Raw genomic sequence first — 50,025 nt, 5'->3', positions numbered from 1 at the left:
CGCACTTCTGCACTTCCGCACTTCTGCACTTCCGCACTTCTGCACTTCCGCACTTCTGCACTTCCGCACTTCTGCACTTCTGCACTTCTGCACTTCTGCACTTCTGCACTTCTGCACGCCTGCACGCCTGCACGCCTGCACGCCTGCACGCCTGCACGCCCCAGCATCAACGATCCGCAGCCATTGCTGCCACACTGGATCACCGCCTGAAGCGCCTCAGCGGCGCAGGAGCGCACACGGGCAACGCAACACAAGAAGACTCACGCATGCGCAAAGCTGCAGTGCACGCACACGGCATCAGCGCACACGCAATGGCAAGCGCAATCACCTCACCCCACAGATACACGACAACGCGGACTGGCCCTTCGCAAACAGTCAACGAAGAACCGATTCGCACTCGTCGACATGCATCTATGGAAAAACTCGAGGCAACAAAAAAGCCCCATAAAGGGGCTTTTTTGAACTGGCGGAGTGAGAGGGATTCGAACCCTCGATAGAGCTTTTGACCCTATACTCCCTTAGCAGGGGAGCCCCTTCAGCCACTCGGGCATCACTCCGTTTTCCTACCCGCTTCGTTTATTTCTCAGCGGGGGCGCGAAGAATAACGTTTAACGGGGTGAAAGGTAAACCCTTATTCGGAACTTTCTTCACTTCCCGATGCAGCCGGCTCATCACCGCGCTGGATACGCTGGAAAATTTCCTCACGGTGCACCGCCACATCCTTCGGAGCGGTGATACCGATACGTACCTGGTTGCCCTTGACGCCGAGCACGGTCACGCTGACCGAGTCTCCGATCATCAAGGTTTCGCCTACTCGGCGAGTCAGGATCAACATTTTTGCGAATCTCCATGGAACCGGTGGATTTCCCCCACCGGTATTGGCGCGCCATCTAGAGATGCGCCCCACGACAAAGGGAAAAGACTCCCAATGTTAACGGCAGGGCGCAAGCACCTTCAAGGCGCTTGATTGTTCACATTCAGGTCAATTTGCCTTTCACCCAATCCAGCACACCGTCAAGCGCTGCCACCAGCTTGGGACCATCCTCACCACCGCCCTGGGCCATGTCGGGACGACCACCGCCCTTGCCTCCGATTTGACCCGCCACCGACGATAGCAGTTCCCCGGCCTTGACCCTGCCCGTTGCCGAGCCGTTCACGCCGGCAACCAGCGCCGCCTTGCCGTCCTGCACGCCCGCCAGCACGATCACGGTATCAACCAGCTGCTGCTTCAGCCGGTCCATCGCATCACGCAGCGCCTTGGCATCGAAACCTTCCAGCCGTACCGCCAACACCTTCACGCCGCCCACATCGACTGCAGCGGCCCCGAGATCGGCCGTCGCACCCGAAGCAACCTTGGCCTTGAGCGCTTCCAGCTCACGCTCCAGCTTCTTCTGGCGCTCGCCCAGCTGACGGATCTTCTCGACCACGTCTCCGGCGCTGCCGCCCAGCAGCTGCGCAGCCTCGTGCAGGCGGGCTTCCTCGTCGGCCACGTAGTCCAGCGCGCCCTGCCCGGTCACCGCCTCGATACGACGGACACCGGACGAAACGCCACCTTCGGAAGTGATCTTGAACAAGCCGATATCGCCGGTACGTGAAACATGGGTGCCGCCGCACAGCTCGGTGGAGTACTCACCCATCTTCAGGACACGCACGTTCTCGCCGTACTTCTCGCCGAACAGCGCCATGGCGCCGAAATCCAGCGCTTCCTGCATGCCCATGTTGTGCACTTCGGCGGCGTTGTTGGCGCGCACCTGCTCGTTGACCTTGCGCTCGATGACAGCCAGCTCTTCGGCCGTGATCGGCTGGAAGTGCGAGAAGTCGAAGCGCAGGCGATCAGGTGCCACCAGCGAGCCCTTCTGCTGCACATGGGAGCCCAGCACTTCGCGCAGGGCAGCGTGCAGCAGGTGGGTGGCGGAGTGGTTCAGGATGGTGGCACTGCGGCGCGAAGCATCTACTGCGCCAGCCAGCACGTCGCCAACCTTCAAGGCGCCCTGCTTCAAGGTGCCGACATGGCCGTGGAACTGGCCAGCGAACTTCTGGGTATCGCCAACAACGATCTGCAGGCCATTGCCCGTCAACGTTCCGGTATCACCGACCTGGCCGCCGGATTCGGCATAGAACGGTGTCTGGTCGGTCAGCACGATGACGTCATCACCTGCCTGGACGCTCTCCACCGGACGGCCGTCCTTGAGCAGGGCGACCACGGTCAGGCCGTCGGCCTGCAGGCGGTCGTAACCCAGGAACACGGTCGGCTTCAGCGTCGCCACCAGCTCGGCGGAAAGGGTGACACCACCGCCGAACTTGCCGGCTTCGCGGCCCTTCCGGCGCTGGTCTTCCATTGCGGCATCGAAGCCGTCGGTGTCCACGGTCAGGTCACGCTCGCGCGCGATGTCCTGGGTGAGGTCGAGCGGGAAACCGTAGGTGTCGTACAGGCGGAAGGCATCCGCACCCGGAATGACGCCATCGCTGACCTTGGCCGCGACATCGTCAAAGATCTTCATGCCGGCATCCAGCGTCTCGGCGAAACGCTCTTCCTCGGCCTGCAGCGCACGCACCACGGTATCGGCCTGCGCCGGCAGTTCCGGGTAGGCCTCGCCCATCTGCTCGATCAGGGTCGGCACCAGCTTGCTGAAGAACGGCTGGCGCACACCCAGCATCCAACCATGGCGCAGGGCGCGGCGGATGATGCGGCGCAGGACGTAGCCACGACCTTCGTTGGACGGCAGCACGCCGTCGACGATCAGGAACGAACAGGCGCGGATGTGATCGGCGATCACGCGCAGCGACTTGTTCTCCAGATCGGCCATGCCGGTGAGCTCGGACGCCTTGCGGATCAGCGCCTGGAACAGGTCGATCTCATAGTTGGTGTGCACGTGCTGCAGGATCGCCGCCAGTCGCTCCAGGCCCATGCCGGTATCCACGCACGGCGCCGGCAACGGCTGCAGCGAGCCGTCAGGCTGACGGTCGAACTGCATGAACACCAGGTTCCAGATCTCAATGAAACGGTCACCGTCTTCGTCCGGCGAGCCCGGCGGGCCACCGGCGATATGGTCTCCGTGGTCGTAGAAGATCTCGGTGCACGGGCCGCAGGGGCCGGTATCGGCCATCTGCCAGAAATTGTCCGAAGCGTACGGCGCGCCCTTGTTGTCGCCGATGCGAACGATGCGGCTTTCCGGAATGCCGACCATGTCGCGCCACAGCGCAAAGGCCTCGTCATCGGTGTGATAGACGGTGACCAGCAGGCGCTCGGCTGGCAGCTTCCAGACCTGGGTCAGCAGCTCCCATGCCCAGGCAATGGCGTCCTTCTTGAAGTAATCACCGAAGGACCAGTTGCCCAGCATTTCAAAGAAGGTGTGGTGACGGGCGGTGTAGCCCACCGAGTCCAGATCGTTGTGCTTTCCGCCGGCGCGCAGGCAACGCTGGACGTCGGCCGCGCGCACGTAGCTGCGCTTTTCCGCGCCCAGGAACACGTCCTTGAACTGGACCATGCCCGAGTTGGTGAACAGCAGGGTCGGGTCATTGCCCGGCACCAGCGGTGCCGACGGCACGATGGTATGGCCCTTGTTCTTGAAGAATTCGAGGAAATCAGCGCGAATCTGGGAGGTAGTAAATTTGGCGGGTGTATTCATGGGGACTGGCAATAAGCTGGCAGGCGGGTCCCGATTGCCCAAGGGGCACGGGAATTCGGGACAACCGAAACCCTGAAAGGGTATCAGGCCCAGCCCGGTCAGTCCTCAGGGTCGTAACGGGTCGCGTTGCGGATACAACTGCCGTCAAAGCCACGTCTGGCCAGCATGTCCGCGGCCTTGCGCCGCTGGGCCAGTTCTTCAGGCCCGTTTTCGCCGAAGCGGCGCTGAACCAGATCCCGGGCGTTCTCCGCCCAGTCGCCCTCGAAAGTGGCCATTGCCGCCTCGATCTGCGCACTGTCCAAGCCATGGGTGCCAAGTTCGGCGCGGATATGCAGCGGCCCGTAACCACCGTTGGCGCGGCTACGCACCAGCATCTCGGCAAATCGGGCGTCATCCTGCCAGCCCTCGGCTGCCAGGCGGGACACGGCGGCATCCACGTCTTCCGACTCGATGCCTCTGGCCTTCAACTTGCGCCCAAGCTCCTTGCGCGAATGCTCGCGCCGGACCAGCAGACCCAGCGCCCTTTGCAACGGGGTCTGCTCACGGCGGCGTTTCGCCTTGCCCGCAGATGGGTCATCAAAGTCGTTCATTGCTTCAATTACCTGACCAGGATTGCGCCATCCATGGCGCCGGACCTCCTGGATTCAATGCCGTGGGGACGGGACAACATCACTGACAATGCGCCGCCCGTCCCCACGGGAAACTCACTCCTCGTCCTGCTCGGCGTCGCCTTCCTCACGCGCGGCTTCAGCAGGCTGGAAACGCTCGCGCAGCTCGGCTTCAAGCTTCGCCGCGACCTGCGGGTTGTCGCGCAGGTAGCTGCGGGAGTTGTCCTTGCCCTGGCCGATACGCTCATCACCGTAGCTGTACCAGGCACCGGCCTTCTCGACCAGCTTGGCATCCACACCCATGTCGATCAGTTCGCCCTCACGGGAAATGCCTTCGCCGTAGAGGATTTCGGTGATGACCTGCTTGAACGGCGGCGCCAGCTTGTTCTTCACCACCTTGATCTTGGTCTGGTTGCCAATGATCTCGTCACCCTTCTTGATCGCACCGATGCGGCGGATATCCAGACGCACCGAGGCGTAGAACTTCAGTGCATTGCCGCCGGTGGTCACTTCCGGACTCTGGCCCGGCATCATCACGCCGATCTTCATGCGCAGCTGGTTGATGAAGATCACCAGCGTGTTGGAACGCTTGATGTTGCCGGTCAGCTTGCGCAGCGCCTGGCTCATCAGACGGGCCTGCAGGCCCGGCAGCTGGTCGCCCATCTCACCTTCGATTTCAGCCTTAGGCGTCAGCGCGGCGACCGAGTCGACCACAACGATGTCCACCGAACCCGAGCGCACCAGCATGTCGGCGATTTCCAGCGCCTGTTCGCCGGTATCGGGCTGCGACAGCAGCAGGTCATCGACATTCACGCCCAGCTTGGCCGCATAGATCGGGTCCAACGCGTGCTCGGCGTCAATGAAGGCTGCGGTGCCGCCGAGCTTCTGGCATTCGGCGATGGCCTGCAGGGTCAAAGTGGTTTTGCCCGAGGACTCCGGACCATAGATTTCAACCACGCGGCCCTTGGGCAGGCCGCCGATGCCCAGTGCGATATCCAGCATCAGCGAACCGGTGGGAATGATCTCGACAGGCTCGACCACACGGTCGCCCATGCGCATCACCGAACCCTTGCCGAACTGCTTCTCGATCTGACCCAGTGCAGCAGCGAGCGCGCGCTTCTTATTCTCGTCCATCGGGTTCGTCCTCGTCGTTGATTTCGTAGATTTCGTCATGGGGTCCACTGTAGGGGGGCCGTATCGCAAAGGTTGAGACTGTTGGCGAGACGACAAAATTATTGGGGCTGCAAGGATACCGGCAGCAGCACACCCACCTTCCCCGCATAGGAAAAACAAGGTGTTGCGACTACGGATTGCGCGGACTTCACCGGTTTGGCCTGAGCAGGCCGCAGTAAAGCCCTTCGATCGAGAAGTCCTGGTCCGGCTGGACTTCGATGGGCGCGTAGTCGGGATTCCGTGGCAACAGGCGGATGCGCTCCTTGCCGATCTTGAGCAGCTTGACGGTGATTTCCTCGTCGATCCGCGCGACCACGATCTGGCCGGAACGTGCATCGCGGGTGCGATGAACCCCGATCAGATCGCCATCGAAGATCCCCTCGTCGATCATCGAATCGCCCTGCACCTTCAGCAGGTAATCCGGGGCCGGCGAGAAAAACACCTTGTCCAGCACCACGTAGTCGTCCGAGCCGATATCCGCACCGATCGGCAGGCCCGCAGCGACCCTGCCCAACACCGGCAGGCGCAGCACCTGATCATTGGCGGCCGCCAAGGACAACGGCGTATCGGTAATTTCCTCGACAGCAGGCCGGACCAGACGGATGCCGCGCGCCCGTCCGGGCACACGCTCGATGGCACCAGCCGCCTCCAGGGCGTCAAGGTGGTATTGGGCCGAGCGCACTCCCTTGAAGCCGAAGGCGCGTGCGATCTCGGTCTGCGAAGGTGGCACCCCCTCTGCCTCGATGCGTTCGGCAATGAGGTCGAGGATGGCCTGCTGGGTGTCGGTCAGGTTCATGGTTAGTAGTATTACTACTAACAACCTGCTCCGTCAACGCCCGTTGCTTACAGCGTCTCCAGCCCGCGCAGGGCGGCAGCCACCGTCTGTCGGCGCACCGCGTCACGGTCGCCGGCAAACAGGAACAATTCGGCGCGGGTATAGCCACCACGTCGTTTCCAGCCGATCCAGACCGTGCCGACCGGCTTGTCCTCGCTGCCGCCGCCCGGGCCCGCAATACCGGTCACGGCGACGGCAAGGCTGGCGCCGGAACGCACCAGCGCACCGGAAACCATTTCGATCACCGTTTCGCGGCTGACCGCGCCCTGGCTCTCAAGGGTCTGCGGGCGAACACCGAGCAACGCCTGCTTGGCTTCATAGCTGTAGGCCACCATGCCGCTATCGAACCAGTCCGATGAGCCGGATACGCCAGTCATGGCCTTGGCGATCCAGCCGCCGGTGCAGCTTTCGGCCGTGACCACGCTGTCGTGGGCGGCGCGGAGACGCTCACCGAGTTGGGCGGCGAGCTGGTCCAATTCGAGATCGGTAGGGGCGGTCATGGGGACTCCTGCAAAGACCGCATTGTTTTATCGCAAATCGGCGATGCGCGGGGTGTCAGACCATGGCGGCTGGTACCAGGGTTCGGGCGAAGTGCCGCGCCTCTCCGCCCGCTCCGCGCCCCGCCCTTGCGCAAGGGCGTTCAAGAAAGCGCGAAACGGTGGCTCGCAAGCGCCCCCTTACCCCGCTCGTGGAAAAGGGGCTAAAGCGTGGTGCCCGCAGGAAAGCCGTTCGGCTGACACTCCACGCAAACCAGAGATTGTGGAGCACACCAAATGCGAAGCCCCCGCATGAGCGGGGGCTTCGGGGGTTCACCATTCCGGTTCCGGCTCGGGCAACAGCGCCCGGATCACCGCACCGTCCGCGCCAGCGGCCAGCTTCTCCGCTTCGGCGATGGGGATGTCCACTTCGATCAGCCAACCTTCCTCGTCGGCCTGCTCGCTGCGGATGACCTCAAGCTGATGCAGCCGCGCGCGCAACCTGCCCGCATTGGGATGCAAGCGCACCGTGCCGGTGACGTGCTGAAGCCCCAGCCGCTTCCCAAGAACCGATTGCAGCAGCTCCAGGCCACGGCCATCACGCGCAGAGATCCACACCCGCTCACGACGGGATTCATCAGGCACACCGTCCTGTGCGTCATGACGCACCTGCGCACCTTCGATGCGGTCGATCTTGTTGAATACCAGCAGCTGCGGCAACTCGCCGGCACCCACGGCCTGCAACACTTCATCCACCTGGGCGATGCGTTCTTCGCGCAACGGGTCCGCGGCGTCGACCAGATGCAGCAGAAAATCCGCCTCGCGCGCTTCGGACAGGGTCGAACGGAACGCGGCGACCAGTTCGTGCGGCAGATCGCGGACGAAGCCCACTGTATCGGCCAGCATCGCGCTGCCACCCGGCAAGGTGATACGCCGCACGGTCGGGTCCAACGTGGCGAACAGCTGGTCGGCCGCATAGGCACCGGCACCGGTCAACGCATTGAACAGCGTGGATTTGCCGGCATTGGTGTAGCCGACCAGGGCAATACGCGGCATCTCGCTGCGTACGCGGGCACGACGCATCTGGGTGCGCTGGACTTCCACCTTTTCCAGCCGCTTCTGCAACTGCTCCACGCGCTTCTGCAACAGGCGGCGGTCGGTTTCCAGCTGGGTTTCACCCGGGCCACGCAGGCCGATGGAGCCGCCGCGCTGCCGCTCAAGGTGGGTCCAGCCGCGCACCAGGCGCGTGGCCATGTGCCGCAGCTGAGCCAGCTCGACCTGCAGCTTGCCTTCGTGGCTGTGGGCGCGCTGGGCGAAGATGTCCAGGATCAAGCCGGTACGGTCGATCACCCGGCGCTCCAGGAAACGCTCCAGGTTGCGCTCCTGCACCGGGCTCAGCGGGTGGTTGACCAGGACCAGGTCGGCGCCGGTCGCGTCCGCCGCCGCTTTCACTTCATCCAGCTTGCCGCTGCCGATGAGCGTGGACGGATTCGGGCGGTCCATGCGGGCGGTGATGGTAGCGGCGATGGTGGCGCCGGCTGAGCGGGCCAGATCGGTGAACTCTTCCAGCACATCCTCTTCCAGCCGCCCTACATGCGGCTGGATCAACAGCGCATGTTCGCCCTTTTTCGAGCGGTCAAACATGCGCCGCTACCTGCTTATTCGTTGTCGTTGTCGTCATCTTCTGCCTGACTGCTATCGGCCGACTGCACATAACCGCCGCCCGGGCCAACCTTGACGTTGCGCGCCGGTACCACGGTGGAGATGGCGTGCTTGTAGACCATCTGGCTGACGGTGTTGCGCAACAGGACCACGAACTGGTCGAACGACTCGATCGTGCCCTGCAATTTGATGCCATTTACCAGGTACACCGACACCGGCACGCGCTCGCGACGCAACGCGTTCAGAAACGGATCCTGCAAAGACTGCCCCTTGGACATCGTCTACTCCTCGTTATTGTTTTTATGGGCCGGACTGCCGGGCTCCCCTGCCCGTCCGGGGGTCCGATGTTACACCGCCCGGCGGACCGTCACCGTGCAAGAAACAACGAAACCGCGTCCTGCAGGCCGTCCTTGTCGGCGACCGGGTCGAACCAGCGGGCGTCAAGCTCACCCCGCAACCAGGTGAGCTGGCGCTTGGCCAGCTGCCTTGTCGCGAAGATGCCCTTGTCGCGGAATTCGGCCGCACTGCCCTGCCCATCCAGGAACTGCCACGCCTGGCGATAGCCCACCGCGCGGACGGCCGGAAGATCCAGTGGCGCCGCTACAGCAGCCATCTGCGGCAAAGCGCGCAGGCGCCGTACTTCATCCAGGAAACCCTGCTCCAGCATCAGGTCGAAGCGTCGCTCGATGCGCTGATGCAGCACCGCGCGATCGGCTGGCGCCAGTACCAGCTTGAGTACCCGCAGCGGCAGGCGCGCGATGCCCGGCTGCGCCTGCCAGTGACTGATCGGCTTGCCGGTCAGGCGGAACACTTCCAGCGCCCGCTGGATGCGCTGCGGATCGGTGGCATGGATACGCCTGGCCGCGGCGGGGTCCACCTCGGCCAACTGCGCATGCAGGGCTGGCCACCCAACGACCTCGGCTTCGGCGGTGATCTGCTGGCGCAGCGCCGGATCGGCTTCAGGCATCGGCGACAGGCCCTGCAACAGTGCGCGAAAATACAGCCCGGTACCGCCCGCAAGGATCGGCAACCTGCCTCTCGCGACGATATCGCGCACCGCGACCGCAGCCGCGTTCGCATACTCGGCTGCGGAGTAGCTCTGCCACGGATCACGCAGATCGAGCAGGTGGTGCGGAACTCCGGCCTGTTCCTCGATATCCGGCTTGGCTGCACCGATATCCAGCCCGCGATAGATCAACGCCGAGTCGACGCTGACAATCTCACCGCCATAGGCCTTGGCCAGTCTGATCGCCGCAGCTGTCTTGCCCGATGCGGTCGGCCCCATCAGCGCAATCGCCAGCGGGCGTTGATCGACGCCCATCAATCCTCGTCCGGCCAGCGGGGCATTGCTGCCTTGGCGGCGGAGCGCGGTACCGGCACCGCGTCCAATGCGGCCAGCACCTTGAGTGCATCAACCGTGGCCGCAACATCGTGCACACGCACAATCTTCGCCCCGCGCTGCACCGCCAGCAGGTGCGCTGCCACCGAACCAGCCCCACGATCGGCTGCCGCACGCCCGGTGATATCGCCGATGCTACGCTTGCGCGACAGCCCAGCGAGCAATGGCAGACCGAGCGTCAGCAGACGCTCCTGCGCGGCCAGCAGCGCCAAGTTCTGTGCAGTGTCCTTGTTGAAGCCATAGCCGGGATCAACCACCAACCGGCTGCGCGCGATGCCGGACATCTCGGCGGCAAATACGCGTTCGGCCAGAAAACGCTGCACGTCACCGGCAATGTCGTCATAGCCCTGCGCGACGCCCGCGTCGTACGGGCCGCCCACCGCATGCATCAGCACTACCGCTGCATTGGAGGCAGCCACCGCATCCATCGCACCGGGCTGCTGCAGCGCCTGCACGTCATTGATCATCCCCGCACCGGCGGCCAGTGCCGCGCGCATCACCTCCGGCTTGAAGGTATCCACGCTGAGCGGCACTTCGGTTCGTTCCAACAGTGCACAGATCACGGGCACGACCCGGTCGATCTCCTCCTGCACCGACACCGGCGTAGCGCCGGGGCGGGTCGATTCACCGCCCACATCCAGTAGATCAGCGCCCTGCTCCACCAGCGTCAAGGCATGCGTCACCGCCGCTTCGACACTGAAGTGCCGGCCGCCATCGGAAAAGGAATCCGGGGTGACGTTGACGATGCCCATCACCTGCGGGCGATCCAGCCGCAACTTGCGGCCGGCGCAATCCAGCGTCGGGGCGATATCGAACATCAGCGTTTGTTCCTGGAGCGGATCTTGTTGCCGATCAGGCTCAGCACCACGCCAAGCACCACCCCGACAAAAATGCCGGTCAGATAGTTGTTGGTCTTCACCCCGAAACTGACGCCGGCGACAGTGGCGATGATCATCTCCGGCATGTTGAGCGGCGGCGGTTGTTGGGGCTTGGGAGCGTTCATGCGGGTACCAACTGGAAAACGGGGAACGGCGCTATTCTCACCCACGGCCGTGGCGGGCGCATACGAAAACGGGCCGGAGAACCGGCCCGTTTCGTTGCAGCTACAGCATGGCGTCAGTGCTGGCCGGCCGGATCGCTGATCGGCGTCACCGGGCGCTGGTCGTCGCCACCCTTGCCGTCATCGGTACGATCATTGCCACTGCTCTTGGCCACCCAACCTGCCGGCGGCGAAGGCTCACGGCCCTCCATGATCGCCTTGACCTGCTCGGCATCAATGGTTTCCCACTCCAGCAGTGCGGCAGTCATGGCTTCGACCACGTCGCGCTTTTCTTCCAGGATCTTGTACGCAACGTCGTACTGCTGATCCAGGATGCGGCGGATTTCCGCGTCGACCTTCTGCTGGGTGGACTCGGAGATGGTCTTGCTGTGCATGCCGTAACCGGCTTCCTCGTCGGCGTAGACCATGGTGCCCAGCACGTCGGACATGCCGTACTTGGTGACCATGCCACGGGCCAGCTTGGTAGCGCGCTCGAAGTCGTTGGAGGCGCCGGTGGACATCTGGCCGACGAAGATCTCCTCGGCGATACGGCCACCGAACAGGATCGCCAGCTCTTCCAGCATGCGGTCCTTGTACTTGCTGATGTGGTCGTGTTCCGGCAGCTGCCAGGTCACGCCCAGCGCCCAGCCGCGCGGCATGATGGTCACCTTGTGGACCGGGTCGGCCTTGGGCAGCGACATCGCCACCACGGCATGGCCAGACTCGTGGTAAGCGGTGTTGCGACGCTCATCCTCGCGCATGACCATGCTGCGACGCTCCGGACCCATGTAGATCTTGTCCTTGGCGTCCTCGAAGTCCTTCATGTCGACTTCCTGCTTGTTGCGACGAGCCGCAAACAGGGCGCCTTCATTGATCAGGTTGGCCAGGTCGGCACCGGAGAAACCCGGGGTACCGCGTGCCAGCACTTCCGGACGCACGTCATCGGCGGCCGGCACCTTGCGCAGGTGCACGCGCAGGATCTGCTCGCGACCCTTGATGTCAGGCAGGCCAACCATGACCTGGCGGTCGAAACGGCCCGGACGCAGCAGCGCCTTGTCCAGCACGTCCGGACGGTTGGTGGCGGCGATCACGATCACGCCTTCACCACCCTCGAAGCCGTCCATCTCGACCAGCATCTGGTTCAGTGTCTGCTCGCGCTCATCATGGCCACCGCCCATGCCGGAGCCGCGATGACGACCGACGGCATCGATCTCGTCAATGAAGATGATGCACGGCGCGTGCTTCTTGGCCTGCTCGAACATGTCGCGCACGCGGCTGGCACCGACGCCGACGAACATCTCGACGAAGTCCGAACCGGAAATCGCGAAGAACGGCACCTTGGCCTCGCCAGCGATGGCCTTGGCCAGCAGCGTCTTGCCGGTACCCGGCGGACCGACCATCAGCACGCCGCGCGGGATCTTGCCGCCCAGCTTGGTGAAACGGGTCGGGTCGCGCAGGAACTCAACCAGCTCGCCCACTTCTTCCTTGGCCTCATCGCAACCAGCGACGTCGGCAAAGGTGACCTTGATCTGGTCCTCGCCCTGCAGCTTGGCGCGCGACTTGCCGAAGGACATCGCGCCCTTGGCACCGCCACCACCGCCCTGCATCTGGCGCATCATGAAAATCCAGAAGCCGATCAGCAGCAGTACCGGCAGGAACTGCAGCACGATGCCCCAGAAGCTCGGACCTGCCGGCTCCTGACGGGCAACTTCAACATTCTTGGAGTACAGCTGGTCCAACAGCTTGGGGTCGGCCGGTGCGAACAGCGTGCCTTCCGAGCCATCCGAACGCTTGAAGCGCAGATGGTTGGTGGTCAGCGTGGTCTTGTCGGTGTATTCCACCGACTTGATCCGGCCCGAATCCACTTCCTGCAGGAACTGCGTGTAATTGCGTGCATCACCGGCGGCAGCCGCTCCGCCGCGCGGGGCAAAGCTCTGGAACACCACCATCAGCACGACGGCGACAACCACCCATAGCAGGAGGTTCTTGGTCAGGTCGTTCATCCTCATCGGCTCCGGTGTTCCTCTTCTAATCCATGACGCGTAATACGGTTGAGATTACTTGATCTGCTTGCGTTTGCTGTGCCCCAGGGCATAAACCTCCGGCGACCGCTTGCGCGAGGCCTCCGGCTTGCGGATCGAAACCTTGTCATAACGACGGCGCATTTCACGCACGTAGTCATCAAAGCCGACGCCCTGGAACAGCTTGATCAGGAACGCCCCACCCGGCTTGAGATGGTTGTCGGCGAAATCCATCGCCAACTCCGCCAGGTGCATCATCCGCGGCTGGTCGACCGCATCCATTCCACTCTTATTGGGGGCCATATCCGACAGCACAAGGTCCACCGGCTGATTCCCCAACATGGCTTCGAATGCTGATAGGACGGCCTCTTCCCTGAAGTCTCCGTGAAGGAACTCCACGCCGGCCAGCGGCGGCATCTCCAGGATGTCCAGGGCGAGCACACGACCGGTGTCGCCCATCTGTCTCCGCACCTGTTGCGACCAGCCTCCTGGCGCGGCGCCCAGATCGACCACGACCATGTTCGGCTTCAGCAGCCGGTCACGCTCCAGCAGCTCCTCCAGCTTGTAGGCCGCGCGCGAGCGCATGCCCTCCTTTTTTGCCTTTTTCACAAAAGGATCGGAGAAGTGTTCTTTCAGCCAGCGCTGGCTGCTCTTGCTATGGGAGGGCATCGACAATGGGGCTCACAGGGGTGGTCATGATACCCTGAACCCCCTTGGTTACCCGTAATCCTGCATGTCCATCGTCCTGACCCCTTCCCAGAACCGTTTCCTGCGCGGCGTCGCGCACGATCTGAAAGCACTGCTCCAGATCGGCGGCAAGGGAGTCACCCCGGCCTTCCTGGCCGAACTGGACGAGGTGCTGGAGCGCCACGAACTGGTCAAGGTGAAGATTGCCGCCGAAGACCGGGAGGCGCGTGATGCCATTGTCAGCGAACTGACTGAAGCCAGCGGCGGCGTATTGATCCAGCGCATCGGCCACGTCGCCGTGCTTTACCGCCCGGCCAAGGAAAAGCGCCAGATCGTGCTGCCCCGCGGCTGATTGCCGAGAAACCGCCATGCTGTTGAGCCGAGAACTCCCTGATTACAGCTATTCCCTGCGTTCGGCCGATGGCCACCAGGCCAAGGTGAACGACCAGGTCCTGACCCGCAGCTTCGTGCTGGCACCGGACAAACTGGTGCTCGACTGGCCGGTGAACGCCATCAGCGAGCTTACGATTGAGCACCTGGCCCCAGCGCTGGAACAGAACCCGGCGGTTGTGATCCTGGGCACCGGCGAGAAGCAGGTATTCCCCTCGGCGGCAGTAATGGCGGCCTGCCTGACTCAAGGCATCGGCATCGAAGTGATGAACAACGCCTCGGCGGCCCGTACTTTCAACGTACTCGCCGGCGAGAACCGCAAGGTCGTGGCCGCATTCATACTTGAAGACGTCCGCTGACAGCCTGAAACGACCATCGTGAAAGGCATGAAAAAGCCCGGTATCAACACCGGGCTTTTTTCGTGGGCAAAGGGAATCAGATCATGCGCCCCCCTCGCCGAACCGGGAGGAAGGAACTAACGCAGCCTTATCGGCTCACCTTTGAGCCAACACACCAGCACCAACAGCAAGATCACGCCCCAGTTGTAGGCCAGAAAGCGCAAGGAACCGATACCGGGCGGAAAGATGAAAAAGCCAGCCACCAGCAATGCGGCGGCAATCGCATAAACCAGCCAACCCTGCCAGGCGATGGGCAGGCCCCATCCCAGTCCATGTGCCTTGGCTGGAAACCAATAGCTCGACCTGCGCATCGAAACCTCCTTTCGAGTCAGCACGGGCGAATCGAAACGCCGCGTAACAGCCCGAACTGCCATCACCCAGTTCAGCCTGCCCCGACCCCCATCAAGGGAGCGCGTGAAGCAGCCTGCGTTCCTATCAACGCAGGGCGTTACTTCCTCGGCAGGTAGATCAGCGGGTCGACCGGCTTGCCGTTGTAGCGGATCTCGAAGTGCAGCATGTCGCGCGAAGTGCCAGTGCGGCCCATCTCGGCGATCTGGTCCCCGGCCTTCACGCTCTGTCCTTCATTGACCAGACGCTTGCGGTTGTGACCATAAGCCGAGAGCCACTGGTCGTTGTGCTTGATGATGATCAGCTCGCCGTAACCCACCAGGCCTGCGCCGGAGTACACCACCACGCCAGGGCCCGCTGCGCGCACGGCCTGACCGCTGCTGCCGGCAATGTCCACGCCCTGCTTGGTGGTTTCGCCAGCGACAAAGCGGCCGACCAATGCACCGTCTGCCGGCCAACGCCAGTTGATGCCGCTGTTGACCGGCGTTGCCGTCGGGGCCGGCGCGGGAGTCGGCCTTGCAGCGGTGGTGCCACCGGTTGCCGGACGGGTTGTGGTTGCGGTGCTGCCGCCGGGATACAGGCGCAGGCTCTGCCCCGGATAGATCGTGTAGGGTTCGGACAAGCCATTCCAGGCCGCGAGGTCACGCGGAGTGATGTTGTGGGTCCGGGCCAGACCGAACAAGGTGTCCCCGCGGCGCACCACGGCGGTCTGCCCCGGCTTGGCAACTGATGTCCGCGGCGTGCTCGACGAACCGGAGCCGCCTGAGGGCTTCACCACCGTTGCGGTACCGCAACCGGCCAGCGCCGCCACTACCAGCATCACCGCCGCATAGCGGAGTCCTTTTTCCAGCATGTTTGCATTCATGCGAATTTCGCCCTCCAGACCAGCCAACCCACCAGGCCCGCCACCAGTACGGTTGCGATCCAGCCCAGCGGTTCAATCCAGCGGCGCAACGCTTCGGCCGCGCGTGCGCCACCAAAGCGGATCACCGCGGCCAATACGTACACGCGCTTGCCGCGCCCGACCAGCATGCTCAACAGATACTGCGGCATCGGCACGCCGACAATACCCGAGGCCCAGGTGAAAACCTTCATCGGGATGGGCATGAAGCCGCCCAGCACCAGGAAAGTGAACACCGCCCAGGGGGACTCGGCCATCTTCTGCTGCAGCGTGGCAATGCCCGCCTCGATCGCCGGCAGCATTCCCACCATTTCAAATACCGGCTTCAAGGCCTCGAAAGCGAAGTGGCCGAGCGCGTAACCCACCACCGCCCCCACCATCGAGCCGGCCAGGCTCAACGTGGCGAAGTACCAACCTTTGCGCGGCTGTGCAACGCACATCGGCATCAGCATCACTTCCGGCATCACCGGGAAAATGATGGCCTCGATGAAACTCAGGACGGTGAGATAGGTGGGCGCGCGCTCATGGCTGGCCCAGCGCATGGCGCGGTCGTACAACGGCCCGAAGATCTTCATTACGTTCCTTGATTCTGATTCAGTCCAACATGCCCGACAGCAGGGGCACGAAGCTCACCGGCGCCAGCTCTTCCTGGGCAATGGTGCCATCTGCCTGCCGGGTGAGTTGCAACAGCACCTGTCCGCCGGCGCCACCCACGGGGGCCACCAGGCGCCCGCCAACGGCAAGCTGCTCGATCAGCGCATCCACCAGCGCTGGAGCGGCGGCGGTGACCACGATTGCGTCGTAGGGGCCATGTTCGGGCCAGCCGATACGGCCGTCGTCATGCTTGCTGCGGATGTTCATCCCCAAGTGGCGGAAACGCTTGCGCGCCTGCCGCAGCAGGTCACCGATGCGTTCGACAGTGAACACTTCCAGGCCGAGCGCGGCCAGGATGGCAGCCTGGTAACCGGAGCCGGTACCCACTTCCAGAACGGTCTTCGGCTCCACCGCCAGCACCACTTCGGTCATGCGCGCCACCACCCACGGCTGGGAGATGGTCTGACCATGGCCGATCGGCAGCGCGGTGTCTTCGTAGGCACGCGAGGCCAGCGCTTCATCGATGAACAGATGTCGCGGCACCACACGCACCGCGTTGAGTACTGGCTCGCTGGCGATGCCCGCTTCACGCAGGCGATCGACCAGCCGGTCACGCACCCGCTGTGATGTCATGCCGATGCCGACTGCTTCGGGTTGCAGGCGCAGGCGCGGCGTCATTCGACCTTCCCCAGCGAGGCGGTGAGCCCGCCGACCCAGCCGGCGACCTTTTCCAGCGCTTCGTAGCGGGTCAGGTCAACCTGGATCGGCGTAATGGAAATATGGCCGGTACGCACGGCGTGGAAATCGGTACCGGGGCCGGCGTCCTGCTCGCTGCCGGCCGGGCCGATCCAGTACACGGTGTTGCCACGCGGGTCGGTGGCGGGAATGCAGGCTTCGGCACGGTGGCGGTTGCCCAGCCGGGTGACCTCGAACCCCCGGATGTCTTCCCAGGCCAGGTCCGGCACGTTGACGTTGAGGATGGTGTCGGCCGGTAGCGGATCGGCAATCAGCCGCGCCACGATCTCGACCGCCGCACGCGCCGCACTGCGGAAGTGCCTGGCTTCGTGCTTGTGGGTGACCAGCGACACCGCCACAGATGGCAGGCCGAGGAAGCGCCCTTCCATCGCTGCGGATACCGTGCCCGAATAGATCACGTCATCGCCCAGATTGGCGGCGTTGTTGATGCCCGAGACGACGATGTCCGGTTCGTATTCAAGCATGCCTGTCAACGCCAGGTGCACGCAGTCGGTGGGCGTGCCGGCCACTGAACAGGTGTAGTGGTCGATGCGGCGCAGACGCACCGGCTGGTCGAGCGTGAGCGAGTTGGAAGCGCCGGAGCGGTCGCGGTCCGGCGCCACCACGGTGACTTCATGTCCGGCGCTGCGAAGCTCCTCGGCCAGCATTTTGATGCCGGGGGCGTCCACACCATCATCGTTTGATACAAGTACGCGCATTAAAGGCCTGAATCACTGGATCAAAACGCGGTGCCCCACTGCGTCACCGCAACTGCCGGGAAGACCGGCTGTACGTTACCGGGCCCCGACCTGAAGGGGCATGATACCGGAATGCGCCGAGGCACTTCCCCCCCCTTGCGGGGCTTGCCTGCGATCTGGCGCACGTTACGCTGTGCGCATGTCGTACCCCGAAGACGAAGATGACGCCGCCCTGTTCCGCTCGGCCATTGGCGAGGTCAAGCCGATGCGCCCGGTGGAAAGCCCTGCCACGGGCAAGCCGCGCCCCAAGCCGCGCGCGCGGATGGCCGAACAGGATGAATCCGAGGCTCTTGGCGAGTTTGCCCGGCTGCTGCGCTCCAGCACGCCGTTGGAGGCCGGGGATGTCGCCAGCTATCGCCGCGAGAACCTTCCGGCACGGATGTTCCAACGGCTGAAGCGCGGCCAGTACTCCGTGCAGGACGAACTGGACCTGCATGGCGCCACCGTCGCCCGCGCCGAAATGATGCTGCGCGAGTTCCTGCTGGAAGCGCGCGCACATGAACACGGCTGCGTGCGCATCATCCATGGCAAGGGCCTGCAGTCTGATGGCGGTGCGCCGGTATTGAAGAACCTGGTAGATCGGATGCTGCGCCAGCGCAACGACGTGCTGGCGTTCCATTCCGCGCCACCTACCCAGGGCGGTACCGGCGCGGTGTTGGTGCTGTTGGCCAATCGCTGAGGCGGTGCTTGCGAACACCAGCTGTCGCCGGGTAGCCCGGGGAGTTGCAGCGAGAACCGCAGGGCAGCGTGTCACCCGCGGCTGTCGCAGGAGCGGCGTAAGCCGCCAAGCCGGCAACGCAATCGCCTGAAAAGAAGCGGCAATCCGCAGAATGCGTGATCTCATGCTGCTTGCAAGCCCGAGAACTCCGCGGCTTCGCGGCTTACGCCGCTCCTACATTGGGGGACGAGATCTCGCGGGGCGCCAGGATTGATGCGCGGCGGCTTATGCGGGCGAGGCGACTTACTCCGTCGCGGCCAATTCGATGCGGTTGGCGTCGTTCACGGTGCCCAGCTCGTGCAGCACCGCCGTTGCATAGCAGCCAGACGGCAGTGCGAACGACAACTCAAGCACGTCATCACCCAGCCATTGGTGCTGCATCAGCGCCGGATGCAACCGCAGCGACCGACGCTCCTGCTTCAGCCCGGCCTCTTCCAGCCCGGCACGCAGCGCCAGTGCCTGCTCGTCAGCCAGAGCCGACTCTTCCAGGACACGTGCCGCGCCGGTCGAGCGCAGCTCGCCAACGCCCCACAACGGCGCGCTGGGGTGAATGTCGAAACGCGCCAGACGCTCGGCCAGCACATCCGTCATCGGCTCCGGGCCGAACACCGAACGGCTGCCGTCCAGCATCCAGACCTCGCCTTCCAGCGGCGTGTCCCAGCTACCCTGTTCGACACGGGCGGCCAGCACGCGGTTGAACAGGGCCGAACGTGCAGCGGACAGCAACATCGAACGCTGGTCCTTGCGCACACGGCGTCCGGCGAACATCTGCAGCGCAGCCGGCACGTTGCCGCCATCGCGACCGAAGCGCTGCTCGCCGAACCAGTTCGGCAAACCGCGTGCGGCAATCGTCTGCAGGCGCTCGCCGATGGCATCGTGGTCACCCTGCACATCGCGCAGCACCAGCTTGAACCGATTGCCCGCCAGCGCGCCACGCTGCAGTTTGCGGTTATGCCAGGTCGAAGCCAGCACCTGCATTTCGTCCGACTCCAGCAGCGCCAGATCCGGCGCCACCCGCTTGGGCAGATGCACACTGAAGCGCTGCGTGGTCACCGCATGGCGATCCTTCTGCCCGGCGTAACTCACGCCCATTTCCGGTACGCCAGCCCACTGCGCCAGGCGTTTGGCAATGGTCACCGTGTTGGCGCCACGCTTGCGAACGTCCAGCAACAGGTGCTCGCCCTCGCCGGTCGCCTCGAATGCGGGGAGTTCATCCACCTGGAAATCTTCCGGCACGCTACGCATCGCTGCGCTCAGCAACGGCGCGCCGAACGCCAACGGCAGCGCGTTCACAGCGCCACCAGCAGCACGACGGCCTGCGCGGCGATACCTTCTTCGCGCCCGGTGAAGCCAAGTTTTTCGCTGGTGGTGGCCTTGATGCTCACCCGGTCCAGATCGATGCCCAGCAACTGCGACACCGTCTCGCGCATGACCAGCGCATGCGGCCCGACCTTGGGTCGTTCGCAGATCACGGTGATGTCGGCGTTGCCGACCTGCCAGCCGCGCTCGCGCAGCAGGTCATTGCAATGACTGACGAAACGACTGCTGTCCGCGCCCTTCCAGCGATCATCCGATGGCGGGAAGTGCACGCCGATGTCGCCCAGCGCCAACGCGCCCAACATCGCATCGCACAGCGCATGAAGGACAACATCACCATCACTGTGCGCCAGCACGCCACAACGGTGCACCACGCGCACGCCGCCAAGCATGATGTGGTCACCCTCACCAAAGGCATGCACGTCGTAGCCCTGGCCGATGCGGATGGGCGGGAATGGAGCGGAAGAATTCATGTCAGTCACGTACTTCTTGGCAGAGCCGGCGGCTTGGCGCCAGCAGGAGATCAGCCGCCGCGTCGCGACAGCTCGAATTCGAAACGGGCCAGATCGGCCGGCGTGGTGACCTTGAAGTTGCTCTCGGCCCCCTCCACCAGCAACGGACGCACGCCTTGGCGCTCCATGGCCATCGCCTCGTCGGTGACATCAACACCGACATTGGCAGCATCGAGCAGGGCACGGGTCAGCTGATGACGACGGAACAGCTGCGGTGTCAACGCACGCCACAGGCGCTCACGCGGCTCGGTACGGTCGATGCCGCCGTCGTCGCCGGCACGCTTGAGCGTGTCGCGCACCGGCGCAGCGAGAATCGCGCCAACCGGGTCGGCACGCCCCACTTCCAGCAAGCGGCTCAGGTCGGTCGCATCCAGGTTCGGACGGGCCGCGTCGTGCACCAGCACGAAATCGTCGGCGCGAACGCTGTCCGGCAGCGCCTGCAGCCCGGCCAGCACGGACGCGGCACGGGTGTCACCACCAACGCAGGTCAGCACCGGCTTGTCGGCGAACGAAGCCCAACCCGGCCAGTCGGCATCATTTTCGGCAATGGCCACCATCACCCCGGCAACACCGGCGTGCGACAGCAATGCCTGCAATGTGTGCGCCAGCAGCGGCTCGCCATCGGCCAGCAGATACTGCTTGGGCACCGGCCCGCCGAAGCGGGCACCACGGCCGGCGGCGGGAACCACCGCCCAAACCTGTGTGATCACGGCACTGTCTCCAGATGGGCCTGGTCGCCCTGTGCGGCCGGCATGGCAACTGCTGCCGGCGCACGCGACGCGGACACCGGTGCATCTTCGACCACGCGGTAGAACTTCTCGCCGGGCTTGATCATGCCCAGCTCGCTGCGTGCGCGCTCCTCGATGGCCGCCTCGCCTTCCTTGAGATCCTTGACCTCGGCAGCGAGTGCGTCATTGCGCTGCTGCAGGCCGTCATTGTCCCGCTTCTGGTTGGCGACCTGGGCTTCGAGCATCATCACCTCGCCCGAATTGCCCGGGCCAAACCAGAAGCGGTACTGCAGCAAGGCCAACAGTACCGCGAGCACCAGCAGCAGCCAGCGCCAGTTGCGCATCGGCGTCAGCGCTTCAGCGACACGAACGCGTCACGACCGGCGTAACGCGCACTGCTGCCGAGGGCTTCCTCGATACGCAGCAGCTGGTTGTACTTGGCCACGCGATCGCTGCGGCACAGCGAGCCGGTCTTGATCTGGGTGGCGGTGGTGGCCACGGCGATGTCGGCGATGGTGGTGTCTTCGGTTTCGCCCGAACGGTGCGAAACGATGGCCGCGTACTTGGCCTTGTCGGCCATGGCGATCGCTTCCAGCGTTTCGGTCAGGGTGCCGATCTGGTTGACCTTGATCAGGATGGCGTTGGCGGTACCCGACTCGATGCCTTCGGCAAAGATCTTCGGGTTGGTGACGAACAGGTCGTCACCGACCAGCTGCACCTTGTTGCCGATGCGGTCGGTCAGCAACTTCCAGCCGGCCCAGTCGTTTTCGGCCAGGCCGTCTTCGATGGTGATGATCGGGTACTGGGTGGTCCAGTCGGCCAGGAACTCGACGAACTGCTCGGAGGTCAGGCGTTTGTTCTCGCCGACCAGGTTGTACTTGCCGTTCTCGTAGAACTCGCTGGAGGCCACGTCCAGACCCAGCAGGATGTCATCGCCGGCGGTGTAACCGGCCTTGCCGATGGCTTCCAGAATGGTGTCCAGCGCTTCGACGTTGCTGCGGAAGTCCGGCGCGAAGCCGCCTTCGTCGCCCACCGCCGTGCTCAGGCCGTGGCCTTTCAGCACCGACTTGAGCGCGTGGAAGATTTCGGTGCCGGCGCGCAGCGATTCGCTGAACGAGCTGAAGCCAACCGGCAGTACCATGAACTCCTGGAAGTCCACGTTGTTGTCGGCATGTGCGCCGCCGTTGATGATGTTCATCATCGGCACCGGCAGCGACGGCGTGACGCCGGTCTTGCCGGCCAGGTACTGCCACAGCGCCTGCTTCTTCGAGGCGGCAGCGGCGTGCGCGGCGGCCATCGAAACACCCAGCAGCGCGTTGGCGCCCAGGCGGCCCTTGTTCTCGGTGCCGTCCAGATCGATCAGGCGGCGGTCCAGGCCCTGCTGGTCTTCGGCATCGAAGCCGGCCAACGCGGTGGCGATGGCGCCATTGATGTTGGTCACCGCATTGCGCACGCCCTTGCCCAGGTAGCGGGTCTTGTCGCCATCGCGCAGTTCCACGGCTTCCTTGGTGCCGGTGGAGGCACCCGAGGGCACGGCGGCGCGGCCGAAGGAGCCGTCGGCCAGGGTGACTTCGGCTTCCAGCGTGGGGTTGCCACGGCTGTCGAGGATTTCGCGGGCGTGGATCTTGGCGATAGTGGTCATGGTCGGATCAGGTCGGGGTGGGTGAGTGAGGATTCCACGGCGGCCAGCTTGGCGGCGTCGCTTCGGGTTTTGTCCAGCCGAAAGGTACCATTCATCGGTACGATCCGGTCGCTCGAAGCAGCTGGTTTCATTGCGAACAATACGTAATCGCCGCCCTCCGCCAGATGGACCTCGCAGCTGGTGGCGCCATTACGGATCACCGCATCAACCGGGATCGCTCCCTTGAGCATGCGGCGCACGGTGACGCGCACCGAAGGAGCAGGCGGCACGAAAGGCTTCTCGGAAACTGTCGTGAACAGGCGATCAGTCTCGGCCTGTTCTTTTGCGGTCAGGCGTGCAACGTGATCCACGTGAATGACGGCCACGATGTCGGCCGCACGCGCAGCGTCGCCAGGTTCCCGGGTGACAATCGACGGTTCGGCAACACACGCGCCTGCATTGCCCGCCAGCACACTGGCCACGAGCAGCACGGCACGCCTCATGCGTGCCGTACCCGCGCAGGCGCCGCCGCCTGTCATCAAACAGTGCTCTCGAGGAAACCGTTCTTCTTGGTGATCGAATCCAGCGCCAGCAGGGTTTCCAGCAAGGCCTCCATCTTGTCCAGCGGCCATGCGTTGGGGCCGTCGGACAGCGCCTTGGACGGATCAGGATGGGTCTCGGCGAACAGGCCGGCCACGCCAACCGCAACCGCCGCACGTGCCAACACCGGCACGAACTCGCGCTGGCCGCCGGAGCTGCTGCCCTGCCCGCCCGGCAACTGCACCGAGTGGGTGGCGTCGAATACCACCGGGCACTGCGTGTCGCGCATCACCGCCAGCGAGCGCATATCGCTGACCAGGTTGTTGTAGCCGAAGCTGGCGCCACGCTCGCAGACCATGATGTCGTTGTTGCCGGTGGACTTGGCCTTCTCGACAACCGGCTTCATGTCCCACGGCGACAGGAACTGGCCCTTCTTGATGTTGACCGGACGACCGGCCGAGCAGACCTTCTTGATGAAATCGGTCTGCCGCACCAGGAACGCAGGAGTCTGCAGCACGTCCACCACCGAGGCCACTTCGTCCATCGGGGTGTACTCATGCACGTCGGTCAGCACCGGCACGCCGATCTGCTTCTTCACTTCGGCCAGCACCTTCAGGCCCTCTTCCAGACCAGGGCCACGGAAGCTGGTGCCGGAGGTGCGGTTGGCCTTGTCGAAGCTGGACTTGAAGATGAAGTTCATCCCCAGCTTCTGGGTGATTTCCTTGAGCTTGCCGGCAGTATCGAGCTGCAGCTGCATCGACTCGATCACGCACGGACCGGCGATCAGGAACAGCGGCTGGTCCAGACCCACTTCAAATCCACAGAGCTTCATTCAATCACCTCGTGATGGTGGAGCCCCTCTCCCGTCGGGAGAGGGGTTGGGGAGAGGGTTCAAAGGCGATGCAATCATGATGATTACCTGCGCTCCGACCCTCATCCGCCCCTATCGGGGCACCTTCTCCCACCGGGAGAAGGTGTGACGTCTTAAGCCCGCGCTTCCTTCAGCAACTTGCCACCGGCCTTCTTCTCGCGCGCAGCGCGGATGAAGCCGATGAACAGAGGATGCCCGCCGCGCGGCGTGGACAGGAACTCCGGGTGCGCCTGGCAGGCCAGGAACCACGGATGCGCATCACGCGGCAGCTCGACCACTTCCACCAACGTGTCGTCCATCGACTTGCCGGAGATCACCAGGCCAGCATCTTCCAGCTGGGTGCGGTAGCGGTTGTTGAACTCGTAGCGATGACGGTGACGCTCGGCGACCACGTCCTTGCCGTACAGCTCATGCGCCAGCGTGCCCTGTTTCAGGCGCTGCTCCTGCAGGCCCAGGCGCATGGTGCCGCCCAGGTCGGACTTCTCGTCGCGCTTCTCGACCTCACCGCTGGCGGTACGCCATTCGGTGATCAGGCCGATCACCGGATTCGGCGACTGGCGGTCGTTCTCGGTGCTGTTGGCGCCTTCCAACCCGGCCACGTGGCGGGCGAAATCCACCACCGCCGCCTGCATACCGTAGCAGATGCCGAAGTACGGCACCTGATGCTCACGGGCGTACTGCGAGGTCAGCACCTTGCCTTCAAAACCACGGTCACCAAAGCCGCCCGGAACCAGAATGCCGTCAACGCCTTCCAGCCCGGCCAGGCCGGACTCTTCCAGCTCCTGCGCCTCCAGCCACTTCAGGTTGACCTTGGTGCGCTGGCGCAGGCCGCCATGCTTGAGCGCCTCACCCACGGACTTGTAGGCGTCCTGGTGATCAACGTACTTGCCGACCACCGCGATGTTCACCTCATCCAGCGGATGCAGCGCCGCATCCAGCACCGCCTCCCACTCGGACAGGTCAGCCGGGCCGGCCTTGTCGCCAAGCTTGAGCTGGCTGACCACGATCTCGTCCAGGCCCTGCGCATGCAGGCCCATCGGCACGCGGTACAGCACTTCCACGTCCGGCACGCTGATCACGGCGCGCTCGGAAACGTTGGTGAACAGCGAAATCTTGCGACGCTCCGAATCCGGAATCGGCTGCTCGGAACGGCACAGCAGCACGTCCGGCTGGATGCCGATCGAACGCAGTTCCTTGACCGAATGCTGGGTCGGCTTGGTCTTCAGCTCACCTGCGGCGGCGATGAACGGCACCAGCGTCAGGTGCATGAACAGCGCCTTCTCCGGGCCGCGCTCGGTGCGCACCTGGCGGATCGCCTCCAGGAACGGCAGCGACTCGATATCACCCACGGTGCCGCCGATTTCCACCAACGCCACATCGAAGCCTTCAGTGGCCTCGTCGATGCAGCGACGGATTTCGTCGGTGATGTGCGGGATCACCTGCACGGTGGCACCGAGGTAATCGCCCCGGCGCTCCTTGCGGATCACGTTCTCGTAGATGCGCCCGGTGGTGACCGAGTTCTTGCGGCTCAGCCGGTTGTGAACGAAACGCTCGTAATGACCCAGATCCAGATCGGTCTCGGCACCGTCGTCGGTGACGTAGACCTCACCATGCTGGAAGGGGCTCATCGTGCCTGGATCGACGTTGATATACGGATCCAGCTTCATCATCGTGACCTTCAGGCCACGCGCCTCGAGAATAGAGGCCAGCGACGCGGCTGCAATGCCCTTGCCAAGCGAGGACACCACACCGCCAGTAACAAAAATAAGGGGGGTCATGGCTCACTGCCTCCCGGAAAGCCCTAGTTTAAAGGTTGTCGCCAAAACTCCCAAGCACGGAATGCAGGGCGACCTCAAAAAAAAGACGCCCCGGCCTGCGCCGGGGCGTCCATGCAACAGGTGAAAACCGCGTCAGCGACGGCGACGGGCTTCCTCTTCCTCTTCTTCACGCGGCTCGGCCTGCTGGCCGCCCTGCGCCTTGTCCTGCGCGGCAGCGGCCGCACGACGCTTGGCCTTCTGCTCGGCCTCGCTCTGCGCCTTGTCCACCGGAGCGCTCTGTGCGCCCTGCGCGGTTTCACCCGCCCTGCCCTTGTCGGCGTTCTGCGCCATGACCAAGGGAACCGCCACTACCGCGGCGGCGACAGCGGCCAGAACCAGCAATTTCGACGATTTCATCCGGTCCTCCTCAGCGTGCGCCAGCCATGGGTGGGGCGCTTACTTTTTGACCGCATACAGGATACCCCGGCGCGCCTGCCCGCGCCCTGAATGCCCCGCGTGCAAAAATCGCCGGCAGACCGCACACTCCCCCGTCGTTTCAGCGCCTTATCGAGATACATGAACGCCCGTTACAACGCCGCCGACATCGAAGTCCTCTCCGGCCTGGACCCGGTCAAACGCCGTCCCGGCATGTACACCGACACCGCGCGCCCGAACCACCTGGCGCAGGAAGTCATCGACAACTCGGTGGACGAGGCCCTTGCCGGCCACGCCCGGACCGTGGAAGTCGTGCTGTTCAAGGACGGCAGCTGTGAAGTCAGCGACGACGGCCGCGGCATGCCGGTGGACATCCACCCGGAAGAGAAGATTCCCGGTGTCGAACTGATCCTTACCCGCCTGCACGCCGGCGGCAAGTTCAACAACCGCAACTACACCTTCTCCGGCGGCCTGCACGGCGTGGGCGTATCGGTGGTCAACGCACTGTCCACGCTGGTGGAGATCCACATCCGCCGTGAAGGCAGCGAGCACCGCATCACCTTCCGCGACGGCGACCGCGCCAGCCCATTGGAAGTTGTCGGCAGCGTCGGCAAGAAGAACACCGGCACCCGCCTGCGCTTCTGGCCGGACCCGAAGTACTTCGACACCCCCAAGTTCAACGTGCGCGCCCTGCGCCACCTGCTGCGCGCCAAGGCCGTGCTGTGCCCCGGCCTGACCGTCAAGTTGACCGACGAAGCCACCGGTGAAGTCGATACCTGGTACTTCGAGGACGGTCTGCGCGACTACCTGAAGGCCGAACTGGGCGAGCGCGAGATGCTCCCCGCAGACCTGTTCACCGGCAGCCTGAAGAAGGAAACCGAGATCGTCGACTGGGCCGTGGCCTGGCTGCCGGAAGGCGAGCTGGTGCAGGAGAGCTACGTCAACCTGATCCCGACCGCCCAGCACGGCACCCACGCCAACGGCCTGCGCACCGGCCTGACCGAGGCGCTGCGCGAGTTCTGCGACTTCCGCAACCTGCTGCCGCGCGGCGTCAAGCTGGCCCCGGAAGACGTCTGGGACCGCGTGTCGTTCGTGCTCTCGCTGAAGATGACCGACCCGCAGTTCAGCGGCCAGACCAAGGAACGCCTGTCCTCGCGCCAGGCGGCCGGTTTCGTCGAGGGCGCCGCCCATGACGCCTTCAGCCTGCTGTTGAACCAGAACGTGGAGCTGGGCGAGAAGATCGCGCAGATCGCCATCGAGCGCGCCAGCGCCCGCCTGAAGACCGAAAAGCTGGTCACCCGCAAGAAAGTCACCCAGGGCCCGGCCCTGCCCGGCAAGCTGGCCGACTGCATCAGCCAGGACCTGTCGCGCACCGAGTTGTTCCTGGTGGAAGGCGACTCGGCAGGCGGCAGCGCCAAGCAGGCCCGCGACAAGGACTTCCAGGCCATCCTGCCGCTCCGCGGCAAGATCCTGAACACCTGGGAAGTGGCGTCCGGCAGCGTGTTGGCCTCGGAAGAAGTGCACAACCTGGCCGTGGCCATCGGCTGCGACCCGGGCAAGGACGATCTGTCCGGCCTGCGTTACGGCAAGGTGGTGATCCTGGCCGACGCCGACTCCGACGGCCTGCATATCGCCACCCTGCTGGCCGCACTGTTCCTCAAGCACTTCCCGGCATTGGTCGACGCCGGCCACGTGTTCGTGGCGATGCCGCCGCTGTTCCGCGTGGACGTGGGCAAGCAGGTGTTCTACGCGCTGGATGAGGAAGAGAAGCGCTCGATGCTGGACAAGATCGAACGCGAGAAGATCCGCGGCCACGTCAGCGTCACCCGCTTCAAGGGCCTGGGCGAGATGAACCCCCAGCAGCTGCGCGAATCCACCATCCACCCGGACACACGTCGCCTGGTGCAGCTGACCGTGGACGATGGCGAAATGACCCATTCGTTGATGGACATGCTGCTGGCCAAGAAGCGCTCCGCTGATAGAAAGGGCTGGCTGGAGAGCAAGGGCGATCTGGCTTCGCTGGAAGTCTGATCGGCGGCAACCGGCCGCAAGGCCGGAGGCACCCCCCGACCGAAAAAGCCCGCCTTCATCGGCGGGCTTTTTTTGCACTCCGACGTTGCGGGGCGGCGGCCCCGCCCCAACTCCCCTCACCGTCGGCGCAGGGGAGGAGGCAAACAAAAACCCGCCATTGCTGGCGGGCTTCTGCGTTTCGTCAAACCGGGGAACCGATCAGTTCCAGCCAACGACCTCGAACAGCTTCAGGATCAGGTAGGCACAGCCACCGGCGGCCGGAATGGTCAGGATCCACGCCCACAGGATGCGCTCGATCACACCCAACCGCAGCGACTTCGGGTTCTTGGCAAAGCCAACGCCCATGATCGCGGTGGAGATGCTGTGGGTGGTCGACACCGGCATGCCGAAGTGGGCCGCCAGGGTCAGGATCGTGGCCGAACTGGTCTCCGCGGCAAAACCGTGGATCGGGTGCAGCTTGACCATCTTGTGGCCCAGCGTCTTGATGATCTTCCAGCCGCCCGAGGCGGTACCGGCGGCCATCACCACGGCGCAGGTCAGCACGATCCACATCGCGATGCCGTCACCGGCATGCGCGTCCGGATGCATGAAGGCCAGCCAGGACGGCAGGTCGTTCAACGCACCGGTCGCCTCGGCGCCGATCAACGTCATGGCGATGATGCCCATGGTCTTCTGCGCGTCGTTATGACCGTGGGCGAAGCCCATGTAGGCAGCCGAGACGATCTGCGCCTTGCCGAAGAACGCATTGACCCAACGCGGACGCGCCATCCGGCCGAGCACGCCGCCGATGCGGGCCATCGCAGCGATGATCGCCCACAGCAGGCACATCACCACGATGCCCAGCAGGAAGCCGGCGATCGGCGAGGTGATCATCGGCACGAACACCTTCCACAACAGGCCCTTGTTCTGCGCCCAGTTGCCAAGGTTCTGCGACCAGATCAACGCATCCCAGTTGTTGTGTGCCGCAGCCAGGCCGGCGCCGCACAGGCCACCGATCAATGCGTGCGAGGACGAGGACGGCAGGCCTTTCCACCAGGTGATCAGGTTCCAGACGATGCCGCCGAGCAGCGCGCACAGGATCACCTGCGGCGTCACATCCACCACATCGGTGTTGATCAGGCCGTTGGCGATGGTCAGTGCCACCGCGGTGCCGGTCAGCGCACCAATCAGATTCATGAAAGCAGCGAGCATCACCGCCCAGCCGGGCGAGAGCACTTTGGTCGCCACCACGGTGGCGATGGAGTTGGCGGTGTCGTGGAAGCCGTTGATGAACTCGAAGACGAGCGCTGCCAGGATCACCACCAGAACAAGGGTGAGCATCTACCCGCCCCCGTCAGCTGTTTTTCAACACGATCTGGTACGCCACCACACCGGCCTCTCGGCAACGGTCGATGGCCTTTTCCAGAATCTCGAAGAATTCCTTGAGCAGGAACATCTGCAGGTTGTCCAGACGACCGGAGTAGATGTCGCGGTACAGCTCCAGCATCAGCCGGTCGGCTTCGTTCTCAAGCGCACGCAGCTTCTCGTTGAGCGCGGTCATGCGATCCAGGTTCATGTTGCGCAGATCGTTGACCATATCCACCACGACATCGGCCGCCTGCTCCAGCATCGCCGCACGCGGGGCGAAGTCGATGTGCTCCAGGTGCTGCACGGCCAACGAATAGCGATCGGCGAACTTCTCGATCTGCTTGGGAATCTTGTACAGCGCCGAACCCAGCGCTTCGATGTCCTCGCGCTCGATCGGGGTCATGAAGCTGTCCACCAGCGCCTGGCTGATCTTGTCCGAGGCAGCGCGCTCGCGCAGACGGGCGAGCTTGAAGGCATCCAGCGCCGGCTCGCGATCAGCTTCACGCATCATCGTGTGCAGCGCCTTGGCGCTGTCAGCGGCGGCCTGCGCGGCCTCATCAAGGTAGGTGTAGAACTGCTTGCCGGAGCCGAAGATGGTCTGCAACGAAAACATGGGGAACCTATTCGCCGTCGCGGGAGGGACGGCATCGGGGGCGAATTATGACCGTTAGATGGCAATGAGGGTATTCCCACTACCCAGCCTGAATAAAAATGTGAACACGACGTTGTCGTCAACGGCTTCGGGTTTGCTAAGATCGCCCGGCGCCTGCATGGCGCACCCTATGGACGACGACCCTTACCCCCCGCCGCCGCGCCGGACTACGTTCCTGAGCGCCCGCCGCCATCGCAAACACCCGCCCTCCCTGTCACCAACCCGGGGAGAGACCCGTGTTTGAGTTCCTGATTGTCCTTGCCCTGATCCTGCTCAATGGCTTCTTCGCCATGTCCGAAATGTCGGTCATGACCTCGCGCAAGAGCCGCCTCAAACAGCAGGCCATCACCAGCAAGCGCGCTCAACGTGCACTGGAACTGTCTGAAAAGCCTGAGAATTTCCTATCCACGGTGCAGATCGGCATTACCCTGATCGGCATCCTGACGGGCGTCTATGGTGGTGATGCCATCGGCGGCGCGATCGCCCAGCACCTGCAGGCGGCCTTCCCGTCCCTGTCGGCCACCTTCTCGCTGATCGGCGAGCCACAACCGTACTCGTCCTTCCTCGGCAAGGTCCTGGCAGTCGCACTGATCACTTATCTGACACTGATCTTCGGCGAACTCGTACCCAAACGCCTGGCCTTGACCCGCTCCGAAGACATTGCCGGCATCGTTTCGGTACCGATGAGCTGGCTGGCCCGCATCGCCGCGCCCGGCGTGTGGTTGCTGTCGCGCTCGACCCAGCTGGTCCTGCGCCTGCTTGGCCTGGGCAAGAGCGAATCGGCGTCTGTCACCGAAGAAGAGATCCGCATGCTGGTGGCCGAAAGCCACGAGGCCGGCGTGATCGACTCGCACGAGCGCGACATGATGAACCGCGTGATGCGCCTGGGCGATCGCACCGCCGACAGCCTGATGACGCCGCGCAACCGCATCGCCTGGCTGGATACCACCGCCGATCCGGAAAAGAACCTGCACACCATGCGCGAGCATGCGTTCTCGCGCTATCCGGTGTACCGCGGCAACGATCAGGACATCGCCGGCATCCTCGAAGTGAAAACACTGGTCACGCGACTGGACGGCGGCAATGGTTCGCTGTTCGAGAACCTGCGCGAGACGCTGTACGTGTCCGAATCCACCCACGCGATGAAGCTGCTGGAAATCTTCCGCGAAGAGCACCAGTCGATGGCATTGGTGGTGGACGAGTACGGCGAAATCCAGGGCTTGGTCACCATCTCCGACCTGATGGGCGCGGTGGTCGGCCGCCTGCAGGCCACCGAAAACACCGACGAGGACGCGCTGGTGGTCACCCGCGCCGACGGCTCGCTGCTGGTCGATGGCTCGCTGCCGGTGGACGACCTGCGCGAACTGATGGAAGGCGCTGAACTGCCGGACGCCGAAGAAGGCGACTACTACACGCTGGCCGGCATGTGCATGCATCACTTCGGCCGCATCCCGCACGCGGGCGAGTATTTCGACTGGGCTGGCTGGCGCATCGAGATCGTCGACCTGGACGGTGCGCGCATCGACAAGCTGCTGCTGCGCAAACTGCCGGACGACGACGCCGATGACACCACGGGCTGACCAGGATCCGCTGCGATGAAGCACCGCCATTACCGCAAGGAAGGCATCCGCACCCTGCTGCAGATGTTCGAACATGGCGAGGCAACCGAGCAGCTGACCCTGCGGCAGATTCTTCAGGGGCTGGAACAAAGCGCCTTCGGCATGTTCCTGTTTGTCGCGATCCTGCCGGCGTTCATCCCGATTCCCGGTATCGGCGGCGCCGTCAGCGGCCCGCTGGTGCTGCTGATCGGCCTGCAGCTTGTATGTGGCCTGTCGCGCCCATGGCTGCCGGCGTTCATCGGCAACCGGGGACCAAGGCGCGGCACCATGCGCACCTTTCTGGGCAAGATCAACCGGCCATTGCAGCGGCTCGACCGCATGCTCAAGCCGCGCCTGCAACTGCTGATCAGCCCGTTGCCGGCACGCATGCTGACCGGCCTGCTGCTGATCCTGGTCGGCATCCTGCTGTCGTTGCCGATCCCCTTCACCAACTATCTGTTCGGCTTCCAGCTGCTGTTGTTCGCACTGGCGCTGATCGAACGCGATGGCGCATTGATGCTGTTCAACTGGATTGCCGCGATCAGCGCGATTGTGTTCTTCGGCCTGAGCTCGGAGCAGATGGTCAACGGCGTGATTGCGCTGACCCAACGCTGGTTCGGCGGCTGATCCCCGCAGGAGCGGCTTGGGCCGCTCCCGCGCAAGCAATCCTCAGCGGTTCGCCGTCGTCCAGGCCTGCATCGCCAGTTCGAACGAGCGCAGACGCGCGCCGTGATCGAAGATGTTGGCGGTGAGCAGCATTTCGTCCGGGCGGTGACGCTCGGCGAATACGCGCATACCTTCGGCCACCTGCGCCGAATCACCCAGCACGGTGCAGGCCAGTGCGCGCTCGACGCCAGCCTTTTCGTGCGGCTCCCAGAACGCCTCGATGTCATCCAGCGGCGGCGGAATCTGCCCCGGCCGGCCACGCCGCAGGTTCACGAAGCTCTGCTGCTGGGTGGTGAACAAGCGCCGTGATTGCGCTTCCGATTCGCTGGCGACCACGTTCAGGGCCAGGATCGCGTACGGCTGCTGCAAACGTTCGGACGGCCGGAAATCACGGCGGTACAACGCCAGCGCTTCATCCATCGAATCCGGCGCGAAGTGCGAGGCAAAGGCGAACGGCAGGCCCATCGCCGCCGACAGCCGCGCACTGAACAGGCTGGAACCCAGCAGCCACACCGGCACGTCAACACCCGCACCCGGCACTGCCTGCACGCTCTGTCCGGGCTGGGCCGGCTCGAAGTAATGCAGCAGCTCGGTCACGTCCTGCGGGAACTGGTCGGCGCTGTCGAAGTAGCGGCGCAATGCCCGCGCGGTGGGATGGTCGGTGCCGGGCGCGCGGCCCAGTCCCAGATCGATACGCCCCGGGTACAGCGACGCCAGGGTGCCGAACTGCTCGGCCACCTGCAGCGGCGAGTGGTTGGGCAACATGATGCCGCCTGCGCCGACGCGGATGGTCGAGGTGCCGCCAGCGACGTGCCCGATCAACACCGAAGTCGCCGCGCTGGCGATGCCCGGCATGTTGTGATGCTCGGCCAGCCAATACCTGCGGTAGCCCCAGCGCTCGGCGTGGCGGGCCAGATCGAGCATGTTGGCGAAGGCCTGCTGTGGGCCAGAGCCTTCGCAGACGGGCGCCAGATCAAGGATGGAAAGAGGAATCATGCGGCGGCTTCCAGGGAGATATGGAAACGACATGGGGCCCTTGAATCGATTGAGAACCGCTGTCGCCTGAACGCTGTTTTCCGCAGGGACGTTGCCACGCAGGCTGTGAACGGGCTGGTAGGTGGGTTGTTTCGTTCTGGCCGCCGCACGAGTTGCAGCACCGCTCAGTGGAAAGTCACCCCTCCCCAACCCTCCCCTTTGCTGCGCAAAAGGGAGGGGGCAGTCGTGCATGGCCTGTCAGATCGCTGCGAGGCCCCGCTGTTGCCCTTTCAGTAGATGCGTTGTTTCGTTCTGGCCACCGCGCGAGTTGCAGCACCGCTCGGTGGAAAGTCAGCCCTCCCCAATCCTCCCCCTTTACTGCGCAAAAGGGAGGGGGCAGCCGTGCATGGCCTGCCAGATCGCTGCGAGGCCCCGCTGTTGCCCTTTCACCGGAGATGAAAGGGCGGCTTGGGGGAGGTGCCGTTGGCGGTCAATCAAGACCACTCAGCCGCTGGGATTGCGCTTCATCGCATTCCAGCCTGCGCGGGCATCAGGCCGCCTGGCTTTCGTCGCGATCCACCAGCGGTTGCAGTTCGGCGTCCAGCGCCACGCGCTCGTCGAACACGAAGCAGCGGCCGTCGTAGCCTTCGCCGCCCACTTCCTCGAAGTAACCGAGAATCCCGCCTTCCAGCTGCAACACGTTGTGCATGCCGTCATTCTGCATCCACAGCGCGGCCTTTTCACAGCGGATGCCGCCGGTGCAGAAGCTGACCACGGTGGCGTCGGCCAGTGCATCGCGATGCGGCTCGAGCGCCTGCGGCAGATCGGTGAACTTGCCGATCGGCAGGGTCAGCGCGCCGGTAAAGGTGCCGTGCGCGAATTCCTGCTCGTTGCGTGTATCGAGCATCACCACGCGCTTGCCATCGTCGTCATGGCCCTGCCGCAGCCAGCGCTGCACGGTGGCCGGTGCGACGCTTGGCGCACGCGGGTAATCCAGCGGCTGGCCGTCATCGCGCCGGAAACTGATGATCTCCGACTTGACCTTGGCCTTGAGCCGCGCAAACGGCTGCATCTGGCTGTAGCTGTACTTCACCCGCATGTCGGCGAAGCGTGCATCTGCCTTCAATGCATCGTAGAAGGCGTCGATGCCCTCACGGCTTCCGGCCAGGAACAGGTTGATGCCCTCTTCCGCCACCAGGATGGTGCCGCGCAGTGCCTGCGCCTGGGCACGCTCCAGCAGCATGTCGGTCAGCGCTTGCGCATCGGTGAGGGGGACGAAATGGTAGGCGGCGGTATTGACGATCATGGGCCGTATTGTAAGCCGCCGTACCCGAATCGCCGCCATCCGGCGGCCGGATCAGCCGCGCAGCAGCACGAACGGCAGCAGCACCAGCGCCGCAGCCGCCAGCATGCCCAGCAGCACCGCGATCACGTACAGCGGGCGCTGCCTGAACAAGCCGCTGAACGTCTCGGCACTGCCATCGCGCAACGCCGCCTCGCGTTCGGCGCGCACCCGCTGCGATCGCTCGGCCTGATACGTGGCCATCAGCGCCTTGGCACGCGGATGATCGTCGTTCTCGCGCAGCCAGATGCCACCGTGGGAAATACCCCATGGACTGGCTTCGGTGCGATACCAGGCGATCTCGTTTCGGTCGAGCAGTTCACCGACTTCGCGGCGTTCGTCTTCACCGACGTTGCGCAGATTGAGGAGCAGTTTGGCCATCGCGCAATGATACCCGGCAGCGATGCGCTACCCTTGCACGCCCTTTCCGCCGGAGCCCGCCATGCGCCGCCTGTTCATCCCGCTTCTGCTGTCCCTGCTCGCCGTCGGCTGCACCCCGCCGGGGCCACCGCCGGGCGGCAGCATCGCCACGTTCGAGCGCATCGACACCCAGCAAGGCACCGGCGCCGAAGCCGTTGCAGGCAGCAAGGTCACCGTCCACTACACCGGCTGGCTGTATGACGAACGCACCGCCGACAAGCATGGCGAGAAGTTCGACAGCTCAGTGGATCGCGGCGAACCGTTCACCTTCAACCTGGGCGAGAAGCAGGTCATCCGCGGCTGGGATGAAGGCTTTGCCGGCATGAAGGTCGGCGGCAAGCGCACGCTGATGATCCCGGCCGAGTACGGCTACGGCAATCGTCGCACCGGCCCGATTCCGGCCGGCTCCTCATTGGTATTCGATGTCGAACTGCTTGATGTCCAAGCTCGCTGATACCGACCTTGCCCAGAAGCGCGTCGCCGTGATCGGCGGCGGCCCTGCCGGGCTGTTTGCCGCCGAGCGGCTGCGCAGCGCTGGCGTGGCGGTGGACCTGTACGAGGCCAAGGGCTCTCCGGGGCGCAAGTTCCTGATCGCAGGCAAGGGCGGGCTCAACCTCACCCATTCCGATCCGCGTCCGTTGTTCGATTCTCGTTATCGCGAGCGGCAGGCCCAAATCGCACATTGGCTGGACGGCTTCGACACCGACGCTCTGCGCCGCTGGGCACAGGGCTTTGGCGTGGAAACGTATGTCGGCAGTTCCGGCCGCGTGTTTCCGGTGGACCGCAAGGCAGCGCCATTGCTGCGCGGCTGGGTCCGGCGGCTGAAGGAACGCGGCGTGCGCTTTCACGTGCAGCACCGCTGGCTGGGCTGGAACGACGATGGCAGCCTGCGCATGGCCACCGAAGATGGCGAAGTCGCGGTGCGGGCCGATGCAACCGTGCTCGCGCTGGGCGGCGGCAGCTGGCCGCAACTGGGCTCCGATGGCAGCTGGATGGACGTGCTGCAACAGCGCGGCGTGGATACCGCGCCGCTGCAATCCGCCAACTGCGGCTTCGATGTCGATTGGACCCCGCACTTCCAGCAGCGTCATGCCGGCGCGCCGCTGAAACCGGTCGTCGCGCATTGGCGTGACCTCGACGGCCAGCCCCAGCAGTTGCAGGGCGAATGCGTCATCAGCGAATACGGCATCGAAGGCAGCCTGATCTACGCACTGGCTGCGGACCTGCGCGAAACCCTCAACCGCGATGGCCACGTAACGCTGGAGCTGGACCTGGTGCCGGGGCGTGAGGAATCCCGCCTGCTCGCCGAGCTGGGCCGCCCGCGCAAGGGCCGCAGTTTCGGCGAACACCTGCGCCGCGCCGCCGGCTTGGACGCTGTGAAAGCCGGCCTGTTGTTCGAAGTGCTGGGCAAGGACGCCGGCAACGACATCGCCGCCGTTGCACGCACGCTCAAGCGACTGCCATTGCGGCTGCTACGGCCGCGCCCGATGGCCGAGACGATCAGCACCGCAGGTGGCGTGCGCCTGGAAGCCATGAACGAAGCGTTGATGTTGAACGCCGTGCCCGGCGTGTTCTGTGCAGGCGAAATGCTGGATTGGGAAGCGCCTACCGGTGGCTATCTGCTGACCGCGTGTTACGCCAGCGGGCTGCGCGCCGCCGAGGGCGTGATCCACTGGCTGCAACGCTGACCGCAACGTAGGCCCGGATGGAAACCGGCAGTGCCGAGCCATGCTCGGCAGGAGCCTTCCCGGTACCGTCAGAGCGGAGCATGGCTCCGCTCTACAGGCAATGCCTCAACGCAGCTTGCTCGCTCGCAATGCGGCCACGCGCGCGGGTGGCGTGAACGAATCACTGCGCGCATCAGCCCAGTACTCACGGAACACCACATGCTCGGGCACCGTGTTCAACAGCTCGCCCGGTGCGATGTAGCGGTACAGCGAGGCCAGCGAACGGATTTCCACCGGCGAGACACGGCGCAGGATGTGCTCCGGCCCAAGCTCGGACGGATCGTGCAGGCCCGCTGCGCCCAACAGGTCACGCAGCGCGCGCAGCGTGTTCTCGTGGTAGTTGAAGACACGCTGGGCCTTGTCCACCGGCTCCAGGTGGCGCCAGCGGCTCGGGTCCTGGGTGGCGATGCCGGTCGGGCATTTGTCGTTGTGGCAGCTGAGTGACTGGATGCAGCCCAGCGCGAACATGAAACCGCGCCCGGCGTTGCACCAGTCCGCACCCAACGCAATGGTGCGGGCAATATCGAACGCACTGGTCACCTTGCCCGCCGCACCCAGTCGAATGCGGTCGCGCAGATTCAAGCCCACCAGCGTGTTGTGGACCAGGATCAGCGCCTCGTTCATTGGCACGCCAACGTGGTCGATGAACTCTGCCGGCGATGCGCCGGTACCACCTTCGGCACCATCGACCACGATGTAATCCGGCAACAGTCCGGTTTCATGCATCGCCTTGGCGATGCCGAACCATTCCCACGGATGACCGATGGCCAGCTTGAAGCCCACCGGCTTGCCACCAGACAGCACGCGCAGACGCGCAACGAATTGCAGCAGTTCCACCGGCGTGGAAAACGCCGAATGCTTGGAGGGCGACACGCAATCCACGCCCATCGGCACGCCGCGGGTAGCGGCGATCTCAGCGCTGACCTTGGCTGCCGGCAGCACACCGCCATGGCCGGGCTTGGCGCCCTGCGACAGCTTGATCTCGATCATCTTGACCTGGTCGCTGCTGGCGTTCTCGACGAAACGCTCCTCGCTGAAACGACCATTGTCATCGCGGCAACCGAAGTAGCCCGAACCGATTTCCCACACCAGATCGCCGCCATTCTCGCGGTGATACGGTGAAATGGAGCCCTCACCGGTGTCGTGGCAGAAGCCACCCAGCTTGGCGCCCTTGTTCAGCGCGCGAATGGCATTGGCCGACAACGAACCGAAGCTCATCGCCGAAATATTGAACACACTTGCCGAATACGGCTTGGCGCACTCCGGGCCGATCACCACGCGGAAGTCGTGGTGCGGAATCGTGGTCGGTGCCATCGAGTGGTTGATCCACTCGTAGTCGACCGCATACGCACTGCGCAGCGTACCGAACGGCACCACATCCATTTCATTGCGCGAACGCTGGTAGATCAGCTGCCGCTGCTGGCGCGAGAACGGCACGTCCTCCAGATCGCTCTGCACGAAGTACTGGCGGATTTCCGGGCCGATGGATTCAAAGCCATAACGGAAATGTGCCAGCACCGGGTAGTTGCGACGCAGCACGCTGCGCCGCTGCAACACATCCCAGGTACCAAGCACCGACATCAGGCCGAACAGGCCGACACCCCAGTACCATGCGGGCCAATGGCTCGCCAGAGCGAGTGAAACCGGCAACAGAACCAGTGCCAGCACGTAAACCAGATAGCGATGCATTGCCGTCCTCGACTTCAGGGATGGCGGATTCTACATCCCGCCGTCACAAACGGTCGTCGACAAGCTCGCGCGGCCAGGCAGACTTCACGTCGTAGATCACCGTATCCGGCTTGCCCAGAGCGATGATCTGCTCGCTTTGCAGTTCGCGGAACTGTTGGTGTGCAACGGCCAGCAGCACTGCGTCGTAGGCACCGGCCTGCGGTTCCTTCACAAGTTCCACACCGCCCATGTCGTGCGCATTGCGCGGATCGGCCCAGGGATCGAACGCGTCCACCTGCGCACCGGCGGCGGTCAGCATCTGCACCAGATCCAGCGCGCGACTGTTGCGCAGGTCTGGGCAGTCCTCCTTGAAGGTGACGCCCAGCACCAGCACCCGCGCGCCCGGCAGCGCCTTGCCCTTGCCTTCCAGCAGCAACCGCACGCGGCTGACCACATGCGCCACCATGCGATTGTTGACCTGCCGCGCGGTGTGGATCAGGTCCGGGTGATAGCCCACGCTTTCGGACTTGTGCAGCAGGTAGTACGGATCAACACCAATGCAATGCCCGCCGACCATGCCGGGCCGGAACGGCAGGAAATTCCATTTGGTGCCGGCCGCTTCAAGCACGTCCAGCGTATCGATGCCAAGCCGGTCGAAGATCAACGCCAGCTCGTTGACCAGCGCGATGTTCACGTCACGCTGGATGTTCTCGATCACCTTGGCCGCTTCTGCCACGCGGATCGACGGCGCAGGCCAGGTGCCGGCGGTGATGATGCGTTGGTAGAGCGCATCCACCACCGCTGCGGCTTCGGGCGTGGAGCCGGAGGTGATCTTGCGGATGTCCGGCAACCGCCGTTGGCGATCACCTGGATTGATCCGCTCGGGACTGTAGCCGCAATGGAAATCATCGTTGAAACGCAACCCGGAACCCTGTTCCAGCAGCGGCACGCAGACTTCTTCGGTGGTGCCCGGGTAAACGGTCGATTCGTAGATGACCAGGTCACCGCGCTTGAGCACGCCGGCGATCAAGGTACTGGCACGACGCAGCGGCTCAAGGTCGGGCTGCTCGTACGCATCGATCGGCGTCGGCACGGTGACGATGAAGACATTGCACGCAGCAAGCTCGGCCGGGTCCGCGGTGTAGCGCGTATGGACGCCAGCGGCCAGCTCGGCGCCCTCCAGCTCCAGCGTGTGGTCATGGCCGCGCTGCAGCTCGGCAACGCGCGCCACATCGATGTCATAACCCAAGGTGTCCAGCTGCTTGCCAAACTCCACAGCCAGCGGCAGGCCGACATAGCCCAGGCCGATGATGGCGATCCGCGGCGTGGCCGCGGCAGTAATCTCGGCGCTCATGCCGCCCCTGATAGATGCGAAGTGGTGCCCGGAGCCGGAATCGAACCGGCATGGCCTTGCGGCCGGCGGATTTTAAGTCCGATGCGTCTACCAGTTTCGCCATCCGGGCATCGCGATAGCGTGCCTGATCGGGCCGCGATTGTGAATCACGGCCTGCGCCATCAGCGACGGAATCGTCAGATTGCCCGGGAATACCGCGCCGGCTGCTGCGGCGCCTTCAGGTAACGGTCGAAGCACATGGCGATCAGGCGAAGCAACGGGCGCCCCTGGCGGGTAGCGGCAACGATTCCCTCGCGACAGCTTGCCAGCCCGTCGTGCTGCAACCGCTGCAGGGCCACCAGTTCGTCGGCGAAATAGCGGTCGAAATCGATGCCGTGGCGAGCCGCCAGGGCTCGACCGTCCACCTTGCCGTGACACATCAACTCCTGGATCAGCTCGGCGCGTAGCAGGTCATCGGCGTCCAGCTCCAGGCCGCGCCACACCGGCAGACCGCCTTCTTCCAGCCGTGCCTGCCAGTCCTTCAGCTCGCGCGGATTCTGGCTGTAGCTGTTGTCGATGCGGCTGATGGCGCTGACGCCCAGCCCCAGCAGATCGGTGTCGGCGTGGGTCGTGTAACCCATGAAATTGCGATGCAGGCTGCCTGCCCGCTGCGCGCGGGACAGGTCCTCCTCGGGCAGTGCGAAGTGGTCCATGCCCACGTACTGGTAGCCCGCCGCCGACAGCCGCTCCACGGCCAGCCCCAACAGGGCCAGTTTCTGCTCCGGATCAGGCAGGTCGGCGTCGTGGATCTGCCGCTGCGCCTTGAACATATGCGGCAGGTGGGCGTAGCCGTAGATGGCCAGACGATCCGGCCGTGCGGCCATCACGGTGTCCAGCGTGCGCCCGAAGCCTTCCAGCGTCTGTCGCGGCAGGCCGTAGATCAGGTCGACATTGACCGAGCGCATGCCGTTGTCACGACAGGCCTGGAGGATGGCCATCGTCTCCTCGACGCCCTGGATACGATTGATCGCCTGCTGCACCGCCGGGTCGAAATCCTGCACGCCAAGACTGGCGCGATTGAAACCCAGTTCGGCCAGCACCGCGATATCGGCCACTTCAACTGAACGCGGGTCCAGTTCGATGGAAAAATCGCGTGCAGGGCTCTGGCTGAAGTTGAAATGGCGGGCCAAACCCTCCAGCAAGCGGCGCAGCTGCGCCGGCTCCAGGAAGTTCGGCGTACCACCACCAAAGTGCAGCTGGATCACCTCACGCGCGGCATCGAACAGCGGTGCCGCGCGTGCAGCCTCAAGCAGCACCTGGTCCACATAGCCCTCGCCCTTGCTGCGGTCCCGGCTGATGACCCGGTTGCAGCCGCAGTAGAAGCACGGGCTGGTGCAGTAAGGAACGTGCACGTACAGCGACAAGGGCCGTGCGGACGCATTGCTGCGGGCGATGGCGGCGCGTAACTGCGCCTGCCCGTAACCGTCGTGGAAATGCGGGGCGGTCGGATAGGACGTGTAACGCGGTCCCGGCCGGTCATGGCGGCGCAGGATTTCCGGGTCGAAGGTCCAGCCCAGGGGATTCAGCGGCACAGGGGAGATTTCCATGACGCCAGCTTGGCCCTGACTCATTGCCAGCGCCTTGAGCTAGATCAATCCGGCCGGCGCAACTTCGGCTTGATTCAGATCAAAACCCCGCTGACCCACCGCCCTTAGTCTGGAATGGAGGTTATTCCGCCCGCAGATTCAGGCACCGGCCATAGCGACGGTCCCGGTCGCGGTCCCGATCGCGCAGCTCCGAGCCCCATGAACGAATTCGAACCGGTGCCCCAGCCCCCCCGCTCCACCGTGCAGCAGCTTGGCGCGGTGCTCTGGCCCAGCTTCTTTGCAGCGGTGATCGCCGCGGCGGTGTTCTTCTCACTGGTTGATCCGTTGAAGCTGGGGGCCGTCAGCTTCCCCGAATACGCCATCAGCCGCGAACGCGGCTACACGGTCGGCTTCCTGCTGCTCTGGCTGGCCACCGCCTCGGCCAGCGCCGTCACCGCACTACTGTTGCGCCCACGCCGGGGGGAGAACGACGAAGGCCCACTGGAATGACGCTGCAACAGGGAAAGCGGCGGCGTGCGGCCGCACGGGCACTTGTCGCGTCGGCACTGCTGGGCGCGTTCTACCTGCTGCCCTGGTTGCAACCCGGCGGCAAGCCGGCGCTGCTGCTGGACCTTACGGCCCGCCAGTTCCACCTGTTTGGCATGCAACTGGTCCCGGAGGATGCCCAGCCGCTGCTGTGGCTGGTGACTGCCTGCATCGCCGCACTGGGCCTGCTGACGGTCCTGTGCGGGCGCCTGTGGTGCGCATACATCTGTCCACAGACGGTGTTGACCCGCGTGTTTCGCGGCCTGGATCGCCTGACCACCTTCGATGGCATCGCGCGACCTCTCGGCCCGCTGCTACGGCACGGCTTGTGGGCCGTCATCGCACTGTGGACCGGCATCACCTTCGTCGGCTACTTCAACCCCATCGGACAGTTGGTCCAGGCGCTGCATCCATTCGCCCTGAACGGCTGGGAGTGCTTCTGGATTGCCTTCTATGCGCTGGCCACCTGGGCGAACGTGGCGCACCTGCATGAGCAGGTATGCACCCATCTCTGTCCCTACAGCCGTGTACAGCACCTGATCACCGATGCCAACACGCCGATCATCCAGTACAACGCGCCGCGCGGTGAGCCGCGCGGCCCGCGCGGCGTCGGCGAGGCCAGCGTCCTGCACCGCTCACGCGGCCTGCTGGACCCGGTAACCGCCAGTGATTACGTGTTCCGAGCCGCGCATCCGGCCATTGCCGGCGCAATGCCCAAGTTCGCACCGATCCACCTCGGCGACTGCACCGACTGCAACGCCTGCCTCCAGGCCTGCCCGATCGGCCTGGACATCCGCAACGGCCACACCAGCAACTGCATCGAATGCAGCGCATGCATCGACGCGTGCGACGACACGATGGCCCGCAATCAGTTCCCTGAAGGGCTGATCCATCGCGCGCACCTGGCCGATACCGAGTCCACCACCGTTCGCAGACTGCGGGTCAAACCGCTGCTGTTCGCCGCGATGATGGCGCTGTCGTTGGTACTGATGTATCTGAGCGCGGGCGGCCCGCTGTAGGAGCGGCGCAAGCCGCCAAGCTGGAGTTGCACCCGCTGCCAGCAATGCATGGATAGCTGACATGCTCCGCTCCGCATCGCCGTGAGCTTCGCGGCGTGCGCCGCTGCCACAACGCCACGGCAATATCGCGCGCAACAAAAAAGCCGACCTGATGGCCGGCTTTTTATGTTTTCCACTCGCTCCGTTTCCGGGGAGTGGTGGGCGGTACAGGGTTCGAACCTGTGACCCCTACCATGTCAAGGTGCAGGGACATTAGGGAAATCAACCACTAAGCGCGACAGCGCGCGACACACAGCGACACGGAAAGGCGCATCCCGCCGTGCCCGCGACACGGCAGCGATGCCAGAGCGATGACACCCCCGCAGCTCCTGTTGCTTCGTATCCCGGCCAACAGGATCAGGCGCGTTCAGGTTGCAGGCCACCCTGTCCGCCCCTATAAGGGCGTTCCAAACCCTACATTAGGCCGCAGCCCCGCCGCTTGGAAGTTCCTGCAGCAGATCAGCCCTGCATTGATAGGCCTGCTCGGCGTTCTTGTCGGCTCGTTCTTGACCCTTGGCCGAGAGTGGTGGGCAGCCAAGCGCCGAGCGCAGAAAGACGCCACCTACCTGGCCGCCATCGTCGGTGGGGAGCTCGGCAAGGTTCGAGGGATCCGCGTTGACCCAGCGCTCGACGTGCTCCCACTTCATATTGATCACCGTCCGGTCGTGGCCGCGGCCAGCACTCCGGGCTCCAGCTTGCCTGTCACAGCCACGAAGCACAGCATGTCCGGCTCCTAGCCCGCGGGATCCGTCCAGAGATCCCAAAGGCATGCCACAAGCATCAGCTCGCCAGTTCTCGGTGTGTACTCCATCCGAGCCAGCAACCCAACCGATCACCGCCCCGTCATCTCGGCCTGACTCTGGCGGGCGCCGCCCGCCAGAGTGTTGGTCATTAGGTCGGGCCAGGGAGGCCCAACTGACCCGTTATCAGCGTGGCAACTGCGGGGATCGATCGGGCCTGTCTAAGATGTCCTTAAATCTGCTGGATAGGCCCGACTTCGCCATAGGGGGGCTGGCAGTTCCCGTAGCAGCCACCAGTGCCAGGCGGGTTCCAACCACCAATCCCTCCCGGATTGCCGCCACCATTACCACCACCCGTGCCAGGCGGATTCTGCACTATATCTCCCGAACCTTCAGATTCTTCGACGGTCTGTCCGCAAGGCTTTTGCACGTACTGAATGTTCGTCGAGGTCACCCACAGTTGCCTGTGAACTACGGTCACATACCCTACGAACTGCGTCTCTCGCCAGAGTGTCTTGCCCACCAACTTCTCGCCGGCATCATCCAAACCCTTGAAGAATGCCAACGCAGGCGTACCGGCGGATTTAATGTCATCCAAGGTAACCGTAATTTTGAATGGTGGCATCGCCTGGGTAATGCACTCTGCAGCGAGCAATCCACCAGCAGTTAAAGACAGAAGAACGGCGGCCAACGCAGACTTACGCATCATCAAAGCTCCTTTTTCCCGATGGTTACAGGTCTAAAATCTACCGGATATTTTGTTCCAAACTTCTTCTCGTACAGCGAATTAAGAGTGGAGTTCAGTAAAACAGCGTTAGCCTCACCTCGCATTCTCTGCTCAGGCGTAAGCGAGCTGGAGAACATTGACTCCCTGGTGATGGCTGCCGAGGTATTACCCCTCATCTCAGAAACTCTTGCCACCGCATATGCATCAATCAAGCTACCTTCTCCCGGCACCTTGGCGAGCCGTGCGGATAGCAACTGCAATGCGAAGTCATCACCATTGGCTGCCGACAACAGCAGCTTGTCCACCGCACCACGGTCCGGCAGACCACGCGCGTCCAGCATGGTCTTAGCCACTGCATCGCCCGCATCAGCAGCAACCTGCAGCAGCCCGTCAGAGAGCTGAGAGTACGTTTCCCACTGACGAGCATTGGGATATCCGTGACGATCCAACCAATTTTGCTCATCAATGCTCTGAGGAGCAAAGGGATCATCCTCCAGACTCATTCCGCTCCTTGAACGAGGAACATTGGGAAACGGATTTGAGCCCGCAGGCTTTGCACCGCTGGAAGCAGACTCGGCGGAAGAAACCATCGCTCGCTCTGCATTCTTCAAGTCTGAAGCACGAAGCACTACCTGACTATCTGTGGGCAACGCCTCATCAGTAGACCCTGCATCCCCACCTCCCTTTTTCAGCGCCGTGACGCCAATAGCAACTGCGATCACTACCAAAACCGAGATCGCAAGCAAATTCACCTTCTTCGATCGCATTCCAAGAGAATCCATTCACTTAATTCAATTGATGTTTAGCATTTTGCATTCATCGTGGTCAACAGACCGAGCGGCGAGCGGTGTGCGTCAGGCGGCCCTGGCAGCATCAATTCCCGCGATCACCCAACCATCTCAAGCTCCCGTCCGGCTTTCTGTATCGCAGGCTCTGGCGGACACTCACCCGCCAGAGCAATCGTCATCAGGTCAGATCAGGGAGGCCCAGCTGGGCGCGAATCAATGTGGCCACGACCTGCGTCGATCGGGCGTTAGACAGCATATCCCTGGTGATCTGGTCGAACTGCTGGGTGACCCCCGGCGAAGGGTTGCATCCGCTTTTCCGGAACTCCGCGTAAAGCACCACGTGTTCATCGTTCAAGAACCTTTCCATTGGAGCGTCTTCGGTAGCGCGGCAGTGTTGCTCGCTTTGAGCAATGCCGCGAGTGGTCCGCTTACGTGGTTGCAGCCGCGAAACGACCGACGGCGACGAATCCTGGTCGCCATACGAAAGAACCAGGGCACGCTTCCTTTGCTTTTCCTTATCCAAAACCAACCCCTGTAACAACGCCGGCGGATTGCCGACGCCTTTGACGTTGCGCCCAAACAGGGTGGAGCTTTCTCTCGTTAATTCGGCGCACCCAGCGACCCAACCAGACAACCGTCAACCGCGATCGGGGGTGAAAGCAATAGGCAACCACTACATGTAGGGCACCCACCCCTTGCGTAACGACTTGTTAACATTACCCTCACAATTTGCAGTAAATTCCGCGCAAGGTCAGGGGGACTGGAACTTGAGCAAGCAACGGACGCAAACGCGAGAAGACTTGATTCGTGACAACGAAAGGATGCGAACGCAGCTCGCAGCCATGCGCACTTCACGCCTCAGTAGCAATGTCACTGCCATCCTGAAGCACCTAATTAAGTACGGATCTATCGCAACGGCGGTCGTTCTGTCGATCAGATATCTGGCTGGGCAAGTCACGGTTGTCGATGCTGCGGTCGATCTTTGCGCCAGCTTCAAGGATCTGCTTGAGGAACTTGCACCCAAGTGGTGGGTCCAACTTGTAACGGTAGCGATCTACCCCTTTTTCTGGAGGGCATATGCTAGGTTGCGCCGAATCAACTCCGACCACGTGCAGAAGCTTTCACAACGCACGGTTGAGAATGAAACCGCCATGGACCCGAACCGCTCATCGAGTGGTTTAGGCAAAGACGGGGAAACACACGAAAGGGACAAGATATGATCACCATCACCGCTTCGATTATTGCTGCACTACTGGTGTTAGCACTGGGGCACGTGGCATTCACCATCTACCCTCAGTCCGCCATTGCGATGGCCCGCCACAACCTCTTCAACTTGCGGGATGAGCTTTTTGATCTCGGAGCACAGGGCAAGCTCAACTTTAAGAGCCCTGGCTACAAAGCCACCCGACAGCTGATAAATGGCCTAATCAAGTATGCGCATGATGTAAGCCTCATGCAGATCTTCACAACCAAGCTGATCATGAAGGCCCGGAAACAACGCATCACAAGCGTCAAGGATTGGGAGAAGGCAATCAACGCGCTTAGCAAAGAAGAACGGAAGTATGTGGACGATATCTATCGCAAGGCGATGGTTCACATGGTCAGGCTCTTGATTACGAAGTCAGTCCTATTAACCTCTGCTCTCGGCGTGTTCCTCGTGCTCGGGGGCTGTGTGATGGCGATGCAGCGGAGCGCCAAGGCTGTTGCTTCGGCTCTCAGTAGAGCTCGGGAAGGCAAAGCTCCGGCAGCGGATAGAGACGAGATTTACCGTGCGGTGCTAGCCAAGCGCACAGGCAAAAAGTTCAAGAGATTTGTCACTGGCGAAGCGCGACGCTACTCAACGCCAGGGTTCGGATCTCAATTGGCAATGGCTTAAACAGAGGGGACGGGAACGTCCCCTTTTCTTTTCTCATTCAGCGAGCCCCACTCTTTCCCGCATCCGGGCAGCGAGTTTCGGATTCAACACGATCCCGCCCTCGGCATTCGCGCTGTAGCGGGCCCGCGACTTCATCGACGCGCGGATGCTGCTCGACGAGATCGCCACTTCGGGATTGGTTTTGTTGAACGCCAGGATCTTCTCCATCACCGCCGCGCGATCCCCAGCGTCACCATTGCGGATAGCCATGGCGTAGGCGTTCATCAGGCTCTGGCGACGGCCGGTGATGTGCTCCTCGTAATTCTTCAGCGCGCGGTTCCGCTCGTACCGCTCGGCGATCTGCGCCGGACTGAAGCCCGAGCCCTGCAGCAGCACCTGCCACAGGCTCACGTCCTCGAGCACAGGATCACCGCGGAGCGTGTTGACGCCTTGGGTGGCATAGCGGCCAGCCTTGATCACGTCCTTCATGCCCTTGGGCAGCATGGTCTCCACGCCGCGCATGGTGTGCCCCTCTCCGATCTGCTGCGTACCCACCAGCACGTTCTTCAGGACGCCGCCCATGGGGCCGGCCGCCTGCTCCAGCAGGTGGTTGAACAGGCCGCGGCCCTCGAGCTCGCGGTCAGCGTCGCGGATCCACAGAGAGTCCAGCCCGACGCGGCCTGCGATGTTGGCCCCGGTCAGTTTGTTGGCCGGCCCGCGCAGCAGAAGTTCTGCGCCGCTGGGGCCCACGGCTTCGGACAAGAAAGCGCGGAACTCGGTCTCCGCATCCCAAGGTTCGTCGTCGTCACCGAAAGCGGCCTGCAGGGCGTTGAGCGTGCCCATGGCCATGCTCATCATCGGCAGGCCCAGCACGCCCGAGAACAACGAACTCATGCCCAGGACGCCAGCAAGGTTCCTGCGGGCGATGCGACGCACCTCTGGGTCCTGTCCCTTGGTGCTCTGCCACACCATGCGGCCCAACGCCCAGGTCATGTTCAAGCTGTACTGGCGGAACATCAGCAGCACCTTGGCAGTACCGCTCTGCATGAAGCGCGCGCGGTTGGCGTTGCTGTAGTCGAAGTGGGTGTCGAAGATGGCATCGCGCGCAGAGCGTACGGCCTCGTCGAATCCAGCACCACCGTCACGGGCCAGGCGGAAGGCGGCCATACCGGTCGCCTCGCGGTTCACTACTTCCGTCTTGTGGAACCCCCAGCCGATGATCTCCATTGCCTTGGACCATGCCGGGTTGTAGCCGGCCATGCCGCCCTCGGCGATGCCGGCCAGGTTGTGAGCCTGTGTCTTGTCGATCGCCCCGGAGACCTGCAGCGCCTGGTAGGCCCGCAATTCGTCTGGATCCGTCAGGGTTCGCTGGATGTTCCCCATGGTGCGCACGGCGTCCCGGCTGGCGGCCAGCATGTAGTTCATGGCCTTGATCGGCCCGTGACGTGCTGCCAAGAACGGGTAACTGACCAGTGCGGTCTGCGTCAGGTTGACCAGCGCCGCCGCCGGCGTGGCGCCCAGGTAGTAGGTGAAGCCGAACGACGACACCAGATTCGTCAGGGCGCTGTCCGTCGGATTCATGATCCAGTCGTGCCGCGACTTGAGCTCAGCAAGGATCGCGTCCCCTGCGGCAATCCGCCGGGTGTCCGCCTCAGGTTCCCGCCGGGCCGCATCCTGCTGCTTCTCAAGCAATCCCAGGACATCCTGCAGTTTGTAGGAGAAGCGTTCTCGGGCCAGCTGGTGGGCACCGTGGTGCATGTTGAATGCAAAAGCCCTGACAGCGTCCGTGTCGAAGCCGGGGATAGAGCGGCGATGGATGCTGCGCTTATGCGCGGCGGTTGTGGTGTACCAGCAGGCCCAGGTCAATGACTGGGGCTTGCGTACCACCGTCGCCAACACCGCTCTCAACAGCTTCCGCAATGCCGGATCGGTACCGGACTGCAGCGCGCGGCTGAAAGCCCTCATGGCCCAGGACTTCTCTTGGTCCCGCTGGCAGGAATCACTCGACGCCGTTGATGCCGTATCGAGCGGCGGCTACTCAATTTCCCCCGACGCTTGCGCCAGAGCAAACACGATCGTTCCCCTGACGGTTGTGCCGGACTCCCCACCGGATGCCACGTCAGTGGCTGCTCTGGCGCAATGCGTCATCTACGACCTGGCCTTCGTCGAGGTGCGTTCGTGAGCGCCTCCAACGTCGAGCTGATGACAGAAAAGCGCGCGCTCGTTGTGGGTGGCCCTGCCGGCACCATCGTCTGGCTCACCTGCGCAGAGCACTGCATCTACAAGCAGCTGCTGCAGGCAGGCGGCGAGCTGGTCACCCACGCGAACCTGTCCGTGGCTCTGTACGGCGGCACGCCGCCCGCCAAGTCCAATTGCCTGCAGGTCCTCGTCAGTCGCCTCCGCAAGAAGCTGGCGACCGCTGGCGCGAATCAGCGAATTCGGAACACCCGAAAGATCGGCTATCAGCTGCTCACCGTAGGTGTGGCATGAGCGCCAGGTATCGCAGCGGCCCCAAGCTGCCCAGCCCAAGTTCACAGCACCAGGGCATCACCGTGGCAATCCGCGTGGTCCGCAAGTACGGAACGCGGGTCCCCACCACCGACGAGCTCTGCCGAGACTTTGGTATGAGCAGGGCCACCGCGTACCGATGGGCGGCAGCACTGCGCGATGACCATCAGCCGCAGCCGCGGCAGGGCAGGTCCTGATGCGCACTCCCTCGCTGCAATCGGTCGACAGCCAGTTCGACGTGTTGTTCGGCGCCCATGTGCTGCCCGACGACATCGCCACCCCTGCCCCGCGCGGCCACCAGCTCGA

Annotated in this window: 54 protein-coding genes and 2 tRNA genes; 14 read left to right on the top strand and 42 right to left on the bottom strand. The window is 63.8% G+C overall.

The window, feature by feature from the left end; genetic code table 11:
• Positions 1-464: 464 nt before the first annotated feature.
• The 14 genes from LR961_RS18730 to rlmE all read right to left on the bottom strand — a co-directional run bounded on the left by LR961_RS18730 (position 465) and on the right by rlmE (position 13,511).
• Positions 465-557 (bottom strand) — tRNA-Ser (locus LR961_RS18730).
• A gap of 74 nt (positions 558-631) precedes the next feature.
• Complete coding sequence (gene csrA / locus LR961_RS18725) at positions 632-835, bottom strand: carbon storage regulator CsrA (protein WP_232151494.1); 204 nt, start codon at positions 833-835, stop codon at positions 632-634.
• 142 nt (positions 836-977) lie between these two features.
• Positions 978-3,629 carry an alanine--tRNA ligase gene (gene alaS, locus LR961_RS18720; RefSeq protein ID WP_232151493.1) on the bottom strand — a complete coding sequence of 884 codons (2,652 nt, stop codon included), beginning with the start codon at positions 3,627-3,629 and terminating at the stop codon, positions 978-980.
• 98 nt (positions 3,630-3,727) lie between these two features.
• Positions 3,728-4,219, bottom strand: coding sequence for a recombination regulator RecX (gene recX, locus LR961_RS18715; RefSeq protein WP_232151492.1), 492 nt, complete (start codon positions 4,217-4,219; stop codon positions 3,728-3,730).
• 114 nt (positions 4,220-4,333) lie between these two features.
• Positions 4,334-5,371, bottom strand: coding sequence for a recombinase RecA (gene recA, locus LR961_RS18710; protein ID WP_232151491.1), 1,038 nt, complete (start codon positions 5,369-5,371; stop codon positions 4,334-4,336).
• Between the two features lie 187 nt (positions 5,372-5,558).
• Complete coding sequence (lexA, locus tag LR961_RS18705; protein ID WP_232151490.1) at positions 5,559-6,206, bottom strand: transcriptional repressor LexA; 648 nt, start codon at positions 6,204-6,206, stop codon at positions 5,559-5,561.
• Between the two features lie 47 nt (positions 6,207-6,253).
• A complete protein-coding gene (locus LR961_RS18700; protein WP_232151489.1) occupies positions 6,254-6,745 on the bottom strand; it encodes a nicotinamide-nucleotide amidohydrolase family protein in 492 nt (163 codons plus the stop codon).
• 309 nt (positions 6,746-7,054) lie between these two features.
• The gene (gene hflX, locus LR961_RS18695) at positions 7,055-8,365 is read right to left on the bottom strand and encodes a ribosome rescue GTPase HflX (protein WP_232151488.1); all 1,311 of its coding nucleotides are present in this window, start codon (positions 8,363-8,365) and stop codon (positions 7,055-7,057) included.
• 14 nt (positions 8,366-8,379) lie between these two features.
• Entirely contained in the window at positions 8,380-8,661 is a 282-nt protein-coding gene (gene hfq / locus LR961_RS18690) for an RNA chaperone Hfq (RefSeq protein WP_232151487.1), read from the bottom strand.
• Between the two features lie 89 nt (positions 8,662-8,750).
• A complete protein-coding gene (gene miaA, locus LR961_RS18685; protein WP_232151486.1) occupies positions 8,751-9,704 on the bottom strand; it encodes a tRNA (adenosine(37)-N6)-dimethylallyltransferase MiaA in 954 nt (317 codons plus the stop codon).
• The gene (gene folP / locus LR961_RS18680; RefSeq protein WP_232151485.1) at positions 9,704-10,600 is read right to left on the bottom strand and encodes a dihydropteroate synthase; all 897 of its coding nucleotides are present in this window, start codon (positions 10,598-10,600) and stop codon (positions 9,704-9,706) included. Before folP ends, miaA begins: the two co-directional genes overlap by 1 nt.
• Positions 10,600-10,785, bottom strand: a complete 186-nt coding sequence (locus LR961_RS18675; protein WP_232151484.1) for a hypothetical protein — start codon at positions 10,783-10,785, stop codon at positions 10,600-10,602. Before LR961_RS18675 ends, folP begins: the two co-directional genes overlap by 1 nt.
• Positions 10,786-10,898: 113 nt before the next feature.
• A complete protein-coding gene (gene ftsH, locus LR961_RS18670) occupies positions 10,899-12,824 on the bottom strand; it encodes an ATP-dependent zinc metalloprotease FtsH (protein ID WP_232151483.1) in 1,926 nt (641 codons plus the stop codon).
• Positions 12,825-12,878: 54 nt separating this feature from the next.
• Positions 12,879-13,511, bottom strand: coding sequence for a 23S rRNA (uridine(2552)-2'-O)-methyltransferase RlmE (rlmE, locus tag LR961_RS18665; protein ID WP_232151548.1), 633 nt, complete (start codon positions 13,509-13,511; stop codon positions 12,879-12,881).
• A gap of 64 nt (positions 13,512-13,575) precedes the next feature.
• Here rlmE and yhbY point away from each other — a divergent pair, with 64 nt between their 5' ends.
• Positions 13,576-13,881 (top strand): ribosome assembly RNA-binding protein YhbY, encoded by a 306-nt coding sequence (gene yhbY / locus LR961_RS18660; RefSeq protein ID WP_232151482.1) that lies wholly within the window; start codon positions 13,576-13,578, stop codon positions 13,879-13,881.
• Positions 13,882-13,897: 16 nt separating this feature from the next.
• Positions 13,898-14,278: an Mth938-like domain-containing protein gene (locus LR961_RS18655; RefSeq protein WP_232151481.1), complete on the top strand. Its 381-nt coding sequence runs from the start codon at positions 13,898-13,900 to the stop codon at positions 14,276-14,278.
• Between the two features lie 116 nt (positions 14,279-14,394).
• Here LR961_RS18655 and LR961_RS18650 read toward each other — a convergent pair whose 3' ends face one another.
• The 5 genes from LR961_RS18650 to surE form a co-directional block, all read right to left on the bottom strand.
• Positions 14,395-14,628 carry a hypothetical protein gene (locus LR961_RS18650; RefSeq protein WP_232151480.1) on the bottom strand — a complete coding sequence of 78 codons (234 nt, stop codon included), beginning with the start codon at positions 14,626-14,628 and terminating at the stop codon, positions 14,395-14,397.
• A gap of 137 nt (positions 14,629-14,765) precedes the next feature.
• A complete protein-coding gene (locus LR961_RS18645; protein WP_232151479.1) occupies positions 14,766-15,530 on the bottom strand; it encodes a peptidoglycan DD-metalloendopeptidase family protein in 765 nt (254 codons plus the stop codon).
• The gene (locus tag LR961_RS18640; protein WP_232151478.1) at positions 15,527-16,141 is read right to left on the bottom strand and encodes a YqaA family protein; all 615 of its coding nucleotides are present in this window, start codon (positions 16,139-16,141) and stop codon (positions 15,527-15,529) included. Before LR961_RS18640 ends, LR961_RS18645 begins: the two co-directional genes overlap by 4 nt.
• A 19-nt stretch (positions 16,142-16,160) precedes the next feature.
• A complete protein-coding gene (locus LR961_RS18635) occupies positions 16,161-16,838 on the bottom strand; it encodes a protein-L-isoaspartate(D-aspartate) O-methyltransferase (protein ID WP_232151477.1) in 678 nt (225 codons plus the stop codon).
• Positions 16,835-17,614: a 5'/3'-nucleotidase SurE gene (gene surE, locus LR961_RS18630; RefSeq protein ID WP_232151476.1), complete on the bottom strand. Its 780-nt coding sequence runs from the start codon at positions 17,612-17,614 to the stop codon at positions 16,835-16,837. The genes LR961_RS18635 and surE overlap by 4 nt, the downstream gene beginning before the upstream one ends.
• A gap of 178 nt (positions 17,615-17,792) precedes the next feature.
• Between surE and LR961_RS18625 the strand changes: the two genes are divergently transcribed.
• Positions 17,793-18,332, top strand: coding sequence for a Smr/MutS family protein (locus tag LR961_RS18625; protein ID WP_232151475.1), 540 nt, complete (start codon positions 17,793-17,795; stop codon positions 18,330-18,332).
• Positions 18,333-18,614: 282 nt separating this feature from the next.
• On the opposite strand, the gene truD is transcribed toward LR961_RS18625, so the two are convergent.
• The 9 genes from truD to LR961_RS18580 form a co-directional block, all read right to left on the bottom strand.
• The gene (gene truD, locus LR961_RS18620; RefSeq protein ID WP_332311051.1) at positions 18,615-19,664 is read right to left on the bottom strand and encodes a tRNA pseudouridine(13) synthase TruD; all 1,050 of its coding nucleotides are present in this window, start codon (positions 19,662-19,664) and stop codon (positions 18,615-18,617) included.
• Entirely contained in the window at positions 19,661-20,161 is a 501-nt protein-coding gene (gene ispF / locus LR961_RS18615) for a 2-C-methyl-D-erythritol 2,4-cyclodiphosphate synthase (RefSeq protein WP_232151474.1), read from the bottom strand. The genes truD and ispF overlap by 4 nt, the downstream gene beginning before the upstream one ends.
• A gap of 50 nt (positions 20,162-20,211) precedes the next feature.
• Entirely contained in the window at positions 20,212-20,910 is a 699-nt protein-coding gene (gene ispD / locus LR961_RS18610; protein ID WP_232151473.1) for a 2-C-methyl-D-erythritol 4-phosphate cytidylyltransferase, read from the bottom strand.
• Positions 20,907-21,272, bottom strand: a complete 366-nt coding sequence (gene ftsB, locus LR961_RS18605; protein WP_232151472.1) for a cell division protein FtsB — start codon at positions 21,270-21,272, stop codon at positions 20,907-20,909. The genes ispD and ftsB overlap by 4 nt, the downstream gene beginning before the upstream one ends.
• 5 nt (positions 21,273-21,277) lie before the next feature.
• The gene (gene eno, locus LR961_RS18600) at positions 21,278-22,570 is read right to left on the bottom strand and encodes a phosphopyruvate hydratase (protein ID WP_232151471.1); all 1,293 of its coding nucleotides are present in this window, start codon (positions 22,568-22,570) and stop codon (positions 21,278-21,280) included.
• On the bottom strand, positions 22,567-23,052 hold the full coding sequence (locus LR961_RS18595) for a hypothetical protein (RefSeq protein ID WP_232151470.1): 486 nt from the start codon (positions 23,050-23,052) through the stop codon (positions 22,567-22,569). Before LR961_RS18595 ends, eno begins: the two co-directional genes overlap by 4 nt.
• 35 nt (positions 23,053-23,087) lie before the next feature.
• Positions 23,088-23,921, bottom strand: coding sequence for a 3-deoxy-8-phosphooctulonate synthase (kdsA, locus tag LR961_RS18590; RefSeq protein ID WP_232151469.1), 834 nt, complete (start codon positions 23,919-23,921; stop codon positions 23,088-23,090).
• Between the two features lie 152 nt (positions 23,922-24,073).
• Entirely contained in the window at positions 24,074-25,738 is a 1,665-nt protein-coding gene (locus LR961_RS18585) for a CTP synthase (protein ID WP_232151468.1), read from the bottom strand.
• A 132-nt stretch (positions 25,739-25,870) separates the two neighbouring features.
• Positions 25,871-26,134, bottom strand: a complete 264-nt coding sequence (locus LR961_RS18580) for a hypothetical protein (protein WP_232151467.1) — start codon at positions 26,132-26,134, stop codon at positions 25,871-25,873.
• A 159-nt stretch (positions 26,135-26,293) separates the two neighbouring features.
• Between LR961_RS18580 and parE the strand changes: the two genes are divergently transcribed.
• Positions 26,294-28,183, top strand: coding sequence for a DNA topoisomerase IV subunit B (parE, locus tag LR961_RS18575; RefSeq protein ID WP_232151466.1), 1,890 nt, complete (start codon positions 26,294-26,296; stop codon positions 28,181-28,183).
• 198 nt (positions 28,184-28,381) lie between these two features.
• Here the strand turns inward: parE and LR961_RS18570 are convergent, their stop codons facing one another.
• Positions 28,382-29,503 (bottom strand): inorganic phosphate transporter, encoded by a 1,122-nt coding sequence (locus tag LR961_RS18570; RefSeq protein ID WP_232151465.1) that lies wholly within the window; start codon positions 29,501-29,503, stop codon positions 28,382-28,384.
• 13 nt (positions 29,504-29,516) lie between these two features.
• Positions 29,517-30,143, bottom strand: coding sequence for a pit accessory protein (locus LR961_RS18565; RefSeq protein WP_232151464.1), 627 nt, complete (start codon positions 30,141-30,143; stop codon positions 29,517-29,519).
• A 275-nt stretch (positions 30,144-30,418) separates the two neighbouring features.
• On the opposite strand from LR961_RS18565, the gene LR961_RS18560 reads away from it, so the two are divergent.
• Together LR961_RS18560 and LR961_RS18555 are read left to right on the top strand one after the other, a co-directional pair.
• Positions 30,419-31,762: a hemolysin family protein gene (locus LR961_RS18560; protein WP_232151463.1), complete on the top strand. Its 1,344-nt coding sequence runs from the start codon at positions 30,419-30,421 to the stop codon at positions 31,760-31,762.
• Between the two features lie 15 nt (positions 31,763-31,777).
• On the top strand, positions 31,778-32,407 hold the full coding sequence (locus tag LR961_RS18555) for an exopolysaccharide biosynthesis protein (protein WP_232151462.1): 630 nt from the start codon (positions 31,778-31,780) through the stop codon (positions 32,405-32,407).
• Between the two features lie 42 nt (positions 32,408-32,449).
• On the opposite strand, the gene LR961_RS18550 is transcribed toward LR961_RS18555, so the two are convergent.
• The 3 genes from LR961_RS18550 to LR961_RS18540 form a co-directional block, all read right to left on the bottom strand.
• Positions 32,450-33,442 carry an LLM class flavin-dependent oxidoreductase gene (locus LR961_RS18550; RefSeq protein ID WP_232151461.1) on the bottom strand — a complete coding sequence of 331 codons (993 nt, stop codon included), beginning with the start codon at positions 33,440-33,442 and terminating at the stop codon, positions 32,450-32,452.
• 529 nt (positions 33,443-33,971) lie between these two features.
• Positions 33,972-34,727, bottom strand: coding sequence for a sulfurtransferase (locus LR961_RS18545; protein ID WP_232151460.1), 756 nt, complete (start codon positions 34,725-34,727; stop codon positions 33,972-33,974).
• A gap of 51 nt (positions 34,728-34,778) precedes the next feature.
• The gene (locus LR961_RS18540; protein ID WP_232151459.1) at positions 34,779-35,144 is read right to left on the bottom strand and encodes a DUF6164 family protein; all 366 of its coding nucleotides are present in this window, start codon (positions 35,142-35,144) and stop codon (positions 34,779-34,781) included.
• Positions 35,145-35,205: 61 nt separating this feature from the next.
• Here LR961_RS18540 and LR961_RS18535 point away from each other — a divergent pair, with 61 nt between their 5' ends.
• Positions 35,206-35,637, top strand: coding sequence for an FKBP-type peptidyl-prolyl cis-trans isomerase (locus tag LR961_RS18535; protein ID WP_232151458.1), 432 nt, complete (start codon positions 35,206-35,208; stop codon positions 35,635-35,637).
• Positions 35,621-36,871, top strand: a complete 1,251-nt coding sequence (locus LR961_RS18530) for a TIGR03862 family flavoprotein (RefSeq protein WP_232151457.1) — start codon at positions 35,621-35,623, stop codon at positions 36,869-36,871. Before LR961_RS18535 ends, LR961_RS18530 begins: the two co-directional genes overlap by 17 nt.
• Positions 36,872-36,976: 105 nt before the next feature.
• On the opposite strand, the gene LR961_RS18525 is transcribed toward LR961_RS18530, so the two are convergent.
• The 4 genes from LR961_RS18525 to hemN all read right to left on the bottom strand — a co-directional run bounded on the left by LR961_RS18525 (position 36,977) and on the right by hemN (position 41,518).
• A complete protein-coding gene (locus LR961_RS18525) occupies positions 36,977-38,599 on the bottom strand; it encodes an FMN-binding glutamate synthase family protein (RefSeq protein ID WP_232151456.1) in 1,623 nt (540 codons plus the stop codon).
• A 43-nt stretch (positions 38,600-38,642) separates the two neighbouring features.
• Complete coding sequence (locus LR961_RS18520) at positions 38,643-39,932, bottom strand: nucleotide sugar dehydrogenase (RefSeq protein ID WP_232151455.1); 1,290 nt, start codon at positions 39,930-39,932, stop codon at positions 38,643-38,645.
• A gap of 22 nt (positions 39,933-39,954) precedes the next feature.
• Positions 39,955-40,041, bottom strand: a tRNA-Leu gene (locus LR961_RS18515).
• 67 nt (positions 40,042-40,108) lie between these two features.
• Positions 40,109-41,518, bottom strand: a complete 1,410-nt coding sequence (hemN, locus tag LR961_RS18510; protein WP_232151546.1) for an oxygen-independent coproporphyrinogen III oxidase — start codon at positions 41,516-41,518, stop codon at positions 40,109-40,111.
• A 198-nt stretch (positions 41,519-41,716) separates the two neighbouring features.
• Between hemN and LR961_RS18505 the strand changes: the two genes are divergently transcribed.
• Together LR961_RS18505 and LR961_RS18500 are read left to right on the top strand one after the other, a co-directional pair.
• The gene (locus LR961_RS18505; RefSeq protein ID WP_232151454.1) at positions 41,717-42,007 is read left to right on the top strand and encodes a hypothetical protein; all 291 of its coding nucleotides are present in this window, start codon (positions 41,717-41,719) and stop codon (positions 42,005-42,007) included.
• On the top strand, positions 42,004-43,062 hold the full coding sequence (locus LR961_RS18500) for a 4Fe-4S dicluster domain-containing protein (protein WP_232151453.1): 1,059 nt from the start codon (positions 42,004-42,006) through the stop codon (positions 43,060-43,062). Before LR961_RS18505 ends, LR961_RS18500 begins: the two co-directional genes overlap by 4 nt.
• A 458-nt stretch (positions 43,063-43,520) precedes the next feature.
• Here the strand turns inward: LR961_RS18500 and LR961_RS18495 are convergent, their stop codons facing one another.
• The 4 genes from LR961_RS18495 to LR961_RS18480 form a co-directional block, all read right to left on the bottom strand.
• Positions 43,521-43,757, bottom strand: coding sequence for a hypothetical protein (locus LR961_RS18495; RefSeq protein WP_232151452.1), 237 nt, complete (start codon positions 43,755-43,757; stop codon positions 43,521-43,523).
• 316 nt (positions 43,758-44,073) lie between these two features.
• The gene (locus tag LR961_RS18490; RefSeq protein ID WP_232151451.1) at positions 44,074-44,550 is read right to left on the bottom strand and encodes a hypothetical protein; all 477 of its coding nucleotides are present in this window, start codon (positions 44,548-44,550) and stop codon (positions 44,074-44,076) included.
• On the bottom strand, positions 44,550-45,335 hold the full coding sequence (locus tag LR961_RS18485) for a hypothetical protein (RefSeq protein ID WP_232151450.1): 786 nt from the start codon (positions 45,333-45,335) through the stop codon (positions 44,550-44,552). Before LR961_RS18485 ends, LR961_RS18490 begins: the two co-directional genes overlap by 1 nt.
• A gap of 199 nt (positions 45,336-45,534) precedes the next feature.
• A complete protein-coding gene (locus LR961_RS18480) occupies positions 45,535-45,990 on the bottom strand; it encodes a hypothetical protein (RefSeq protein ID WP_232151449.1) in 456 nt (151 codons plus the stop codon).
• A 208-nt stretch (positions 45,991-46,198) separates the two neighbouring features.
• On the opposite strand from LR961_RS18480, the gene LR961_RS18475 reads away from it, so the two are divergent.
• Together LR961_RS18475 and LR961_RS18470 are read left to right on the top strand one after the other, a co-directional pair.
• The gene (locus LR961_RS18475) at positions 46,199-46,576 is read left to right on the top strand and encodes a hypothetical protein (protein ID WP_232151448.1); all 378 of its coding nucleotides are present in this window, start codon (positions 46,199-46,201) and stop codon (positions 46,574-46,576) included.
• The gene (locus LR961_RS18470; RefSeq protein WP_232151447.1) at positions 46,573-47,232 is read left to right on the top strand and encodes a hypothetical protein; all 660 of its coding nucleotides are present in this window, start codon (positions 46,573-46,575) and stop codon (positions 47,230-47,232) included. Before LR961_RS18475 ends, LR961_RS18470 begins: the two co-directional genes overlap by 4 nt.
• Before the next feature lie 33 nt (positions 47,233-47,265).
• On the opposite strand, the gene LR961_RS18465 is transcribed toward LR961_RS18470, so the two are convergent.
• The gene (locus LR961_RS18465; protein WP_232151446.1) at positions 47,266-49,077 is read right to left on the bottom strand and encodes a PLxRFG domain-containing protein; all 1,812 of its coding nucleotides are present in this window, start codon (positions 49,075-49,077) and stop codon (positions 47,266-47,268) included.
• Between LR961_RS18465 and LR961_RS18460 the strand changes: the two genes are divergently transcribed.
• A complete protein-coding gene (locus LR961_RS18460) occupies positions 48,968-49,393 on the top strand; it encodes a hypothetical protein (protein WP_232151445.1) in 426 nt (141 codons plus the stop codon). The two genes, LR961_RS18465 and LR961_RS18460, sit on opposite strands and share 110 nt — an antisense overlap.
• The gene (locus tag LR961_RS18455) at positions 49,390-49,701 is read left to right on the top strand and encodes a helix-turn-helix domain-containing protein (RefSeq protein WP_232151444.1); all 312 of its coding nucleotides are present in this window, start codon (positions 49,390-49,392) and stop codon (positions 49,699-49,701) included. The genes LR961_RS18460 and LR961_RS18455 overlap by 4 nt, the downstream gene beginning before the upstream one ends.
• Positions 49,702-50,025 lie beyond the last annotated feature (324 nt).

It is taken from the genome of Stenotrophomonas sp. SY1, assembly GCF_021202945.1.
Taxonomy (GTDB): Bacteria; Pseudomonadota; Gammaproteobacteria; order Xanthomonadales; family Xanthomonadaceae; genus Stenotrophomonas.
This window is presented reverse-complemented; position numbering and strand designations above follow the sequence as displayed.

What these genes read in the sequence shown, in the direction of transcription:
- surE (WP_232151476.1), bottom strand. Translation starts at nt 17,614, where the DNA reads ATGCGCGTACTTGTATCAAACGATGATGGTGTGGACGCCCCCGGCATC.
- LR961_RS18625 (WP_232151475.1), top strand. Translation starts at nt 17,793, where the DNA reads ATGTCGTACCCCGAAGACGAAGATGACGCCGCCCTGTTCCGCTCGGCC.
- LR961_RS18470 (WP_232151447.1), top strand. Translation starts at nt 46,573, where the DNA reads ATGATCACCATCACCGCTTCGATTATTGCTGCACTACTGGTGTTAGCA.
- LR961_RS18490 (WP_232151451.1), bottom strand. Translation starts at nt 44,550, where the DNA reads ATGATGCGTAAGTCTGCGTTGGCCGCCGTTCTTCTGTCTTTAACTGCT.
- LR961_RS18525 (WP_232151456.1), bottom strand. Translation starts at nt 38,599, where the DNA reads ATGCATCGCTATCTGGTTTACGTGCTGGCACTGGTTCTGTTGCCGGTT.
- rlmE (WP_232151548.1), bottom strand. Translation starts at nt 13,511, where the DNA reads ATGCCCTCCCATAGCAAGAGCAGCCAGCGCTGGCTGAAAGAACACTTC.
- hemN (WP_232151546.1), bottom strand. Translation starts at nt 41,518, where the DNA reads ATGGAAATCTCCCCTGTGCCGCTGAATCCCCTGGGCTGGACCTTCGAC.
- LR961_RS18570 (WP_232151465.1), bottom strand. Translation starts at nt 29,503, where the DNA reads ATGCTCACCCTTGTTCTGGTGGTGATCCTGGCAGCGCTCGTCTTCGAG.
- LR961_RS18595 (WP_232151470.1), bottom strand. Translation starts at nt 23,052, where the DNA reads ATGAGGCGTGCCGTGCTGCTCGTGGCCAGTGTGCTGGCGGGCAATGCA.
- ispF (WP_232151474.1), bottom strand. Translation starts at nt 20,161, where the DNA reads ATGAATTCTTCCGCTCCATTCCCGCCCATCCGCATCGGCCAGGGCTAC.
- LR961_RS18545 (WP_232151460.1), bottom strand. Translation starts at nt 34,727, where the DNA reads ATGATCGTCAATACCGCCGCCTACCATTTCGTCCCCCTCACCGATGCG.
- LR961_RS18505 (WP_232151454.1), top strand. Translation starts at nt 41,717, where the DNA reads ATGAACGAATTCGAACCGGTGCCCCAGCCCCCCCGCTCCACCGTGCAG.
- LR961_RS18655 (WP_232151481.1), top strand. Translation starts at nt 13,898, where the DNA reads ATGCTGTTGAGCCGAGAACTCCCTGATTACAGCTATTCCCTGCGTTCG.
- LR961_RS18520 (WP_232151455.1), bottom strand. Translation starts at nt 39,932, where the DNA reads ATGAGCGCCGAGATTACTGCCGCGGCCACGCCGCGGATCGCCATCATC.
- ftsB (WP_232151472.1), bottom strand. Translation starts at nt 21,272, where the DNA reads ATGCGCAACTGGCGCTGGCTGCTGCTGGTGCTCGCGGTACTGTTGGCC.
- LR961_RS18675 (WP_232151484.1), bottom strand. Translation starts at nt 10,785, where the DNA reads ATGAACGCTCCCAAGCCCCAACAACCGCCGCCGCTCAACATGCCGGAG.
- LR961_RS18640 (WP_232151478.1), bottom strand. Translation starts at nt 16,141, where the DNA reads ATGAAGATCTTCGGGCCGTTGTACGACCGCGCCATGCGCTGGGCCAGC.
- yhbY (WP_232151482.1), top strand. Translation starts at nt 13,576, where the DNA reads ATGTCCATCGTCCTGACCCCTTCCCAGAACCGTTTCCTGCGCGGCGTC.
- hflX (WP_232151488.1), bottom strand. Translation starts at nt 8,365, where the DNA reads ATGTTTGACCGCTCGAAAAAGGGCGAACATGCGCTGTTGATCCAGCCG.
- LR961_RS18565 (WP_232151464.1), bottom strand. Translation starts at nt 30,143, where the DNA reads ATGTTTTCGTTGCAGACCATCTTCGGCTCCGGCAAGCAGTTCTACACC.
- LR961_RS18650 (WP_232151480.1), bottom strand. Translation starts at nt 14,628, where the DNA reads ATGCGCAGGTCGAGCTATTGGTTTCCAGCCAAGGCACATGGACTGGGA.
- LR961_RS18645 (WP_232151479.1), bottom strand. Translation starts at nt 15,530, where the DNA reads ATGAATGCAAACATGCTGGAAAAAGGACTCCGCTATGCGGCGGTGATG.
- LR961_RS18580 (WP_232151467.1), bottom strand. Translation starts at nt 26,134, where the DNA reads ATGAAATCGTCGAAATTGCTGGTTCTGGCCGCTGTCGCCGCCGCGGTA.
- hfq (WP_232151487.1), bottom strand. Translation starts at nt 8,661, where the DNA reads ATGTCCAAGGGGCAGTCTTTGCAGGATCCGTTTCTGAACGCGTTGCGT.
- folP (WP_232151485.1), bottom strand. Translation starts at nt 10,600, where the DNA reads ATGTTCGATATCGCCCCGACGCTGGATTGCGCCGGCCGCAAGTTGCGG.
- alaS (WP_232151493.1), bottom strand. Translation starts at nt 3,629, where the DNA reads ATGAATACACCCGCCAAATTTACTACCTCCCAGATTCGCGCTGATTTC.
- LR961_RS18535 (WP_232151458.1), top strand. Translation starts at nt 35,206, where the DNA reads ATGCGCCGCCTGTTCATCCCGCTTCTGCTGTCCCTGCTCGCCGTCGGC.
- LR961_RS18475 (WP_232151448.1), top strand. Translation starts at nt 46,199, where the DNA reads ATGCGCACTTCACGCCTCAGTAGCAATGTCACTGCCATCCTGAAGCAC.
- lexA (WP_232151490.1), bottom strand. Translation starts at nt 6,206, where the DNA reads ATGAACCTGACCGACACCCAGCAGGCCATCCTCGACCTCATTGCCGAA.
- recX (WP_232151492.1), bottom strand. Translation starts at nt 4,219, where the DNA reads ATGAACGACTTTGATGACCCATCTGCGGGCAAGGCGAAACGCCGCCGT.
- LR961_RS18550 (WP_232151461.1), bottom strand. Translation starts at nt 33,442, where the DNA reads ATGATTCCTCTTTCCATCCTTGATCTGGCGCCCGTCTGCGAAGGCTCT.
- parE (WP_232151466.1), top strand. Translation starts at nt 26,294, where the DNA reads ATGAACGCCCGTTACAACGCCGCCGACATCGAAGTCCTCTCCGGCCTG.
- LR961_RS18700 (WP_232151489.1), bottom strand. Translation starts at nt 6,745, where the DNA reads ATGACCGCCCCTACCGATCTCGAATTGGACCAGCTCGCCGCCCAACTC.
- LR961_RS18500 (WP_232151453.1), top strand. Translation starts at nt 42,004, where the DNA reads ATGACGCTGCAACAGGGAAAGCGGCGGCGTGCGGCCGCACGGGCACTT.
- ftsH (WP_232151483.1), bottom strand. Translation starts at nt 12,824, where the DNA reads ATGAACGACCTGACCAAGAACCTCCTGCTATGGGTGGTTGTCGCCGTC.
- LR961_RS18555 (WP_232151462.1), top strand. Translation starts at nt 31,778, where the DNA reads ATGAAGCACCGCCATTACCGCAAGGAAGGCATCCGCACCCTGCTGCAG.
- LR961_RS18635 (WP_232151477.1), bottom strand. Translation starts at nt 16,838, where the DNA reads ATGACGCCGCGCCTGCGCCTGCAACCCGAAGCAGTCGGCATCGGCATG.
- csrA (WP_232151494.1), bottom strand. Translation starts at nt 835, where the DNA reads ATGTTGATCCTGACTCGCCGAGTAGGCGAAACCTTGATGATCGGAGAC.
- LR961_RS18530 (WP_232151457.1), top strand. Translation starts at nt 35,621, where the DNA reads ATGTCCAAGCTCGCTGATACCGACCTTGCCCAGAAGCGCGTCGCCGTG.
- recA (WP_232151491.1), bottom strand. Translation starts at nt 5,371, where the DNA reads ATGGACGAGAATAAGAAGCGCGCGCTCGCTGCTGCACTGGGTCAGATC.
- eno (WP_232151471.1), bottom strand. Translation starts at nt 22,570, where the DNA reads ATGACCACTATCGCCAAGATCCACGCCCGCGAAATCCTCGACAGCCGT.
- LR961_RS18540 (WP_232151459.1), bottom strand. Translation starts at nt 35,144, where the DNA reads ATGGCCAAACTGCTCCTCAATCTGCGCAACGTCGGTGAAGACGAACGC.
- kdsA (WP_232151469.1), bottom strand. Translation starts at nt 23,921, where the DNA reads ATGAAGCTCTGTGGATTTGAAGTGGGTCTGGACCAGCCGCTGTTCCTG.
- LR961_RS18485 (WP_232151450.1), bottom strand. Translation starts at nt 45,335, where the DNA reads ATGCGATCGAAGAAGGTGAATTTGCTTGCGATCTCGGTTTTGGTAGTG.
- LR961_RS18460 (WP_232151445.1), top strand. Translation starts at nt 48,968, where the DNA reads ATGTTGAATGCAAAAGCCCTGACAGCGTCCGTGTCGAAGCCGGGGATA.
- LR961_RS18585 (WP_232151468.1), bottom strand. Translation starts at nt 25,738, where the DNA reads ATGACCCCCCTTATTTTTGTTACTGGCGGTGTGGTGTCCTCGCTTGGC.
- miaA (WP_232151486.1), bottom strand. Translation starts at nt 9,704, where the DNA reads ATGGGCGTCGATCAACGCCCGCTGGCGATTGCGCTGATGGGGCCGACC.